Annotated in this window: 57 protein-coding genes and 3 tRNA genes (2 of these 60 only partly in view); 43 read left to right on the forward strand and 17 right to left on the reverse strand. The window is 66.5% G+C overall.

Features of this window, described 5'->3' with window-relative positions:
• The 4 genes from FDW83_RS05595 to FDW83_RS05610 form a co-directional block, all read left to right on the forward strand.
• Positions 1 to 791, forward strand: the 3' portion of a protein-coding gene (locus tag FDW83_RS05595) for a deoxyguanosinetriphosphate triphosphohydrolase (protein WP_370281169.1). Its footprint begins 502 nt before the window's first position; only the last 791 of its 1,293 coding nucleotides appear in the window; its start codon lies off the left edge, out of view; the stop codon is at positions 789 to 791.
• Positions 792 to 858: 67 nt separating this feature from the next.
• Positions 859 to 2,850: a DNA primase gene (gene dnaG / locus FDW83_RS05600; protein WP_138136613.1), complete on the forward strand. Its 1,992-nt coding sequence runs from the start codon at positions 859 to 861 to the stop codon at positions 2,848 to 2,850.
• A gap of 75 nt (positions 2,851 to 2,925) precedes the next feature.
• Positions 2,926 to 2,998, forward strand: a tRNA-Asn gene (locus FDW83_RS05605).
• A 144-nt stretch (positions 2,999 to 3,142) separates the two neighbouring features.
• Positions 3,143 to 3,215: transfer RNA gene (locus tag FDW83_RS05610), tRNA-Asn, on the forward strand.
• A gap of 72 nt (positions 3,216 to 3,287) precedes the next feature.
• Here the strand turns inward: FDW83_RS05610 and FDW83_RS05615 are convergent.
• From FDW83_RS05615 to FDW83_RS05625, 3 genes are all read right to left on the reverse strand, one after another.
• Positions 3,288 to 3,695, reverse strand: coding sequence for a hypothetical protein (locus tag FDW83_RS05615; RefSeq protein ID WP_138136614.1), 408 nt, complete (start codon positions 3,693 to 3,695; stop codon positions 3,288 to 3,290).
• A 62-nt stretch (positions 3,696 to 3,757) separates the two neighbouring features.
• Positions 3,758 to 3,955: a hypothetical protein gene (locus tag FDW83_RS05620; protein WP_138136615.1), complete on the reverse strand. Its 198-nt coding sequence runs from the start codon at positions 3,953 to 3,955 to the stop codon at positions 3,758 to 3,760.
• A 30-nt stretch (positions 3,956 to 3,985) separates the two neighbouring features.
• The gene (locus FDW83_RS05625) at positions 3,986 to 5,209 is read right to left on the reverse strand and encodes a multidrug effflux MFS transporter (RefSeq protein ID WP_138136616.1); all 1,224 of its coding nucleotides are present in this window, start codon (positions 5,207 to 5,209) and stop codon (positions 3,986 to 3,988) included.
• A gap of 176 nt (positions 5,210 to 5,385) precedes the next feature.
• Here FDW83_RS05625 and FDW83_RS05630 point away from each other — a divergent pair, with 176 nt between their 5' ends.
• The 6 genes from FDW83_RS05630 to FDW83_RS05655 all read left to right on the forward strand — a co-directional run bounded on the left by FDW83_RS05630 (position 5,386) and on the right by FDW83_RS05655 (position 10,639).
• Entirely contained in the window at positions 5,386 to 6,240 is an 855-nt protein-coding gene (locus FDW83_RS05630) for a phage holin family protein (protein ID WP_138136617.1), read from the forward strand.
• Positions 6,241 to 6,326: 86 nt separating this feature from the next.
• Positions 6,327 to 6,950, forward strand: coding sequence for a CDP-alcohol phosphatidyltransferase family protein (locus FDW83_RS05635; RefSeq protein WP_138136618.1), 624 nt, complete (start codon positions 6,327 to 6,329; stop codon positions 6,948 to 6,950).
• On the forward strand, positions 6,950 to 7,858 hold the full coding sequence (locus FDW83_RS05640; protein WP_138136619.1) for a DMT family transporter: 909 nt from the start codon (positions 6,950 to 6,952) through the stop codon (positions 7,856 to 7,858). Before FDW83_RS05635 ends, FDW83_RS05640 begins: the two co-directional genes overlap by 1 nt.
• 108 nt (positions 7,859 to 7,966) lie before the next feature.
• Positions 7,967 to 9,163 carry a glycosyltransferase gene (locus FDW83_RS05645; RefSeq protein WP_138136620.1) on the forward strand — a complete coding sequence of 399 codons (1,197 nt, stop codon included), beginning with the start codon at positions 7,967 to 7,969 and terminating at the stop codon, positions 9,161 to 9,163.
• 76 nt (positions 9,164 to 9,239) lie between these two features.
• Positions 9,240 to 9,313: transfer RNA gene (locus tag FDW83_RS05650), tRNA-Ile, on the forward strand.
• A 135-nt stretch (positions 9,314 to 9,448) separates the two neighbouring features.
• A complete protein-coding gene (locus tag FDW83_RS05655; protein ID WP_138136621.1) occupies positions 9,449 to 10,639 on the forward strand; it encodes an acyl-CoA dehydrogenase family protein in 1,191 nt (396 codons plus the stop codon).
• An 11-nt stretch (positions 10,640 to 10,650) separates the two neighbouring features.
• On the opposite strand, the gene FDW83_RS05660 is transcribed toward FDW83_RS05655, so the two are convergent.
• Entirely contained in the window at positions 10,651 to 11,211 is a 561-nt protein-coding gene (locus FDW83_RS05660; protein ID WP_138136622.1) for a M23 family metallopeptidase, read from the reverse strand.
• A gap of 442 nt (positions 11,212 to 11,653) precedes the next feature.
• Here FDW83_RS05660 and rpsB point away from each other — a divergent pair, with 442 nt between their 5' ends.
• From rpsB to FDW83_RS05690, 6 genes are all read left to right on the forward strand, one after another.
• Positions 11,654 to 12,487: a 30S ribosomal protein S2 gene (gene rpsB / locus FDW83_RS05665; RefSeq protein ID WP_138136623.1), complete on the forward strand. Its 834-nt coding sequence runs from the start codon at positions 11,654 to 11,656 to the stop codon at positions 12,485 to 12,487.
• Positions 12,488 to 12,613: 126 nt separating this feature from the next.
• Positions 12,614 to 13,450, forward strand: coding sequence for a translation elongation factor Ts (gene tsf / locus FDW83_RS05670; protein WP_138136624.1), 837 nt, complete (start codon positions 12,614 to 12,616; stop codon positions 13,448 to 13,450).
• 132 nt (positions 13,451 to 13,582) lie between these two features.
• Positions 13,583 to 14,320, forward strand: a complete 738-nt coding sequence (pyrH, locus tag FDW83_RS05675; protein WP_138136625.1) for a UMP kinase — start codon at positions 13,583 to 13,585, stop codon at positions 14,318 to 14,320.
• A 125-nt stretch (positions 14,321 to 14,445) separates the two neighbouring features.
• Positions 14,446 to 15,003 carry a ribosome recycling factor gene (gene frr, locus FDW83_RS05680; protein ID WP_138136626.1) on the forward strand — a complete coding sequence of 186 codons (558 nt, stop codon included), beginning with the start codon at positions 14,446 to 14,448 and terminating at the stop codon, positions 15,001 to 15,003.
• On the forward strand, positions 15,003 to 15,926 hold the full coding sequence (locus tag FDW83_RS05685) for a phosphatidate cytidylyltransferase (RefSeq protein ID WP_138136627.1): 924 nt from the start codon (positions 15,003 to 15,005) through the stop codon (positions 15,924 to 15,926). Before frr ends, FDW83_RS05685 begins: the two co-directional genes overlap by 1 nt.
• Positions 15,927 to 16,004: 78 nt before the next feature.
• Entirely contained in the window at positions 16,005 to 16,589 is a 585-nt protein-coding gene (locus tag FDW83_RS05690; protein WP_138136628.1) for a DivIVA domain-containing protein, read from the forward strand.
• 25 nt (positions 16,590 to 16,614) lie between these two features.
• Here FDW83_RS05690 and FDW83_RS05695 read toward each other — a convergent pair whose 3' ends face one another.
• From FDW83_RS05695 to FDW83_RS05715, 5 genes are all read right to left on the reverse strand, one after another.
• Complete coding sequence (locus tag FDW83_RS05695) at positions 16,615 to 17,163, reverse strand: hypothetical protein (RefSeq protein WP_370281167.1); 549 nt, start codon at positions 17,161 to 17,163, stop codon at positions 16,615 to 16,617.
• 160 nt (positions 17,164 to 17,323) lie between these two features.
• Entirely contained in the window at positions 17,324 to 18,790 is a 1,467-nt protein-coding gene (locus FDW83_RS05700; protein WP_138136761.1) for a cation acetate symporter, read from the reverse strand.
• Positions 18,791 to 18,797: 7 nt separating this feature from the next.
• Positions 18,798 to 19,148, reverse strand: a complete 351-nt coding sequence (locus FDW83_RS05705; protein ID WP_138136629.1) for a DUF485 domain-containing protein — start codon at positions 19,146 to 19,148, stop codon at positions 18,798 to 18,800.
• Positions 19,145 to 19,861: a LytTR family DNA-binding domain-containing protein gene (locus FDW83_RS05710; RefSeq protein WP_138136630.1), complete on the reverse strand. Its 717-nt coding sequence runs from the start codon at positions 19,859 to 19,861 to the stop codon at positions 19,145 to 19,147. Before FDW83_RS05710 ends, FDW83_RS05705 begins: the two co-directional genes overlap by 4 nt.
• A gap of 51 nt (positions 19,862 to 19,912) precedes the next feature.
• On the reverse strand, positions 19,913 to 21,094 hold the full coding sequence (locus FDW83_RS05715) for a sensor histidine kinase (protein WP_138136631.1): 1,182 nt from the start codon (positions 21,092 to 21,094) through the stop codon (positions 19,913 to 19,915).
• A gap of 179 nt (positions 21,095 to 21,273) precedes the next feature.
• Between FDW83_RS05715 and FDW83_RS05720 the strand changes: the two genes are divergently transcribed.
• The gene (locus FDW83_RS05720; protein WP_138136632.1) at positions 21,274 to 21,654 is read left to right on the forward strand and encodes a DUF485 domain-containing protein; all 381 of its coding nucleotides are present in this window, start codon (positions 21,274 to 21,276) and stop codon (positions 21,652 to 21,654) included.
• A 56-nt stretch (positions 21,655 to 21,710) separates the two neighbouring features.
• A complete protein-coding gene (locus tag FDW83_RS05725) occupies positions 21,711 to 23,267 on the forward strand; it encodes a cation acetate symporter (protein ID WP_240720872.1) in 1,557 nt (518 codons plus the stop codon).
• Between the two features lie 74 nt (positions 23,268 to 23,341).
• Here the strand turns inward: FDW83_RS05725 and FDW83_RS05730 are convergent, their stop codons facing one another.
• The 4 genes from FDW83_RS05730 to FDW83_RS05745 form a co-directional block, all read right to left on the reverse strand.
• Positions 23,342 to 23,962 (reverse strand): hypothetical protein, encoded by a 621-nt coding sequence (locus tag FDW83_RS05730; protein WP_240720861.1) that lies wholly within the window; start codon positions 23,960 to 23,962, stop codon positions 23,342 to 23,344.
• 3 nt (positions 23,963 to 23,965) lie between these two features.
• Positions 23,966 to 24,370, reverse strand: a complete 405-nt coding sequence (locus FDW83_RS05735; protein WP_138136634.1) for a DUF4383 domain-containing protein — start codon at positions 24,368 to 24,370, stop codon at positions 23,966 to 23,968.
• Between the two features lie 136 nt (positions 24,371 to 24,506).
• Positions 24,507 to 25,094: a hypothetical protein gene (locus tag FDW83_RS05740; protein ID WP_138136635.1), complete on the reverse strand. Its 588-nt coding sequence runs from the start codon at positions 25,092 to 25,094 to the stop codon at positions 24,507 to 24,509.
• A 146-nt stretch (positions 25,095 to 25,240) separates the two neighbouring features.
• Entirely contained in the window at positions 25,241 to 25,714 is a 474-nt protein-coding gene (locus tag FDW83_RS05745; RefSeq protein WP_138136636.1) for an Lrp/AsnC family transcriptional regulator, read from the reverse strand.
• 192 nt (positions 25,715 to 25,906) lie between these two features.
• Here FDW83_RS05745 and pdhA point away from each other — a divergent pair, with 192 nt between their 5' ends.
• From pdhA to FDW83_RS05760, 3 genes are read left to right on the forward strand one after another with little or no spacing between them, the layout of a single operon-like run.
• Entirely contained in the window at positions 25,907 to 27,076 is a 1,170-nt protein-coding gene (gene pdhA / locus FDW83_RS05750) for a pyruvate dehydrogenase (acetyl-transferring) E1 component subunit alpha (RefSeq protein WP_138136637.1), read from the forward strand.
• Positions 27,076 to 28,086, forward strand: coding sequence for an alpha-ketoacid dehydrogenase subunit beta (locus FDW83_RS05755; protein WP_138136638.1), 1,011 nt, complete (start codon positions 27,076 to 27,078; stop codon positions 28,084 to 28,086). The genes pdhA and FDW83_RS05755 overlap by 1 nt, the downstream gene beginning before the upstream one ends.
• 8 nt (positions 28,087 to 28,094) lie before the next feature.
• Entirely contained in the window at positions 28,095 to 29,459 is a 1,365-nt protein-coding gene (locus FDW83_RS05760) for a dihydrolipoamide acetyltransferase family protein (RefSeq protein WP_240720862.1), read from the forward strand.
• Positions 29,460 to 29,491: 32 nt separating this feature from the next.
• Here FDW83_RS05760 and FDW83_RS05765 read toward each other — a convergent pair whose 3' ends face one another.
• Positions 29,492 to 30,169 carry a TetR/AcrR family transcriptional regulator gene (locus FDW83_RS05765; protein WP_138136640.1) on the reverse strand — a complete coding sequence of 226 codons (678 nt, stop codon included), beginning with the start codon at positions 30,167 to 30,169 and terminating at the stop codon, positions 29,492 to 29,494.
• Between the two features lie 145 nt (positions 30,170 to 30,314).
• On the opposite strand from FDW83_RS05765, the gene FDW83_RS05770 reads away from it, so the two are divergent.
• From FDW83_RS05770 to FDW83_RS05800, 7 genes are read left to right on the forward strand one after another with little or no spacing between them, the layout of a single operon-like run.
• On the forward strand, positions 30,315 to 31,922 hold the full coding sequence (locus FDW83_RS05770) for a carboxyl transferase domain-containing protein (RefSeq protein ID WP_138136641.1): 1,608 nt from the start codon (positions 30,315 to 30,317) through the stop codon (positions 31,920 to 31,922).
• Between the two features lie 7 nt (positions 31,923 to 31,929).
• Positions 31,930 to 34,161 carry a biotin carboxylase N-terminal domain-containing protein gene (locus FDW83_RS05775; protein WP_138136642.1) on the forward strand — a complete coding sequence of 744 codons (2,232 nt, stop codon included), beginning with the start codon at positions 31,930 to 31,932 and terminating at the stop codon, positions 34,159 to 34,161.
• Between the two features lies 1 nt (position 34,162).
• On the forward strand, positions 34,163 to 35,326 hold the full coding sequence (locus FDW83_RS05780) for an acyl-CoA dehydrogenase family protein (protein WP_138136643.1): 1,164 nt from the start codon (positions 34,163 to 34,165) through the stop codon (positions 35,324 to 35,326).
• Positions 35,327 to 35,374: 48 nt separating this feature from the next.
• Positions 35,375 to 36,193, forward strand: coding sequence for a CoA transferase subunit A (locus FDW83_RS05785; protein WP_138136644.1), 819 nt, complete (start codon positions 35,375 to 35,377; stop codon positions 36,191 to 36,193).
• Between the two features lie 2 nt (positions 36,194 to 36,195).
• On the forward strand, positions 36,196 to 36,972 hold the full coding sequence (locus tag FDW83_RS05790; RefSeq protein WP_138136645.1) for a CoA transferase subunit B: 777 nt from the start codon (positions 36,196 to 36,198) through the stop codon (positions 36,970 to 36,972).
• Positions 36,969 to 37,577, forward strand: coding sequence for a MaoC family dehydratase (locus tag FDW83_RS05795; protein WP_240720863.1), 609 nt, complete (start codon positions 36,969 to 36,971; stop codon positions 37,575 to 37,577). The genes FDW83_RS05790 and FDW83_RS05795 overlap by 4 nt, the downstream gene beginning before the upstream one ends.
• Positions 37,574 to 38,413: a CoA ester lyase gene (locus FDW83_RS05800; protein WP_138136646.1), complete on the forward strand. Its 840-nt coding sequence runs from the start codon at positions 37,574 to 37,576 to the stop codon at positions 38,411 to 38,413. Before FDW83_RS05795 ends, FDW83_RS05800 begins: the two co-directional genes overlap by 4 nt.
• Positions 38,414 to 38,422: 9 nt before the next feature.
• Here FDW83_RS05800 and FDW83_RS05805 read toward each other — a convergent pair whose 3' ends face one another.
• Entirely contained in the window at positions 38,423 to 39,880 is a 1,458-nt protein-coding gene (locus FDW83_RS05805) for a lipase maturation factor family protein (protein WP_138136647.1), read from the reverse strand.
• A 73-nt stretch (positions 39,881 to 39,953) separates the two neighbouring features.
• On the opposite strand from FDW83_RS05805, the gene dxr reads away from it, so the two are divergent.
• From dxr to FDW83_RS05860, 11 genes are all read left to right on the forward strand, one after another.
• A complete protein-coding gene (gene dxr, locus FDW83_RS05810) occupies positions 39,954 to 41,138 on the forward strand; it encodes a 1-deoxy-D-xylulose-5-phosphate reductoisomerase (protein WP_138136648.1) in 1,185 nt (394 codons plus the stop codon).
• Between the two features lie 19 nt (positions 41,139 to 41,157).
• Entirely contained in the window at positions 41,158 to 42,489 is a 1,332-nt protein-coding gene (locus tag FDW83_RS05815) for an RIP metalloprotease (protein WP_138136649.1), read from the forward strand.
• Between the two features lie 224 nt (positions 42,490 to 42,713).
• Entirely contained in the window at positions 42,714 to 43,394 is a 681-nt protein-coding gene (locus tag FDW83_RS05820; protein ID WP_138136650.1) for a MarR family transcriptional regulator, read from the forward strand.
• On the forward strand, positions 43,391 to 43,918 hold the full coding sequence (locus FDW83_RS05825; protein WP_138136651.1) for a hypothetical protein: 528 nt from the start codon (positions 43,391 to 43,393) through the stop codon (positions 43,916 to 43,918). Before FDW83_RS05820 ends, FDW83_RS05825 begins: the two co-directional genes overlap by 4 nt.
• Before the next feature lie 82 nt (positions 43,919 to 44,000).
• Positions 44,001 to 44,294 (forward strand): YciI family protein, encoded by a 294-nt coding sequence (locus FDW83_RS05830; RefSeq protein ID WP_138136652.1) that lies wholly within the window; start codon positions 44,001 to 44,003, stop codon positions 44,292 to 44,294.
• Between the two features lie 31 nt (positions 44,295 to 44,325).
• On the forward strand, positions 44,326 to 45,492 hold the full coding sequence (gene ispG / locus FDW83_RS05835) for a flavodoxin-dependent (E)-4-hydroxy-3-methylbut-2-enyl-diphosphate synthase (protein ID WP_138136653.1): 1,167 nt from the start codon (positions 44,326 to 44,328) through the stop codon (positions 45,490 to 45,492).
• The gene (locus FDW83_RS05840; protein WP_138136766.1) at positions 45,455 to 46,345 is read left to right on the forward strand and encodes a GNAT family N-acetyltransferase; all 891 of its coding nucleotides are present in this window, start codon (positions 45,455 to 45,457) and stop codon (positions 46,343 to 46,345) included. Before ispG ends, FDW83_RS05840 begins: the two co-directional genes overlap by 38 nt.
• Positions 46,346 to 46,385: 40 nt before the next feature.
• On the forward strand, positions 46,386 to 47,132 hold the full coding sequence (locus FDW83_RS05845; protein ID WP_138136654.1) for a hypothetical protein: 747 nt from the start codon (positions 46,386 to 46,388) through the stop codon (positions 47,130 to 47,132).
• A gap of 366 nt (positions 47,133 to 47,498) precedes the next feature.
• Positions 47,499 to 49,304 (forward strand): proline--tRNA ligase, encoded by a 1,806-nt coding sequence (locus tag FDW83_RS05850; RefSeq protein WP_138136655.1) that lies wholly within the window; start codon positions 47,499 to 47,501, stop codon positions 49,302 to 49,304.
• 9 nt (positions 49,305 to 49,313) lie between these two features.
• Positions 49,314 to 50,108, forward strand: a complete 795-nt coding sequence (locus FDW83_RS05855) for a TSUP family transporter (protein ID WP_138136656.1) — start codon at positions 49,314 to 49,316, stop codon at positions 50,106 to 50,108.
• Positions 50,109 to 50,173: 65 nt separating this feature from the next.
• Entirely contained in the window at positions 50,174 to 51,565 is a 1,392-nt protein-coding gene (locus tag FDW83_RS05860) for an aminotransferase class V-fold PLP-dependent enzyme (RefSeq protein ID WP_138136657.1), read from the forward strand.
• An 8-nt stretch (positions 51,566 to 51,573) separates the two neighbouring features.
• Here the strand turns inward: FDW83_RS05860 and FDW83_RS05865 are convergent, their stop codons facing one another.
• Complete coding sequence (locus FDW83_RS05865) at positions 51,574 to 52,605, reverse strand: aminoglycoside phosphotransferase family protein (RefSeq protein WP_138136658.1); 1,032 nt, start codon at positions 52,603 to 52,605, stop codon at positions 51,574 to 51,576.
• Between the two features lie 71 nt (positions 52,606 to 52,676).
• Positions 52,677 to 53,807, reverse strand: coding sequence for a DUF4439 domain-containing protein (locus FDW83_RS05870; RefSeq protein WP_240720864.1), 1,131 nt, complete (start codon positions 53,805 to 53,807; stop codon positions 52,677 to 52,679).
• 105 nt (positions 53,808 to 53,912) lie between these two features.
• On the opposite strand from FDW83_RS05870, the gene rimP reads away from it, so the two are divergent.
• From rimP to infB, 4 genes are all read left to right on the forward strand, one after another.
• Complete coding sequence (gene rimP, locus FDW83_RS05875; RefSeq protein ID WP_138136659.1) at positions 53,913 to 54,527, forward strand: ribosome maturation factor RimP; 615 nt, start codon at positions 53,913 to 53,915, stop codon at positions 54,525 to 54,527.
• Positions 54,527 to 55,507, forward strand: a complete 981-nt coding sequence (gene nusA, locus FDW83_RS05880) for a transcription termination factor NusA (protein ID WP_138136660.1) — start codon at positions 54,527 to 54,529, stop codon at positions 55,505 to 55,507. The genes rimP and nusA overlap by 1 nt, the downstream gene beginning before the upstream one ends.
• Before the next feature lie 171 nt (positions 55,508 to 55,678).
• Entirely contained in the window at positions 55,679 to 56,026 is a 348-nt protein-coding gene (locus tag FDW83_RS05885) for a YlxR family protein (protein ID WP_138136661.1), read from the forward strand.
• Positions 56,027 to 56,178: 152 nt separating this feature from the next.
• On the forward strand, positions 56,179 to 56,861 hold the 5' end (the start) of the coding sequence (gene infB / locus FDW83_RS05890) for a translation initiation factor IF-2 (RefSeq protein WP_138136662.1). It continues 2,194 nt past the right edge of the window; only the first 683 of its 2,877 coding nucleotides appear in the window; the start codon lies at positions 56,179 to 56,181; the stop codon falls past the right edge of the window.

Raw genomic sequence — 56,861 nt, forward strand, 5'->3', positions numbered from 1 at the left:
CGTGGTCGGCGCTTGAAGCTCCGGTGATCCATGGCCGGCGCACCAGCAAGTTCGGCGCCTACCAGGATGATCTTCCGATTTTCAACTGGATCCGGCAGGGCGCACCTGAGCGCCGGACCTGCCTGGAAGCCCAGGTCATGGACCTCGCTGATGACATCTCCTACTCCGTGCACGACGTGGAGGACGCCATCGTTGCCGGGCACTTCCAGCTGCGCTGGATGGACAACCCGGACCACCGCGCCCGGGTGGTGGGCTACGCCAAGCAGTGGTACCTGCCGCACAACGAGCCCGCAGCCATCGACGCCGCCCTGGCGCGCCTCGAGGCAACCGACGTCTGGGTCCGCGAGGCGGACGGCAGCCGCAAGTCCATGGCTGCCCTGAAGAACATGACCAGCCAGCTGATCGGCAGGTTCTGCCAGAGCGCGCTGGAAACCACCCGGGCCGTCTACGGGCCCGGCCGGCTCACCCGCTACAACGCCGAGCTCATGGTCCCTGATGAGACCGTGATGGAAATCGCCGTCATGAAAGGCCTGGCAACCACGTTCGTGATGACTACGGAGCACCGGCAGCCCATCTACGAGCGCCAGCGGGAGGTCCTGCACGCACTCGTCACCACCCTGAGCGCCACGGGCGACCGGCACCTGGAACCGATGTTTGCCGCGGACTGGCGGGACGCGGCCGACGACGCCGCGCGGCTACGGGTGGTGATCGACCAGGTGGCTTCCCTGACCGACGGCTCAGCCCTGGCCATGTACGAGCGCCTGGTGGGAAGCCTGCCGTCGCTTTGGTGAGGAACGCCGTGGTGAGGAACGCCATATGCTGCCCGGCGCCGTCGTACCCCCGCATTAGGATTGCTCTGTGGCTGGGCTGATCAAACGTGAAGATATCGACGAAGTACGCCAGCGCACGGACATCAAGGAAGTGGTTGACGGCTACGTCACCCTGAAGGGCGCCGGGCTGGGGACCTGGAAAGGCCTGTGTCCCTTCCACGACGAGCGTTCGCCGTCATTCACCGTCCGCCCCCAGGTGGGCCGTTACCACTGCTTCGGCTGCGGCGAGGACGGCGACGTCATCGCCTTCGTCCAGAAACAGGACCACAGCTCCTTCCAGGAGGCCGTGGAGAAGCTGGCGGCGCGCATCGGCTATGAGCTGCGCTACGAGGACGGCGGCACCGGCCCCAGCCGCGAGGAAGTGGGACGCCGGCAGCGGCTCCTGGACGCCCACAAGATCGCGGACGAATTCTTCCGCGCCCAGCTCCTGACGCCGGGGGCTGCGGAGGCGCGCATTTTCCTGCACGGCCGCGGCTTCGACCGGTCCGCCGCGGAGCACTTTGGCTGCGGCTACGCCCCGCAGGGGTGGGACGCCCTCCTCAAGCACCTGCGCGGCCGCGGCTTCACGGACGCGGAGCTCAAGCTCACCGGCATGTTTTCGGAAGGCAACCGCGGCCTCTACGACCGTTTCCGCGGCCGCCTGATCTGGCCCATCAAGGACATCGCTGGGGACACTATCGGCTTCGGGGCGCGCAAGCTCTTCGAGGACGACCAGGGCCCCAAATACCTCAACACCCCGGAAACGACGCTCTACAAAAAGTCCCAGGTGCTGTACGGCATCGACCTTGCCAAGCGCAGCATCGCCAAGGACCGCCAGCTGGTGGTGGTGGAAGGCTACACGGACGTGATGGCGTGCCACCTGGCGGGAATTACGACGGCGGTGGCCACCTGCGGCACGGCATTCGGCACCGAGCACATCAAGATAGCCCGCCGGCTGCTGTCCGACGACGGTACCGGAGGAGAGGTGGTGTTCACCTTCGACGGCGACGCCGCCGGCCAGAAGGCGGCGCTGCGCGCCTTCGAGGAGGACCAGCGCTTCACCGCGCAGACGTACGTGGCCGTCGAGCCCAGCGGCGCGGACCCCTGCGACCTGCGCCAAAGCCGCGGAGACGAAGCCGTGCACGCCCTGGTGCAGTCCCGCAGGCCGCTGTTTGAATTCGCCATCCGGACCACCCTCGAGCAGTTCAACCTGGACACCGTGGAAGGGCGCGTGCAGGGACTGAAGGCCTCCGTCCCTGTAGTGGCTGCCATCAGGGACGCCTCCACCCGGACGGGCTACTGCCAGGCGCTCACGGGCTGGTTGGGCATGCCGGACCCCAACGAGGTGCTGCGGCTGGTCAACGCCGAAGTGAAGAACGCCGCCAAACGCGGGGACCAGGGACGTCCACCGGGCGGTGGGAGCCAGGTTCAGGGCGCCAACACCAACGGCGGCAGCCGGTCCCACGGCGGGCTCGGCCATGGCGCGCCGGGTTTCCCCGCTCCTTCCTTAGCCGGCGGTCCCGGTGTGGCTGAAGGGCCGCCGTCGGGAGCTGTTCCCTCGTTCCACCGGCCAGACCCGCGGGACCCCGTCGCCTCCATGGAGCGGCAGGCGCTGGAGGTGGCGCTCCAGGCGCCCTCCCTGCTGGCCGGTGCGGCCTGGGACCGCTTTTCTGAAGCCCGCTTCGCCACCCCTGCGTTCCAGGCCGTCCACGACGCGATGCGCGCCACCGGTCCCAAACTGGCGGAGGATCCCGTGCGGTGGGTGGAGCACGTCATGCACGAGGTCCCGGAGCCGCTGCGGCCGCTGGTGTCCGAACTGGCGGTGGTGCCGCTGCCGGCGAGTACCGAAGAAGCGGTGCTCAAGTACTGCCGCGATATCCTTTCGCGCCTCTTCGAGCTCCAGATCACCCGCGTCAAGGCGGACAAGATGGGCCAGCTGCAGCGGCTGGACCCGGCGGCGGATCCCGAGATGTTCCAGCGGCTCAACCGGGAACTGATGATGCTGGAGATGGAGCGCCGGACCCTGCGCGCCGAAGCCTAGCCGGGCGGGCAGGCGCCGCAGCAGTCCCGATTTCGTTTCCCGGGCAGGTGTTTGCTAGGCTAATACCCGCTTCATTCCTCCTTAGCTCAATTGGCAGAGCATTCGACTGTTAATCGAAGGGTTGCTGGTTCAAGTCCAGCAGGAGGAGCTTCCAATCCCCGTTCCGGCCTCCGGAACGGGGATTTTTGTTGTTGCCACGGGCTGCTTCGCGCCGCCGAACAACCCTTTTGGCCCGCGAATCCGCCGATTTCACTTTCGCCGGAATCCTTTGCTAATGTCATACCTGCTTCATTCCTCCTTAGCTCAATTGGCAGAGCATTCGACTGTTAATCGAAGGGTTGCTGGTTCAAGTCCAGCAGGAGGAGCTTTCGGAAAATCCCCGTTCGTCGCAAGGACGAACGGGGATTTTTGATTTTCCGGGCCGGGGTGGGAAGGCGCTAGACGAAATCCATCTCCACCTGCAGGAAACGTTCGGCCTCGGCGATGGCCGCTTCGAAGGCTTCTTTCTCGGTGGGGGACCTGCGCGGCTGCCTGGGGCTCCACTCGTGGGCGGCCGAGTGGATCCGCACGAATCCCGTTTCCGGCGGCGCATAGAAGATGCCGAACCGCTGCACGGGCCACTCCGGGGAGGTCTCGGGAGCCACCAGCAGGGCCGCGCTGAACGCCGGGTTGTACCACTGGGCGATGGGCCGCCGTCGGTCCTCGGTGAAGAGCCCGGCGGCGTAGAGGGTGGCAGACTGTTGGCCGGTTTGGGCGCGCAGCCGCTCCCACCACAATGGCAGAATCGCGGCATCGCACCGTTGCCATGTGGCCGGAAGCGGCGGCTGGTCCTGCCAATTGGGCACGGTCACATTTTATCCCGGCAGGAGCGCCCAAGGGCAGGTGCGGCCCCTGGCGCGGGCGGAGCCTAGGGTTTGTCCCGCTGCTTCCAGGGCCCCGGATTGACCCGGTATAGCAGGGCGGCGCCGGCCACGAGGCCCAGCGCGATGCCCATGGCGGGGTTGCCGAGGGCCCTCCCCGCGAAATAGCCGATGACGGCGCCCAGCACCGCTCCGAGGAAGAGCCCCCTTCCGTTGCGGTTCGGCCTGTGCTTGCCGGCGCTCATTCCATGGCTCCGTTCACTTCATGCCGCTGTTCAGTGGATCGACGGGACGGTGCGCGGCCGGACCACAAGCCAAAGTGCCGCGATGGCCAGCAGGATGCAAGCAGCCTGCACCGCGCCCATGGGCGTGGCGCTGGTGATTCCCAGCCAGCCGACCACGGGCGAGATCAAGCCGGCCATCATGAACGTCGAGAACCCCAGCAGCGAGGCCGCCGTGCCCGCCTGCCCGGCGTGGCCTGCCAGGGCGAGTACCTGCACGCAGGGGAACATGAAGCCCGTGCCCATAATGTAGAACCACAGCGGGACCAGTACGCCCCAGAGGCCCAGTCCCAGCTGGTCGAACACCACGATCAGCATGGCCATCAGGAACATCCAGGCCGTGGCGGCGGCAAGGATCCATTGCGGCGGGACCCTGCGGATCAGGCGCGAGCTTGTCTGGATACCGGCAACGATGCCGAGCGAATTGATGCCAAAAAGCACCCCGTATCCCTGCGGCGAGAAGCCGAAGACGTCCTGGAAAAGGAAGGGCGAGGCCGACAGGTAGGTGAACAAGCCGCCAAAGTTAAGCCCCGCCACCATCAGCAGGCCGACGAAGATCCTGTCGCTAAAGAGAATCCGGTAGCGCTGGCGGGCTGTCATGCCGCTCTGGGCCCTCTTTTCCGGCGGAAGGGTCTCCCGGACCAGGAACAGTGAGGCGATGATGACCAGCGTGCCGTAGCTGGCCAGGAACACGAAGATCCCCGGCCAGGGCATTATCAGCAGCAGTTGCGAACCGATGACCGGTGCCAGGATGGGCGCCAGACCGTTAACCAGCGACATGCGGGAGAACATCTTGACCATCGCGTATCCGGAGAACAGGTCCCGCACCATGGCCATGGCCACCACGCCGCCGCCGGCCGCGCCAACGCCCATCAGCACCCGGAAAATACCCAGGGTGGTGATGTCCGTGGACAGCGCCGCCCCCAGCGAGGCCGCGATGTGCAGAGCTGTGGCGAGGATCAGGGGATACCGGCGGCCGAACTTGTCACTGAACGGCCCAACCACCAGCTGCCCGAAGGCGAAGCCCACGGTCGTTCCCGCGAGGGTCAGCTGGACCTGGGCCTCCGGCACGCCAAGGCTTGCCTCCAGCGCCGGAAACGCCGGCAGGTACAGGTCGATGGTGAAAGGACCCAGGGCCGTCAGGGCGCCGAGCAGGAGTATGTACAGGAGTTTCCGACGGCGGCTGAGCAGGTCGCCGGGATTGGAGGCAGTGGTCACGGATGTCAATCCTAGGCCCGGTTCCGGCGTATTTTGCAGCGTTGTAGTCCGCGCCGCCCCGGCAAGCCCCGAAGTTCGTCCTGAACCTGAATGGTAGTTTTGTGCCGGGGACTGTGCCGATGCACTTTCCCGCACCACGGAAGCCGGATCAAGCAAAAACCAGTAAGGCGGAACCGATGAGCGGACGTCACAGCGGGCGCACCAGCCCGGGATTGCGCATCACCGCGCTGCCCCGGACGGTCAAACTCCTTTTCCGGCTGGCCCCGCGCCAGCTGAATGATGAGATCGCTTTCGCCAAGATCGAGCTCAAGCGCAAGGGCGTCCAAGTTGGAGTGGCGGCTGCCTTTTTTGCCATTGCCCTGGTTTTCCTGGTCTTCCTGGTCATCGGGCTCATCGTCGCCGCCATTATGGGCCTGGCCACCATCATGCCGGCCTGGCTGGCAGCCTTGCTGGTGTCGGCAGCCTTCCTGCTGATCGCGCTCATCGGGGCCCTGATCGGGCTGCGGAAGTTCAAGAAGGCCATGCCCCTGCTTCCGCAAGAAACCATCCGGGGCATCAAGCACGACGTCGGAGTCGCCAGGGAGGGGTCGGCCTTCAACTCTGCCGTCCTGGACCCGAACAGCCCCGAAGCAAAGGCTGCCAAGGCCGCCAGGGAAGAGGCCGCCGCCAAGGCCAAAGCCGAAAAGGCCGCAAGGGATGCCGAGCACGAAAGGGAATTCCCCCACGCGTCCGAGCCGGAGCTGGTGCGCCGGCTCAACCAGCGCCGCCACCACCTCACCGAGGCACGCGACCAACTAGGCACGGAACTGGACGTCAAAACCCAGGCCCGGTACCTGCTGTCCGTTGCCCGGGGCAAGGTCCGGGAGGGCCAGGCCCTCGCTTTGCACGGCAAGGATGCGGTTAGCGCCAGGCTCGCAGGGCTCTCCGGAGCCAGTGAAGGCCTGCAGAAGCGGTGGAAACCGCTGGCGTTCCTGGCCGCAGCCGGCACCGTTCTGGTGGTCCTGCTGCGGAAGCTGATCCGCACGTACTGAACGGTGGGAGCTGGCGGGCCGACGGGCGGCACGCCAGCAACTGCACAACCCGCGCCGACAAGGCAGCAGCATAGAAAGGGGGACGGGTGAAGTTTATTGGTGCCGGCGCCCGTCCCGGCCGTCCCCAGGTGGACCACGACGTCGTGTTCACCATCCCCAACCTGCTCACCGTGGTGCGGTTCATGGGGGTTCCGCTCTTCATTTGGCTGGTTCTGGCGCAGAAGGAGTACGGCGCCGGGGTGGTGGTCCTCGCCGTCATGGCCAGCACGGACTGGATTGACGGCTACATAGCCCGCCGCTTTGACCAGGCATCGAAACTCGGGCGGATCCTCGACCCCATCGCCGACCGGCTTGCCCTGATCGCCGTCGCCGTCACCCTGGTGATCGCCGGCGTCGTGCACTGGCTGTACCTGGCCGCGCTGGTGGTGCCGGATGCGGTGCTGCTCGCCCTGACGCTCTCGCTCTTCCGGGGGCATCCGGATCTTCCCGTCAGCGTGGTGGGCAAAATCCGCACCGGGCTGCTGCTCCTGGGAACACCCATGCTGGTTCTTTCCCGCTTGGACACCGGATTCTCCGAGGGGCTGTTCGTGGCCGCGTGGGTGGTGCTGGGGCTTGGACTGGTGGGCCACTGGATCGCCGCCTACAACTATTTCTGGGCGATTCTGCGAAAAGGCAGGATGCGCAGCGACCACGACGGCGGGACCTCCTGATGGTGTGGGTGGCCGTCGCCCTCGCGGTCGTCGGAGCCTTCTGTCTTGCGTTTGGTGCCCAGCGGCAGGGCAGTGCGGTCAAGGCGGACACCGGGGGACTGGCGCTGAGCTCGAACGGCTTCCTCCGGCTGCTGCGGAACCCGCGCTGGGTCTTCGGCCTCCTGCTGCTCGCGGCCGGGATGGCCATGAACGCCGTGGCACTGGTGTCTGCGCCGCTGACCGTGATCCAGCCCATCGGAGCCATCGCGCTGGTGATCACCACCATCGTCAACGCCCGGGACCAGGACCTCACCATCAACCGCGCCACGTGGGTAGCGATTGCTGCCTGCGTGACCGGTTCCGCCCTCTTCGTCCTGCTCGCCGTCACCGTGACCCAGGAGAACCACCACGTCAGCCTTGGGGACGAGCTGACCATTGTGCTGCTGCTGGCACTTGCCGTCGGCCTGTTCGGTTCCCTGGCCGTCATGTTCCGGCACCGGATGAACGCCTTTGTCTACATCCTGGGGGCCGGTGTCCTGTTCGGATTCGTGGCCGTGCTGACGCGTATCATCGGAAAGCACCTGCTTGATCCCAACGGGCTGTTCCTGCTGAACGTGCAGTGGTACTCCGTGGTGGCCATCATCGCCGCGGGCGGCCTGGGATCGTGGTTCGTGCAAAGCGCCTACTCCACCGGACCGCCGGATCTTGTGATTGCGGGCCTCACCGTCATCGATCCCATAGTGGGCATCGCCATCGGAATTGTGATCCTCGGTGAACTTCGCCCCGACGTGCACGCCGTTATGGCGATTGCCATGGGAACCGCCGCTTCCCTTGCTATCGTTGGGGTTATCGCCCTATCCCGCCACCATCCCGAAGTCACCAAACGCAAAAAGGACGCCCGGAAGGCGGGGGGCAGGCCAACCCACTAGCCCGTTCCTACAAGAGATCCAGCAATTACACGAAGCCGGGCGCGCATGCCGGGCCAGCCGTGCAGTCAGTCAAAGCTGTCCGCACCGTGACCATCAGGAGCTTTCCACGTGACCACGCCAGCCGACCAGCGCCCGCTGACCATCCTGATCGCCGCCGACACCTATCCTCCGCACGTCAACGGCGCAGCCCAGTTTGGCTACCGCCTGGCCAAGGGGATGACGGGGCGGGGACACAACGTGCATGTGCTGGCCTGCAACACCGGCAAGGGCAAGAGCTTCACCGAGTTCCACGACGAAGCGACGGTGCACCGGCTCCGCTCCCACAGCGTGCCCACCCACGAGTATTTCCGCATCTGCTTCCCCTGGGAGATCAAGAAGGAAATCAGCCTGCTGTTCGACCGGGTGCAGCCGGACGTTGTGCACATCCAGAGCCACTACATGATTGGCGAGCACGTCCTGTACGAGGCCGTGAAGCGCGGTGTGCGGATCGTGGCCACCAACCACTTCATGCCCGAAAACCTCAATCCGTTCCTGCCATTCCCCCAGTGGTTCAAGAACATCATCGGCCGCATCTCCTGGAAGGACATGGGCAAGGTGATGGGCCAGGCGGATGTGGTCACCACCCCGACGCCGCTGGCGGCGCGTGCCATGCACGAGCACGCCTTCCTGCGCAGGGTCCTTCCCCTGTCCAACGGCATCGACTCGGCTGCCTACGAGCTGCAGCCGGGCGAGCACATTGAGCCCCATCAGCACCCCACGGTGATGTTCGCGGGCCGGCTGGCGGAGGAGAAGCACGTGGATGTCCTGATCAGGGCCATCCGGAAGACCCCGCCGGAACTGAACGTCCACCTCGAAATCGTGGGCGGCGGCGAAGTCCGTGCATCCCTCGAGCAGCTGGTGGAGCGGCTTGGCCTGGGCAGCCGGGTGAAGTTCCTTGGTTTGGCCAGCGACGAGGACCTCCGCAAGGCCTATATCCGGGCCGATGTGTTCTGCATGCCCGGCACCGCTGAGCTGCAGTCCCTGGTCACGCTCGAGGCGATGTCCGCATCCACTCCGGTAGTGCTGGCTGACGCGATGGCGCTGCCGCACCTGGTGCGGGACGGCGAAAACGGCTACCTCTTCACCCCCAACGACAGCGATGACCTGGCCAAGAAGATCACGCAGATCCTCCAGCTGCCCAAGGACCAGCGCGACGCCATGGGGCAGGCGAGCAGGGCAATGGTGGAGCCGCACAGCATTCAGGGCACCCTGCAAACCTTCGAGGACCTCTACCGCGGCGCGGGCTACGAGGACAAGGTGGTCTGAGCGCTGTCCGGGGTTTGCTAGAGTGTTTTTGCCCTGAAGCTCGCAGATTGTTCACCTGCGTGCGTACGGGGCCTCTGGGGCTATAGCTCAGCTGGTTAGAGCGCGGGACTCATAATCCTAAGGTCCTCGGTTCAAGTCCGAGTAGCCCTACGTCAGAAACCGCGGCCGACGATATCCGTCGGCCGCGGTTTCTTTTTTAACCAGCGCATCTGCGGTAAGTTACTGCCGAGTAACATAACGGCCCCCGTCCTGAACTGCCGGGCAATTATTATCCGAAGGGTAACCATGTCCACACCTTCCAGCGCCCCTGATGACCTTCCCTATGCCGACGGCGACTTCTATGCGTTTGAGCAGCTGCTGACTGCCAAGGAGCAGGACCGGCTGGCAGAGGTACGCGACTTCCTGGCGCGGGAAGTTCGTCCCATCGCTGTGGACTACTGGAACCGCGGCGAGTTTCCAATGGACCTCATCCCCAAGTTGGGCGACATTGACCTGGTTAGCCCTGTCCGGCGGCAGGGGTATTCCAACCTGCTCGCAGGGCTGATTCACGCGGAGGTGACGCGGGCGGACGCCTCCATCGCTACCTTCCTGGGAGTCCACGACGGACTCTTCGCCGGTTCCATTGAGGTGCTGGCCTCACAGGAGCAAAAGGACGCCTGGCTTCCCGACATCTACGGCATGAAAAAGATCGGCGCCTTTGGCCTGACCGAGCCGCTCGGCGGCAGCGACGTGGCAGGCGGGACGCGGACCACCGCCCGGCGCGACGGCGGCTCCTGGATCCTCAACGGGGCCAAGCGCTGGATCGGCAACGCCACCTTCTCCGACTGGGTAGTCATCTACGCCCGCGACCTGGCCGACAACCAGGTCAAGGGCTTCCTGGTGGACACCAGCCTGCCGGGATACAGCGCCACCGCGATTGAAAACAAGATTTCCCTCCGTACCGTCCAGAACGCCGACATAACCCTCGACAACGTGGTGGTTCCCGGCTTCTACAAACTGGAACACGCCAACAGCTTCCGCGACGTCAACAGAGTCCTCAAAGTCACCCGCCTCGGCGTCGCCTGGCAGGCCGTCGGCCAGCAGCTTGCCGCCTTCGATGTTGCCCGGCGCTACGCAGTGGAACGCCACCAGTTCGGCCGCCCGCTGGCATCGTTCCAGCTGGTCCAGGACCAGCTGGTCAAGATCCTCGGCAACGCCGTCAGTTCAATGGGAATGATGGTGCGGCTCTCGCAGCTTGAGGACGCAGGGCAAACCAAGGATGAACAGTCCGCCCTGGCCAAAGCCTTTACCACTGCACGGATGCGCGACAGCGTCGCCCTTGGCCGAAGCATCCTGGGCGGCAACGGCATCGTCACTGACTTCGAGATGGCGAAGATCTTTGCCGACGCCGAAGCCATCTACTCCTATGAGGGCACCGCCGAAATAAACACCCTGGTGGCCGGCCGCGCCATCACCGGCATCTCGGCCATTATCTGATCCCCTCCTCCTCAGGGCGGTCCCTCCAGCGGCAGCAGGACGGACGGCCGCAGGTCCATCACGAACTGCAGGGGATTGACGTAATCCTCGCCGCGGCGCACGCCCCAGTGGACGCAGGACGGCGTTCCGCAATGGCCGGCGAGGGTGGTGCCAATGACTTGGCCTTCGGTGACCATGCTGCCGGCCGCCAGGGTACTCCCGACGGGCTCGAAGCTGCTGCGCAACCCGTTGCCGTGGTCGATGGTGATCACCGGCCGGTCCACCACCACGCCCGCGAAGGTGACGGTGCCCGCCGCGGGGGAGGTGACAGGGGCGCCGTCGGACACTGTCCCAAGGTCCACGCCCCTGTGCCCGCTCAACCACGGCTTGGGCGGCGGATCGAAAGCCCGCAGCACTGGCGGGCGGGGCGCCAGCGGCCAGCGCCAGGAAGGCGGAGCCGCCTGTGCGGCCGGATCTCCGCCCGCCGTCGCCGCAGCAGGGCGGGCAGCCGGATGGTAGGGCATTGGTTGCACGGTGGATGCCACCGACGCGGGCAGGAGGAGCAGGGCGGCCAGCAGGACAGGGGGTTTCATGCGCCCATGCTGCCCGGTGGCCCCGGCACCCGGAAGGCCGGGGCGTGTCATGTGGATAAGGTCCTGCGCGCGGCCCCGGCTGTCCGGCGGACGCGGGTCCTGTAGTACACTGGGTGGAGCAGTTTGCTGCGCCCTCAACGTTTCCCGTCCCAATGGTTCATCCCAACGGTGTTCCTGCCTGTCCGGATTGCGTCGGCACGCCTCATTCAGGAGTGTGGGGGAGCGGTGGCTGACTACGCGTATCCAGCCCTCCACCGGTGAAGCTTCGCCAAGCCGGGGAGGATCGCGTCTCCTGCGGTCCGTGCCACCCGGCACGGATGGGACCGCGATGGGTGCCAGGAGCACGGCCCGAACCCGGGCCACGCTAAACAACCGTCAACTATTGGCAGGGTAAGAAGCCCAGGGGCTCTCTCATGAATGACCTGCCGGAAGGAGCGTCGGCATGCCCGTCGTAACCATGCGCCAGCTGCTTGACAGCGGCGTCCACTTTGGACACCAGACCCGCCGTTGGAACCCGAAGATGAAGCGCTTCATCTTCACCGAGCGCAACGGCATCTACATCATTGACCTGCAGCAGTCGCTGTCCTACATCGACCGCGCCTACGAGTTCGTCAAGGCCACCGTCGCCCACGGCGGCACCGTGCTCTTCGTCGGCACCAAGAAGCAGGCCCAGGAAGCCATCGCCGAGCAGGCAACCCGCGTCGGCCAGCCGTACGTGAACCAGCGCTGGCTCGGCGGTATGCTGACCAACTTCCAGACCGTCGCCAAGCGCATCCAGCGCATGAAGGAACTCGAAGAGATCGACTTCGACGACGTCGCCGGTTCCGCTTACACCAAGAAGGAGCTGCTGCTCCTCAAGCGCGAACTCACCAAGCTGGAGTCCAACCTCGGCGGTATCCGCAACCTGACCAAGGCTCCGTCCCTGCTCTGGGTCGTGGACACCAAGAAGGAACACCTCGCCGTTGACGAGGCCAAGAAGCTGAACATCCCGGTTGTGGCCATCCTGGACACCAACTGCGATCCGGACGAAGTCGACTTCCCGATCCCGGGCAACGACGACGCCATCCGCTCCGTGAACCTCCTGACCCGCGTTGTTGCCGACGCCGTCGCTGAGGGCCTGATCGCCCGCAACAACCGCGGCACGGGTGCAACCGAAGCTCCCGAAGAGCCGCTGGCCGAGTGGGAGCGCGAGCTCCTCGAGGGCAGCAAGGCTGAAGAAGCTGCTGCTCCGGCTGAAGCGCCGGCTGCCGAGGCTTCCTCCGACGACGCCAAGTAAGACAACTAAATCCGGATTCTCCGCGCTGTCCGCAGCCGGAGCTGCTGACAGGATGGCCGCCCGCAGCCGCGGGCAGCCGTCCTGTCGGTCCGTAACCACATCACATTTCTAGACAGAGGGGTTCACATGGCGAACTACACTGCCGCGGACATCAAGGCCCTGCGCGAGCGCACCGGCGCCGGTATGATGGACGTCAAGAAGGCTCTTGACGAAGCCAACGGTGACGCCGAGAAGGCCATCGAAATCATCCGCATCAAGGGGCTCAAGGGCGCTACCAAGCGTGAAGGCCGCTCCACTGCGGAAGGCCTCGTGGCCGCCAAGGTCAGCAACGGCGTGGGTGTCATGATCGAGGTCAACTGCGAGACCGACTTCGTCGCCAAGGCCGACAAGTTCATCCAGCTTGCCGACAAGGTCCTGGCCGTCGCCGTCGAGTCCGGTGCTGCCGACCTCGAGACCCTGCTGGCCACCGAGGTTGACGGCAAGCCGCTGTCCGAGGTCGTCGTCGAAGAGGGCGCCGTCCTGGGCGAGAAGGTTGTTGTCCGCCGCATCTCCCGCGTTGAGGGTGCCACGGTCGACGCTTACCTGCACAAGACCTCCAAGGACCTCCCGGCCCAGGTTGGCGTTCTGTTCGCGGTCGACGGTGAAGGCGAAGCCGCTGCCACCGCCGCCCACGACGTCGCCGTCCACATCGCTGCAATGGCTCCGAACTACCTGACCCGCGAAGACGTTCCGTCCGAGCTGGTTGAGTCCGAGCGCCGCATCGCCGAAGAGACCGCCAAGGCCGAAGGCAAGCCCGAAGCCGCCCTCACCAAGATTGTGGAAGGCCGTGTGACGGGCTTCTACAAGGGCGAGGTGCTGGTTGACCAGTCATTCGCAAAGGACGCCAAGAAGTCCGTGGCTCAGGTCCTCGAAGAGGCCGGTGTCAAGGGAACCGCGTTCACGCGTTTCCGCGTCGGCTCCTAGTCGAAACTGCAAGGGGGTGGCCACTTCGGTGGCCGCCCCTTTTGCATGCGCGCAGTACGCGCCAAGCCCGCCGGTTCCGGCCACCGGTTCGGCAGGATAACCTTTTTTCAGAGTTCTCAACGGGAAGGCATCATGGAAGCCGTCAATACTGTAATCCATCCAGAGAAAAGCAAACGGCGGGTCCTCCTGAAGCTCTCGGGTGAGGTCTTCGGCGGTGGCAAGCTGGGTGTCGACCCCGAAACCGTCCGCGACGTCGCCAAGCAGATCGCGGCAGCCGTGCCCCAGGTCGAGGTGGCCATCGTCGTCGGCGGCGGCAACTTCTTTCGCGGCGCTGAGCTCTCGCAGAGTGGCATGGACCGCTCCCGGGCCGACTACATGGGCATGCTGGGAACGGTCATGAACTGCCTGGCGCTGCAGGACTTCCTGGAGCAGGCGGGCGTCGAGACCCGTGTCCAGAGCGCCATCACCATGGGACAGGTGGCGGAAGCCTACATCCCGCGGCGTGCCATCCGGCACATGGAAAAGGGCCGCGTGGTAATTTTCGGCGCCGGTGCCGGCCTGCCCTACTTCTCCACGGACACCGTGGCTGCCCAGCGTGCGCTTGAGGTCCACGCCGACGTTGTCCTGATGGCCAAGAGCGGCGTGGACGCGGTCTACACCGCCGACCCCAAGAAGGACCCCTCAGCAGAACGGCTTGAAACGCTCAGCTACGACGACGCGCTCCGCCGCGACATCCGCGTCATGGACCAGACGGCCATGACCATGTGCAAGGACAATGACCTCTCCATGGTGGTCTTTGGCATGGAGGGCGAGGGCAATGTCACCCGCGCCATCCTGGGCGAGAAGCTGGGCACGCTGGTCACAGCCTAGCTGCGGCTAGGATGTTTTCAGGGAAAGTTCCGTCCCTGCCGTGGCGGCCGGGACGGAAGCAGCAACAGCCAACGACGCGGACGGGACCTGTAGTTCCGGACCACACCAGAACCTGAGGAGAGACAGTGATCGAAGAAACCTTGCTCGAAGCCGAAGAAAAGATGGACAAGGCCGTAGAGGTAGCCAAGGAAGACTTCGCTTCCGTCCGCACCGGCAGGGCCAACCCCGGCCTGTACAACAAGGTCCTGGTGGACTACTACGGCTCGCCCACCCCGCTGCAGCAGTTGGCCTCGTTCGCGATCCCGGACGCCCGGACCATCCTCATCACCCCGTTCGACAAGACCGCCCTGCGCGATATCGAACGCGCCCTGAGTGACTCCGAGGTGGGCGCCAACCCCTCCAATGACGGCAACGTCATCCGGATCACCATTCCGGAACTGACCAAGGAACGCCGCAAGGAATACGTCAAAATCGTCAAGACCAAGGGCGAGGACGCGAAGATTTCCATCCGCAACATCCGCCGCAAGGCCAAGGAAACCTTGGACCGCCTGGTCAAGGACGGCGAAGCGGGCGAGGATGAGGGCACCCGGGCAGAAAAGGAACTGGACGGCATCACCAAGGCCCACGTGGACGGCATCGATGAGCTCCTGAAGCGCAAGGAAGCTGAGCTGCTCGAAGTCTGATGGGCCAGGCAGATCAGGCCCCGGCAGCACGGGCGCGCACACGGGGGAAGCAGCCCAGGAGCAATCCGACGCCGAAGGCAGGACGCAACCTGCCGGCCGCCGTGGTGGTGGGCCTGGCCATGCTGTTCGCGGTGCTCGGCGGGCTGCTCTTCCTGCCGCTCGGTTTCGTGGCCGTAACCACGGCCTTTGCCGTGTTCGGCGTCTGGGAGATCTACCGCGCCCTCGAAGCCAACGGAACAAGGATGCCCATCGTGCCGGTGATGACCGGCACGGTGGCCATGCCGTTCGTGGCCTACCTGGGCGGCATCGAAAGCCTGCTGTTCGCCATGCTGCTCAGCTCCGTGGCCGTGCTCCTGTGGCGCTCGATCGAAAGCGCCGCCGGCTCGGCCAACAGCATTTTCGCAGGAGTCTTCACCCTTGGCTGGGTGCCGTTCTTCATCAGCTTCGCCGCGCTTCCGCTGCACGCCGCCGACGGCCCGTCCCCGCTTGGGCTCTGGCCCGGCGGCACCATCCCCGACGGTGCCTGGCAGGTTGCCGTCATGCTGCTGCTGGTGGTCTCCAACGATACGTTCGGCTACCTGGTGGGCGCTTCCCTCGGCAAGCACCCGATGGCGCCCAAAATCAGTCCCAAGAAATCCTGGGAAGGATTCGCCGGCTCTGTTGCCGGCGCCATCCTCATCGGCGTCCTGGCCTGCCTTTTTATCCTGGACAAGCCCTGGTGGGTGGGGGTTGTGCTGGCCGTTGGCACGGTGGCTGCCTCTACAGCGGGTGACCTCGCTGAGTCCATGGTGAAGCGTGAACTGGGCGTGAAGGACATGAGCAGCATCCTGCCAGGGCACGGCGGAGTCATGGACAGGCTCGACTCCATCGTGTTCGCTTCCCCCGTTGTCTTTGTCCTTTACGGTCTGGTCGCCGGAGCCTGACCAATAAACCCTGCCGGGCCGGCACCATAGACTGGTGCAGCAGCGCTACGGCTCAGAAGCATCATCGAAGGAAGCACAGTGGCATTGGACATTCATCGGCAGATCTCCGGGTCCTTTGAGCGCGTCGCGCGCAGTGAGTACGGCTACAACGCCAGGCAGGTGGATCAGTTCCTGCAGCGGGCGCGCATTTCCCTGGAGAGTCCCGAAGCCGCGGCCGAGCCCGTCAACAGCGCCGACGTCCGCGCCGTTTCCTTCGACCCCGTCAAGGGCGGCTATTCGGCATCAGTGGTGGATGCAGCCCTCGACAGGCTGGAGGACGCCTTTGCCCGCAGGGAACGTGACGACCTGATCGCAGCCCGGGGCGAGGACGCCTGGCTGCGGGAAATCGGCAAGCTCTCCGGCATCCTCCGCGGCCGGCTGCACCGTCCCGACGGCGAACGCTTCCGCAGGCCCACAAAGAAGAAGGCACGCAGCTACAACACCGCCGACGTCGACCGGCTGTGCCGTGAGCTCGTTGCCTACCTGGAGCAGGACAAGCCGCTGAGCGTGGACAGCGTCCGGCGCGCCGTCTTCCGCCCAGCCGTGGGCCGCGACGGCTACGAGGAAGCCCAGGTTGATGCTTTCCTGGACCGCGTCGTCGAGTTGATGGCCGCCATCGACTAGGTCCTGCATGTGGACAGGCATCGGCTCAATCCCCGCCCGGCGGGGTGGGTGACAGCGGCACGAACCGCTGCCAGATGCCCCGGTAGGCGCGGTAGCCGTAGTAGGCGGATACGGCCAGGAAGCTTAGCCCGCACACCGCCCCGACCAGCACCGCGGTTCCCGTCCCGGCGCCGATAAGCGTCAGGACCAGCCCCGCCAGGATGGCAATCAGGGCAGCGTTCGCGGCGGTCATGAAGATCATGCTGCTCCCGGCAAGGTGGCTGAGGTTGCTGCGGGTTCCGAAGAAGAAATATGTCCGGCCGGAGCCGGCCTCGTCGTCGTGGTAAGCAGCCATGAGGTAGGGCGCCACGCCCGGGTCCAGGTCCACATAGGCGGCCCGCAGCCGGTTCATCGCGGTCACGTACATCAGGTCCTCCTGCGCTACGTTCAGGACGCGCACCTGCGTGAGCAGCCCCATGGCCACGTCAATGCACAGGATGGTCACCGCAAGCAGCACGAACGCGTCCGAGAACCGGGTGGCCTGGCCCACCAGTGCTGCGCTTACGATGCTGGCCGAGGTGAACGTAAGGAACATGCTGATCCGGGTCAGCGCCTCGCTCTGGGTGGTGCTGCGGGAGGCCAGCAGGGCCCCAGTGCTCGGTGGCGGGCAGCTGCGCCCGCACGGACGGCGGCACCCGGTCCTGCGGCCCTGGCGGACTCCCGCCGTCGGTGGACATGGCGCAATTGTGCACCTGTCAGCGTTCGGTAGCCAGCGGCCGTTCCGGGGTGTGCAGCCGGGTCATGACCCGCGCCATCGTCCTCGGGACCCTGCCGGCGGTGGCGCGCGAGACTACGACCATCACCGTGAAGGCCGCGGGAACGCTCCACGCCGCGGGCTGCGCGAGCCAGACGGGTATGCTCGCCGCGCCCGCCACCGCACCAATGACCATTGCCCCGCCGCAGAGCAGGCCGCCGGTCACCATGCCGGCGATCGCACCGGCGTCGGTCAGTCCCCGCCACCAGATGCCCAGCAGCAGGACCGGGCAGACCGTGGACGCGGTGAAGGCGAACACCAGGCCCACGCTGCCGGCGAGGGCGAAGGAGTCCGTCATGAAGGCGAACGCCAGCGGCACGACGGCGGACATCACCGCAGCGAGGCGGAACCCGCCGACGCCGGCGCCCAGGACGTCCTGGCTGATGACCCCGGCCAAAGAGACAACCAGCCCTGACGTTGTGGACAGGAAAGCGGCGAACGCGCCGGCCACCACCAGGGCCGAGAGAAGATCGCCTGCCGTTCCATCCACAAGCTCACCCGGTAGCAGCAGCACCAGGGCGTCCGCCTGGCCGGACCGGGCCAGGTCCGGGGCGAACATCCGCCCCACCATGCCGTAGGCGGTGGGAAACAGGTAGAAGACCGAGAGCAGCCCCAGGACGATCAGGGTGGTCCTCCGCGCCGACTGCCCGTCAGGGTTGGTGTAGAAGCGCACCAGCACGTGCGGGAGCCCCAGGGTGCCGAACAGCAAGGCAACCAGCAGGGAGATGTTCTGGTAGAGGCCGGCCGGGGGTGCGCCGGTCGGATTCACGGCCGGCGGAGCCAGCTCCGGGGCATCGGCCCCGGCCAGCATAAACACGATGAAAAGGATTGGCACGGCCAGGGCGGTCAGCTTGAGCCAGTACTGGAACGCCTGGACGAACGTTATGGAGCGCATCCCGCCGGCGACCACGGTCAGGCAGACGACGATCACCACCGCCACCGATCCCACCCAGGACGGCAACCCCGTGGTGATCCGGATGGTCAGCGCGGCGCCGTGGAGCTGGGGAACAATGTAGAGCCAGCCCACCAGCACCACTACCAGGCTGGTGACCTTCCGTACGGGCCGCGAGTCCAGCCGCGCCTCGGTAAAGTCGGGGATGGTGTAGGCCCCGGAGCGGCGCAGCGGTGCGGCGACGAACAGCAGCAGCATCAGGTACCCGGCCGTGTAGCCCACGGGGAACCAGAGCGCGTCCGTCCCGGAGAGCAGGATCAGCCCTGCCACACCCAGGAAGCTGGCGGCGGACAGGTACTCGCCGCCGATGGCCGAGGCGTTCCACCAAGGGCGCACGGTCCGCGACGCAACGTAGAAATCGCCGGTGGTGCGGGAAATCCGGAGGCCGTAGAAGCCGATCACCGCGGTAGCCACGGACACCACGGCAAGCGCGGCAATGGCAACGGCGGCGTTCACGGGGCCATCACTGGTCACCGGCCAGGTCCCGGTAGCGGGCCTCGTTCCGGGCGGCGGTGCGGATGTACAGCCAGGCGCTCAGCCCGATCACCGGATAGATGCCGGCGCCCAGCAGGAGCCAGCCGAAAGGGATGCCGGCAATGCGGGTTTCGGCCAGGCCCGGAACCACGGCCAGCAGCAACGGAAATGCTGCCAGGATCACCAGGAATCCTCCGGCGACCACCAGGGCAAGCCGCAGCTGCGACCGGATCAGGGACCTGACAAAAACCTGCCCCACGTCCGATTCCTGCGCGGCTTCGCGTGTCTCCTGGGAAACCCGCGCCGGGGTGGCGGGAGCGGTCACCCGCACCCTGGTCACGTCTGCGGCCTGATCCGGGTGGCGCCAAGCTTTTCCCGCACGGTGGGCAGGTGCCGCCGGCTGATGGGGAGGCTGGCGCCGGCGACGGTCACGCACGGGCCGTCCGCGGCAAGCTTCATGGAGGTGACGTGCTTCAGGGCTACGAGGTAGGACCGGTGGGTGCGGAGGAATCCCGCCTCCGCCCATTGCTGCTCCAGGTCGGCCAGCGGCACCCGGATCAGGTAGCTGGCGTCGGCTGTGTGCAGCCGCGCATAGTCTCCCTGCGCCTGGACGTACGTGACGTCGTCGCGCCGGATCATCCTGGTGGTCCCGCCCTGGTCCACCGTGATCATCTCGGGCGCGCTGCCGCCGTCACGCAATTCACTGATCCGGCCCACCGACCGTGCCAACCGCTCCGCCCGGACCGGCTTGAGGAGGTAGTCCACGGCCGCAAGTTCGAAGGCGGCCAGCGCGTGGTCCTCATCAGCGGTTACGAACACCACGGCCGGCGGGTGGCTGCTGGCCGAAATGGCCCGGGCGATGTCCAGCCCGGACACGGCCGGCATATGGATGTCCAGGAAGACCGCGTCCACGGTCCCGGTGGAGAGGGCGCGGAGGGCCTCCGACCCGGACGTCGCCCGGAGGACCTTGCCGATGCGTCCGTCCCGGCCCAGCAGGAAAGCGAGTTCTTCCACGGCGGGCAGCTCATCATCGACGACGAGGACGTTAATCATCCTCCTAGGGTAGCTTTCCGGCGCCACGGGACCGGCCAAGGGGCCGCGGACTCAGGCATTGTGGCCGGGCTGGGACTTGGGCACCCGCATGGTGATCAGCGTCCCTTCGCCCGGGGCGGTTTCGATAACCAGGCCGTGGTCTTTGCCGTAGACCTGCCGCAGCCGGGCGTCGACGTTCCGCAGCCCCACATGGAGGCCGTCGGTGTGCCCGGCGAGCATGGACCGAAGCTGGCCGGGATCCATGCCCACCCCGTCGTCCTCGATGGTCACTTCGGCGAAGGCCCCGGCGTCGTTCGCCGTGATACTGATGTGGCCCGGCCCCTCCTTGGCCTCCAGCCCGTGCCGGACGGCGTTCTCCACCAGCGGCTGCAGGCTGAGGAACGGAATCACCGTGCCCAGCACCTCCGGTGCAACGCGCAGGCTGACCTGCACGCGCTCGCCGAACCTGGCCCGTTCCAGCAGCAGGTACCGGTCAATGCAGCGCAGCTCCTCAGCCAGGGTGGTGAAGTCCCCGTGCCGCCGGAAGGAGTATCGCGTGAAATCGGCGAATTCAACCACGAGTTCGCGTGCCCGCTGCGGATCGGTGTTGATGAAGGACGCGATTGCGTTGAGGGAGTTGTAGATGAAGTGCGGGCTGATCTGCGCCCGCAGCGCCCGCACTTCGGCTTCCATCAGCAGGGTCCTGGACGCGTCCAGTTCTGCCAGTTCCACCTGCGCGGCAACCCAGTCCGCCACCTCCCCGGTGGCGCGCACCAGCCCGGCCCCGGCGTCCGGCGCGAACGCGGCCACTACGCCCACCACCCGGGAGTCCGCGCGCACCGGGGCGATCACTGCGGCGAGGGCGCCCCCGGTGCCGTCAGCACCTGCCGGAAGCACGGCGGTGCGGCCGCCGGCCAGGACGCCCGCCGCCAGGTCCATCAGCCGTGCCTTCAGCTCGTCGCCCGTTCCGTCCCAGGCCAGCACGTCCGAGGTGTCGGTAATGGCCAGGGCGTCGCAGCAGAGCAGGCCGCGCAGCTGGCGGCTGGCTTTCGCCGCACCGCTCGGGTTCAGGCCCCGCCGGAGGTGCTGGCCCGCCTGCGATGCGGCATGGAGGGTGTGGTAGGTGGCGCGTTCGGCGTCCGTGCCGAGGTCCCGGAAGGAGCGGAGCACCTTGAGTCCCACGCCGACGACGACGGCAATGGCCATGGCGATAACGGCCACTGCGGCGGCGGTCAGGAGGGGGGATTCCGGCATGGTGCCCAGCGTAGCCGTTGCCGTTTATCGCAGCATCCCGACCGTTGAGCGACCACAGGACGCCCGGATCTGGAATGTGGCAACCGGCACAAAGCACAGTGAGTGAAGCCACACCGGTGTTGTCCCCGTCCCGGGCCTGCCGCCGGATGTGTTCCGGCAAGTCTCTACGAGGAGGAAAGATGGGTAATGATGCCCATGCTCCGGACGCAGCGGCGTCCGTGGACTTTGAACAGGTCCAGTCGACCGGGCAGTTCCAGGAACTGCGCAAGCGTCACCGCAGCTTTGTTTTCCCCATGGCAGTGGCCTTCCTGCTGTGGTACTTCGCCTACGTCCTGCTCGCCGACTATGCCGTGGGATTCATGTCCACCAAGGTCTGGGGCAATATCAACATCGGCCTGATCCTGGGCCTGCTGCAGTTTGTCTCCACGTTCGCCATCACCGGCTGGTACGTCCACTACTCAAACAAGCGGCTTGACCCCATCGCCTCGGAAATCCGGGACGAGATCGAGGGCCACGAATTCGACAAGCAGGGCAACCGGCTGGGGGGAGTAAACAAGTGATCAACATTGCAACAGCGGTGGATGTCGCCGCACTCAAAGACACCACGCTGCTCAACATGGGTGTCTTCGCCCTCTTCGTTGCCGTGACCATGGTGATCGTGTTCCGCGCCAGCCGGAACAACAAAACCGCAGCGGACTACTACGCGGCCGGACGCTCCTTCACCGGCTCGCAGAACGGCACCGCCATCGCCGGCGACTACCTTTCCGCGGCATCCTTCCTGGGCATCACCGGAGCCATCGCCATCAACGGCTACGACGGCTTCATGTACTCCATCGGGTTCCTCGTCGCCTGGCTGGTGGCCCTCCTCCTGGTGGCAGAACTGCTGCGCAACACCGGCAAGTTCACCATGGCGGACGTCCTCTCCTTCCGGCTCAAGCAGCGGCCCGTCCGGATCGCCGCCGCGATCTCCACGCTCGCCGTCTGCTTCTTCTACCTCCTCGCCCAGATGGCAGGCGCCGGCAGCCTCATCTCCCTGCTGCTGGGCATCAGTGACTGGGGCGGGCAGGCACTGGTGATCATCGTCGTCGGCGGCCTGATGATCATGTACGTCCTGATCGGCGGCATGAAGGGCACCACCTGGGTGCAAATCATCAAGGCTGTCCTGCTCATCGCCGGCGCAGCCGTGATGACCCTGTGGGTCCTGGCCATCTACGGCTTTAACCTGTCGGGCCTGCTGGGTGCGGCAGTGGAGACGGCCAACAACCCGGCCGTCCTCAACCCCGGCCTGCAGTACGGCAAGACTGAAACATCCAAGCTGGATTTCATGTCCCTGGGCCTTGCCCTGGTCCTGGGAACCGCCGCCCTGCCGCACGTCCTGATGCGTTTCTACACGGTTCCCACCGCCAAGGAAGCCCGCAAGTCCGTGGTGTGGGCCATCTGGCTCATCGGCCTCTTCTACCTGTTCACCCTGGTCCTGGGCTACGGAGCCGCGGCGCTGGTGGGCCCGGAAACCATCCGGACGGCGCCCGGCGGGGTGAACGCTGCTGCACCGCTGCTGGCCTTCTACCTGGGCGGACCGCTGCTGCTGGGCTTCATTTCGGCGGTGGCGTTTGCGACCATCCTTGCGGTGGTGGCAGGCCTGACGATCACTGCCGCCGCATCCTTCGCCCACGATATCTATGCCAGCGTGATTTCCAAGGGCAAGGCCGACGCCGACACCGAGGTCAAGGTGGCCCGGCGCACCGTGGTGGTCATCGGCGTCCTGGCCATCCTTGGCGGCATCCTCGCCAACGGCCAGAACGTGGCGTTCCTGGTGGCCCTGGCGTTCGCGGTCGCAGCTTCGGCAAACCTTCCCACCATCATCTACTCGCTCTTCTGGCGGAGGTTCACCACCCAGGGTGCCCTCTGGAGCATGTATGGCGGTCTTGGCGCCGCGATCATCCTGATCATCTTCTCGCCGGTGGTATCAGGCGGCGCGACGTCCATGATCAAGGATGCGAACTTTGCGCTCTTCCCGCTGAGCAACCCCGGCATTGTCTCCATTCCGCTGGCCTTCTTCCTTGGCTGGCTCGGCACGGTACTGGACAAGAAGCGCGAGGACAGCACCAAGCAGGCAGAGATGGAAGTACGGTCCCTCACCGGCGTAGGCGCCGAAAAGGCAGTCAACCACTGACGTTCCGGCGCTCACGCTATAAAAGAGCCGCCGTCCCGGGCAATGCCCGGAACGGCGGCTCTTTGGCTTCTGTGTCAGCGCTGGTGGTGACCACCCGGCAGGGAGGAGATGCCGTGCCCGCCGTGCGGTACAGCCGACTCTCCGGCGGATGACGCGGCGAGTCCCGGCGTCGTAATTCCTGCCACCAGCACCGCGCCGGCGAAGGCGGCCAGGAGGAGCCGTCCGGGCTGCGGAGCGGGCGCTGCACCGTCGCCTTTCCGGTTTCCGCTGCGGCACAGCCACGCCCCGGCGGCAGTGATCATCAGCGTCAGCAGCAAGGCGGCAAGGTGGCTCAGGCTCAGCCCCGAGGTGGCCGGTGTTGCGAACACGACGGCCGCCACGTGGACCACCGCCGCAGCCATCAGCGCTGCCCGGACCGGCCGGCTGAAGGGCACGTTTCCCTTGGCAAGGTGCAGTACGGCAGCGGTGGTGAGTCCTGCACCCCACAGTCCGGCAAGCGCCCCGGCAATGTACTCCGCCGGACCCGGGACCCCCGCCGCCCCCGCGAGGAAACTGGAGGAGATGGCAAGGTTGACCGCCCCTGCGCCGAAGGCCGCAAATCCCACAAAGAGCCGGACCGCCGCTGCCGCCGGCTGTTCAGGGGACTGCGGCGCGGCGGCCTGCGGTGCCGGATCCAGCGTTGCCGGATTCCCCACCGGTTACGCCCGGGCTGCGGCCGGGGACTTGTCGAGTGACAGGCCGACGCCCAGCAGGAGCACGGCGCTGGCGAGGTGCAGCACGTTGTCGGCACCGTTCAGCGCAATGATGTTCAGCGGGGAGTTCAGCAGGAACAGGCCCAGCACGCCGACCAGCAGGTACACGCCGCCAACAGTGGCGTTCACCGTCCTTGCGGCTGCAGTGCTCTTCAGGCCGGCGGACAGCAGTGCGGCGCCGATGGCCAGGTGGATGATGTTGTGCAGCGGGTTGACTTCAAAAATGATGAGGTTTGCGCCCTCGGTGGCGGCAAAGCCCACACCGGAGGTAACGGCAAAGCCAAGGAGGCCCACCAGCAGGTAGACGGCTCCGAAAACCGTGGCGACGAGGCGGTTGGGTGAAGTGTGCATGGCCCGAATCCTTCCGAAAGGGCGGGACAGGTTCCCGCCGGACTGTGGATCCCCGGCGGGGGACCCTCGGAAGCAGTTCGGGCCAGGTCAGGGCGCGGATGGGTAGAAGGTCAGCGAACTTCCCACTGGGTTCGGGTTACGCTGCGGGCCTCAGCTTGATGTTGGTCATCTTGAGTTCGTTCGTGCCCTCGAAGCGGTAGGCGAGGTCGACATTCTTGCCGTCGCATGTGATGAGCCCCGCGATGTCCGCGGACTTCACGCCGTTCTCGGTGGCCACCTGGAGATCGTCGTAGGCGGGTTCGCAGCTCTCGTCCAGCCCAAGGCTTTGGATGCCGGCGATGAAGGTCTCCTTGGACAGCTGCTCCTGGAGCGCCGGATCCAGGTAGTCGTCGTAGGCCTTGGAGCTGTCGCCGGCGATCACCAGTTCGGTAAAGCCGTCGGCCAGCCCTTTGGCCTGGGTGGTGGCGCTGCCCGCCACGTTGACCAGGATGACGACGCCGAGAACCACCAGGAGCAGGACGCCCCCGATGGCCGTGAGCACGATCCACAGCTTGGGCCGCCTTCTTGCCGGCGGTTCTTCCCCGGGAAGGCCGAACGGGCCGGAGCCGGTGAACTGGTTCGGCTGCTGCCCGCCGCTTGGCTGCCCTTGGTGGGGTTGTCCGGAGAGCTGCTGCTGCCCGGCGCCGGCGTGACCCGGCTGGTACGGTTCCTGGGGACTGCTCAAGGGGGAGCCTTTCCAAAAGTGGTGCGTCGCACTGCCTGCTTGCCGGGTCCTGTCCATGGCCCGACGTTGACTGGGACAAGCCTATAGCGAGCGCACAGGTGGCGTAGTCCGGGGGTTACCGACCGCCGTCGTAAACCGCTGCGTTCCTACCCGCGGACTGGCCCGCGCTCCAGCAGGGGCTGCACCCGGAACGGGATGAGCTCACCCATTGCCAGGGCAGTATCGGCCCGCTCCACGCCATCGCAGGCCAGGATCTTGCCGTTGATGCGGAAAAGGTCTTCGGCATCAAGGGCCACCACCCGCAGGAGCAGGTCCGCGGAGCCGGTAAGGCCGTAGCCTTCCAGGATTTCGGGGATGCCGGACAGCTCCTTTGCCAGCTGCGTGAGCTTCTGCTGCTGGACGTGCACGGAGATAAAGGCCATGAGGGGATATCCGACGGCAGCCGGATTGATCCGCCGTTCGAAGGACAGGAAGACATGTTTCCTTTCCAGCTGCGCCATCCGTGCCTGGACGGTATTGCGCGAAAGGCCGAGCTGCTGGGCGAGTGCCACCACAGTTTTCCTCGGGTCTTCCGCCAGGGCGGACAGCAGCCGGGTGTCAGTGCCATCCAAAGCTTGCATAATGCGCAAAGCTAGCACGGTCCCGACATCCCCGATAGGGCATTCTGCTCAGGAATCGGCGCGGCGGTTGTACCCCCCGGGCTTTGTGAGTAGGGTCACAATTATCCGGGGCAACGGCGCCCGGGAGGCGTGCAGGCCGGGGCCACAAGTTCCGCACCTGCAGGTCAACGACGTGAGAAGGTTGCGGCTATCGTGTCTACAGACGGAACGGGCCAGGGCGGCGAACATGCCTCCAGCAGCGCCCAGCGTACCTCCGGACCGGTGAACGGGCTGGTCCAGCTGATCACTCCCGCGGGGGAGCGGGTCAGCGATCCCGAGTTCGACTTTTGGGTCAGGGACATCACGGACGAGCAGCTCTGCTCGCTGTTCGAGGACATGAGCGTCATCCGCCGCATCGACCTCGAGGCCACCGCGCTGCAGCGGCAGGGCGAACTGGCGTTATGGCCCCCGCTGCTTGGCCAGGAGGCGGCGCAAATCGGTTCAGGCCGGTCCCTGCGTGATGACGATTTTGTGTTCTCCAGCTACCGGGAGAACGGCGTGGCCTACTGCCGGGGCGTGGACCTGACGGACATCGTCAGGGTCTGGCGCGGCAACGCATCCTCGGGCTGGGACCCGTACTCCATCAACATGGCCACGCCGCAGATCATCATTGGAGCCCAGACCCTCCACGCCACCGGCTACGCCATGGGCATCCAGAACGACGGCGCGGATTCGGTGGCCGTCACCTATTTTGGCGACGGCGCCACCAGCGAGGGCGACGTCAACGAGGCCATGGTGTTCGCCGCCAGCTACCAGGTACCCGTGGTGTTCTTCTGCACCAACAACCACTGGGCCATTTCAGAGCCGGTCAAGCTGCAGTCGCACATCCACCTGGCGGACCGCGCTGCAGGCTTCGGCATCCCAAGCCTGCGGGTGGACGGCAACGACGTCCTGGCCGTCATGGCAGCGACACGCGTTGCCCTGGACCGGGCCCGGCGCGGCGGCGGTCCCACCTTCATCGAAGCCGTCAGCTACCGGATGGGGCCGCACACCACAGCCGACGACCCCACCCGCTACCGCGACCCCAACGAACTCGAGGACTGGGCGGCCAGGGACCCGATCAGCCGGGTGGCGGCGCTCCTTGACCGTAAAGGGCTGCTCACGGAGGAACTGCAGCAACAGGTCAAGGACAAGTCCGACGCCGTCGCCCGCGACATGCGCGACGGCTGCACGGGCATGCCGGACCCGCAGCCGCTGGACGTTTTCAAACACGTTTACAGCACACCCAACTCGTGGCTGGACCGGCAGCAGGACCACTACGCCCGTTACCTTGCCTCCTTCGGTGATCCCGCGGGAGCAACCCTCGAAGAAGGTGCACGCTGATGACCCAGATGACCTTTGCCCGCGCCATCAATGCAGGCCTGCGGAAGTCCCTCGAAAACGATCCCAAGGTGGTCCTCCTCGGTGAGGACATCGGTACCCTCGGCGGGGTGTTCCGCGTGACGGACGGGCTCCAGAAAGACTTTGGAAAGCACCGAGTGGTGGACACGCCGCTGGCCGAATCAGCGATCGTGGGAACCGCCGTCGGCCTCGCCTACCGCGGGTACCGCCCGGTGGTGGAAATCCAGTTCGACGGGTTCGTGTACCCCGCATTCGACCAGATCGTCAGCCAGGTGGCCAAGCTGCACTACCGCACGCGCGGAGCGGTTAAGATGCCCATCACCATCCGGATCCCGTTCGGCGGCGGCATCGGTTCCCCGGAGCACCATTCAGAATCCCCTGAAGCCTACTTCACCCACACCGCAGGACTGCGCGTGGTGACGGTCGCCAACCCCCAGGACGCCTACACCGTCATCCAGCAGGCCATCGCGTGCGACGACCCCGTGGTCTTCTTCGAACCCAAGCGCCGCTACCACGACAAAGCGGACGTGGATGAGTCCGGAGACCCCCGGCGGGCGGAACCGATGGACCAGGCCCGGATCCTCACGGAGGGCAGCGACGTGACGCTGGTGGCCTACGGGCCGCTGGTGAAGACGGCCCTGGATGCGGCTTCCGCCGCTGCCGATGAGGGCATCTCAATCCAGGTCATCGACCTGCGCTCGCTGGCACCGGTGGACTACGGCACGGTTGAAGCTTCCGTCCGCCGCACCGGCCGGCTGGTGGTCACGCACGAAGCCGGCCAGTCCGGCGGCCTTGGCGCCGAAGTTGCCGCCAGCATCACGGAGCGCTGCTTTTATCATTTGGAGGCAGCGCCGGTACGGGTCACCGGCTTCGATATCCCGTACCCGTATTCGAAGCTCGAAATGCACCACCTCCCCGGCCTGGACCGCATCCTCGACGGCGTGGACCGGGCACTGGGCCGGCCCAACTCCCTCAGCGGGCTGGAAGGATGAGCGGCGCCATGATCAAGGAATTCCGGCTCCCCGACCTGGGGGAGGGACTTACCGAGTCAGAAATCCTCAGCTGGAAGGTTGGCGTGGGCGATACCGTGAGCCTGAACCAGGTCATCGCCGAGGTGGAAACCGCCAAGGCCGTGGTGGAGCTCCCGTCACCCTTCGCCGGGGTCATCAAGGAATTGCACGAACAGCCGGGCACCATCGTGGAGGTGGGCAAGCCCATCGTGTCCTTTGAAGTAACGGACGACGCCGGGACGGCACCTTTGGTGCCGGTCGGGGCTCCCGCTGCGGCAGCGGAGGAGGGGGAGGAGGCGCCGAAACGGCAACCGAACCTGGTGGGGTACGGCGCCGTCGTCGAAAGCTCCGGGCGGCCGGCGCGGCGTCCGCGGAACTTTCCGGCCCCTGCGGATGCGGCTGGAGAAGCGCCGGTGGTTGAGCTTGTCGAAACCAGGCCTGTCGACACCAAGCCTGCCGGCATCCCGGCCGAGCGCCCCCGCTCCACACCGCCGGTGCGCAAGCTGGCCAAGGACGCAGGCGTAGACCTGGAACGGGTCACTGGCACCGGCCCGCACGGACTGATCACCCGCGAGGACGTGCAGGCCTTCCTTGCCGGCGGACCCAAGGAAGCGGCGGCGGAACGTGCTCCCGCCCGGGAAACCCGGCCGGGGGAGCGCGAAACCCGGACACCGGTCAAGGGCGTCCGGAAACTCACTGCCGAGGCCATGGTGCACAGCGCCTTCACCGCGCCGCATGCCACCGAATTCCTGACGGTCGACGTCACTCCGGCCATGGAGTTGCTGGCAAAAATCAAGGGCAGCCGGGAATTCTCGGGCGTCAGGGTCACCCCGCTGACCCTGGTGGCGAAGGCGCTGCTGGTGGCACTGCGGCGAAACCCGTCCCTGAACTCACGCTGGGACGGTGAGAACCAGGAAATTGTCACCTTCAACTACGTAAACCTGGGCATCGCCGCGGCCACGCCCCGCGGACTCACGGTTCCCAACATCAAGGACGCAGATGCCCTGTCCCTGCACCAGCTGGCGGAAGCGCTCGCTGAGCTGACCGAGACTGCACGGGCCGGAAAGACCCCGCCTGCTGACCTCTCCGGCGGCACCATCTCGATCACGAACATCGGCGTCTTCGGCATCGACGCGGGAACTCCCATCCTGAATCCCGGCGAAGCCGCCATCCTGGCCATGGGGGCAGTGCGCACCATGCCGTGGGAGTATCGGGGCGAGGTTGCCCTGCGGCAGGTCATGACCCTCAGCCTGTCCTTCGACCACAGGCTGGTGGACGGCGAACAGGGCTCGCGGTTCCTGGCGGACGTTGGGGCGATCCTGGCCGAACCCGGGATGGTCCTGACGATGGTGTAGCCGTCCCTCCCAGGCCATGGAGCGCTTCAGGGTCAGCGGGCGGGAAGGGCGTCCGCAGTCAGGGCTGCCAAGGCCATGCCCTCCAGCAGCGGGCGGGCATCAGCGGCCGCCATCCTGCGGCCGTGGCTCCGAACCGAATGCGGCGTGGAGTTGATGAGGCCAAAGGTGGCATGGGCCCGCACGCGCAGTTCCGAAATATCCGTGCCGGGGTGCAGGCGGGCAAGGACTTCCACCCAAAGTTCAACATAGCTGCGTTGGAGTGCGCGCACCGCCGCCTGGTCCTGCCCGGAAAGGTTGCTCAGGTCGCGGTCCTGCACCCGGATGACGTCAGGCTTGCCCAGCGCAAAGTCCACCTGGAACTCCACCAGCCGGCGCAGGGCTGCCAGCGGGTCGCCACTGGTCTCAACCACTTGGCGGCCGCCGTCCAGCAGTTCCCGGCTGACCGTCAGCAGCAAGTCCGCCAGCACCGCCTGCTTTCCCGAGAAATGGCGATAGACGGCAGGGCCGCTGACTCCGGCTGCGGCGCCCAGGTCCTCGAGCGAGACCCGGTTGAAGCCGTTGACTGCGAACAGGGATGCGGCGGCCGTCAGCAACGCCTGCCGGCGGTTTTCCTTCGCCTTGCTGCGCTGGGTTGAAGTGCTGCGCTCGGCTGAATTGCTGGGCCGGGTGGGCGTGGGGGCGCTGGTCTGCGTGGCATCGGTGCTGGGCACTTTTCCTCCTCGGACCCGCAGAGTCTAGCAAGGCAGGTGATGTGTTGGACATCACAGTTAATAGAGACTAACCTGAATTTCAGTTATTGCTGACTAACCGAGTTGCCGGATGCGGAACCTCGGTGCGCACAGGAACGGACCGTCGATGGAGACCCTCGCCAGCAGGATCGACCCCTCAAGCGAAGCGTTTGGTTCCAACAGCCAGGCCCAGCGGGAGCTGGCGGAAGACCTGCGGAAACGCCTGGCTGATGCAGCATTGGGCGGTCCCCAAAAGTCCCGTGAACGGCATGTTGCCAGGGGCAAGCTGCTGCCTCGGGAGCGCATCGACCAGTTGCTCGACGACGGCAGCCCCTTCCTGGAAATCGCACCCCTGGCGGCCAACGGGATGTACAACGACGAAGCTCCGGGCGCGGGCGTCATCGCCGGCATCGGCCTGGTGCACGGCCGGCAGGTACTGGTGATATCCAACGACGCCACCGTCAAAGGAGGCACCTACTATCCGATGACTGTCAAGAAACACCTCCGGGCGCAGGAGGTGGCCTTGGAAAACCGGCTGCCGTGCATCTACCTGGTGGACTCCGGCGGGGCTTTCCTGCCCAAACAGGACGAGGTGTTTCCGGACCGGGACCACTTTGGCCGGATCTTCTACAACCAGGCGCGCCTGTCGGCCGCAAAGATTCCGCAGATCGCGGCGGTGATGGGTTCCTGCACTGCCGGCGGAGCCTACGTCCCGGCCATGAGCGACGAAACGGTCATCGTGCGAAACCAGGGCACCATCTTCCTGGGCGGACCGCCGCTGGTGAAAGCGGCTATCGGCGAGGTGGTCACGGCAGAGGAGCTGGGCGGCGGAGAGGTGCACTCCAGGATCTCCGGCGTCACCGATCACCTGGCGGAAAACGATGAACACGCACTGCAGATCGTGCGGGACATCGTGGCAACGCTGCCGCCGCCGGCACCGCCCGCCTGGGACGTGGAACCTGCCGTCGAACCCGCCGCCCAAGCCGGGGAGCTGTACGGGGCCGTCCCCACGGACGTCAACGCGCCCTACGACGTACATGAAGTCATCGCCCGCCTTGTGGACGGCAGCCGCTTCCACGAATTCAAGAAGGACTACGGCACCACGCTGGTCACCGGGTTCGCCCGGCTGCACGGGCACCCGGTGGGAATTGTGGCCAACAACGGCGTGCTCTTCAGCGAATCCTCCCTCAAAGGGGCGCATTTCATCGAGCTCTGCGACCAGCGCGGGATTCCCCTCCTGTTCCTCCAGAACATCTCCGGTTTCATGGTGGGCAGGGATGCCGAGCAGGGCGGCATCGCCAAGAACGGCGCCAAGATGGTCACCGCCGTGGCCACGGCGCGGGTGCCCAAGCTGACAGTGGTGATCGGCGGGTCCTTTGGGGCGGGCAACTATTCCATGTGCGGCCGCGCATACTCGCCACGGTTCCTGTGGATGTGGCCGGCAGCCCGTATCTCGGTGATGGGCGGCAACCAGGCCGCCAGCGTGCTGGCCACCGTCAAGCGCGAACAACTCGAGGCGGCGGGCGAGGAATGGCCGGCGGAGGCCGAGGAAGAGTTCAAGGCGCCCATCCGCAGGCAGTACGAGGACCAGGGCAGCCCGTACTACTCCACGGCCCGCCTCTGGGATGACGGCATCATCGACCCCGGAGAGACCCGCACCGTCCTGGGACTGGCCCTGGACGTTGTTTCCCGAACCCCCCTGCCGGACACCTCCTTCGGCCTGTTCAGGATGTGAGCCAGCCATGACCACACCCGTAACCACAAAGGCCGCGCATACCGTCACAGCTGCCAGCAAGCCCCTGTTCGGCACCGTCCTGGTGGCCAACCGCGGCGAGATTGCATGCCGCGTGATCCGCACCCTCCGCGCCCTGGGCATCCGTTCCGTCGCCGTTTACAGCGATGCCGACGCCGGCGCCCGCCACGTGCGCGAAGCTGACACCGCCGTCCGGATCGGCCCCGCCCCTGCCGCGCAAAGCTACCTGAACATCGACGCAGTGCTTGACGCGTGCCGCCGGACGGGTGCGGAGGCGGTGCACCCGGGCTACGGCTTCCTGAGCGAAAACGCGGACTTCGCACGGGCCCTGGAGAAGGCCGGCATCACGTTCATTGGTCCCGGCGTGGAGGCCCTCAACGTCATGGGGGACAAGATCCGCTCCAAGAACCACGTGGCCGGGTACGGCGTCCCGGTGGTCCCCGGCGTGGCACGCCCGGGAATGACGGATGCAGAACTGGTTGAGGCCGCGGCCGGCGTCGGGTTCCCGTTGCTGATCAAGCCCTCCGCGGGCGGCGGAGGCAAGGGCATGCATGCGGTGCGCACTGCAACGGACCTTCCGGCGGTCCTGGCCACCGCCCGCCGGGTAGCGGCCGGCGCGTTTGGTGACGACACGCTGTTCCTCGAGCGGCTGGTGACTACGCCGCGCCATATCGAGGTGCAGGTGCTGGCCGACAACCATGGCAACGTCATCCACCTGGGGGAGCGCGAGTGTTCGCTGCAGCGGCGGCACCAGAAAGTGATTGAGGAGGCGCCCTCGCCGCTGCTGGAGAACCTGCCGGACGGTGCGGCGGTCCGGGCGCGCATCGGCGAAGCGGCCTGCAACGCCGCGCGCAGCGTCAACTACTCCGGCGCCGGGACCGTGGAATTCCTGGTCTCCGATGACGCCCCGGACGAGTTCTACTTCATGGAAATGAATACCCGGCTGCAGGTGGAGCATCCGGTCACGGAGATGGTCACCGGGATCGACCTGGTGGAATGGCAGGTGCGAATCGCCGCGGGTGAGGAACTCAGCATCCGGCAGGCCGACGTCGAACTGAACGGCCACGCGGTTGAGGCCCGCGTCTATGCGGAGGTGCCGGAAAAGAACTTCCTGCCCTCCACCGGGCGGGTCCATCTCCTTGAGGAGCCTGCCGCCGGAACACCGGGCAGGGTGCGCGTGGACTCGTCCCTGGTGGAAGGGCTGGAGCTGTCCGCCAACTATGACCCCATGATGGCCAAGGTCATCTCCTGGGACACGGACCGCGCCGCGGCCCTGGACGCCCTGGACACCGCGCTCGCCGGCTTCACGGCCCTGGGCCTGGAGACCAACATCGAGTACCTGCGGCTCCTGGTCAATGATCCCGATGTCCGCAACGGGCATCTGGACACCGGGCTGATCGAACGCAAGCTGCCGGAGCTGGCGTTCCGCCGGATTGGCGGGAAGGAACTGGTGGCAGCGGCGTTGTCGGCCCTGGCATGGGAACCAGTTCCTCCGGCCGGCAGCCCCTGGCAGGCGCGGAACGGCTGGCGGCTCGGATCACCGGCGCCGCGCCGGGTCACTTTGGGCCTTCCCGACGGCGGGATGGCCACCGTGACGGTCAACGGCAATGTCACGTCCGGGCCGGTGTCCGTGACGGTCGACGGCGGCACGGGCCGCACAGCCTCGCTGCACTTCCCGGGGCCGGGCCGCGTGCAGCTGACCCTTGACGACCAAGTCCGTGACTACGCGGTGGCACCCGTGCATCCTGTGCCCGCTCCCCAAGTGCCAGTAGGGCAGGCTGGCGTGATTCCGCCGTCGGACGCTCCGCTCCAGCTCTTCCTCGGCCACCAGGGCTGGTCCTGCCGGCTGGACGTGCTTAGCCGCGAGGAGCGGCTGGAACGCGTCCTCGCTGCCAGGCAGCGGGAGGCAGGCACTGCTGATCCCGCCGTGCGGTCGCCCATGCCCGGCACCGTGGTCTCGGTCCCGGTCAATGACGGAGACACCGTGGACGCAGGCCAGGTGCTGGCGTCGGTGGAGGCCATGAAGATGGAGCACCAGTTGCTGGCCCCCCTGGCAGGAACGGTGCACCTTACCGTCCGGGCCGGGGACCTGGTAAAGGCAGACCAGGTCCTGGCCACCGTCCACCCCGCCGCAGCCCCGGAACCGCACGAGGCCCCGGAACGGCAGCCATCCGCAGAACAGCAAGAAGAAAACCCCCCAGCAGGCAAAGGAGCCTCCTAAAATGCCCGGTTTTGAACTCACCGAGGAGTACCAGGACCTTAGCGACACGGTTCGTGACTTCGCGGACAACGTGGTGGCACCGGTCTCAGCCAAGCACGACGAAGAGCACAGCTTCCCGTACGACGTGGTCAAGCAGATGGCCGAGATGGGCCTGTTCGGGCTGCCGTTCCCGGAGGAGTACGGCGGAATGGGCGGAGACTACTTCGCGCTCGCCCTCGCGCTGGAGCAGCTGGGCCGCGTGGACCAGTCCGTGGCCATCACCCTGGAGGCCGGCGTTTCGCTGGGTGCCATGCCGGTCTACCGCTTCGGCACGGAGGAACAGAAACAGGCCTGGCTGCCCATGCTGGCCTCCGGGCAGGCGCTCGCAGGTTTTGGCCTGACCGAGCCCGAGGCGGGCTCGGACGCCGGCGGCACCAAGACCACCGCGCGGCGGGACGGCGGGGACTGGGTCGTCAACGGCAACAAGGAATTCATCACCAACTCCGGCACGAACATCACCCGCCTGGTGACGGTTACCGCGGTGACAGGCCGGAAGGAACGCCCCGACGGAAGCGTGCAAAAGGAGATTTCCACCATTTTGGTGCCAACTGACACGCCCGGCTTCAAAGCTGAAAAGCCCTACAACAAGGTGGGCTGGAACGCTTCGGACACCCATCCGCTCACGCTCAAGGACGTCCGGGTCCCCGAATCGAACCTGCTGGGCATGGAAGGGCGGGGCTACGCCAACTTCCTGTCCATCCTCGACGAGGGACGCATCGCCATTGCGGCGCTGGCCACGGGCGCCGCGCAGGGCTGCGCCGACCTCTCCGTCAAGTACGCCAAGGAGCGCCGGGCGTTCGGGCACGAGATCGGCAAGTACCAGGCCGTTTCCTTCAAGATCGCCCGCATGGAAGCCCGGGCCCACACGGCCCGCCTGGCCTACTACGACGCCGCCGCCCGGATGCTGGCCGGCAAGCCGTTCAAGACGCAGGCGGCCATAGCTAAGATGGTCGCAGGCGAGGCGGCCATGGACAACGCGCGGGATGCCACCCAGGTATTCGGCGGCTATGGCTTCATCAACGAGTTCACTGTGGCGCGCCACTACCGCGACTCCAAGATCCTTGAAGTGGGGGAGGGCACCACGGAGGTCCAGCTGATGCTGATCGCCCGCGAACTGGGTCTGTAGCAACGGGCGTTTGTCGCATGGAAAGTAGCCGGCCTGAAGGGATCGATGATGATTGACAAGGTTGTTGCCAGCGCCGACGAAGCAGTGGCGGACATTCCCGACGGCGCGTCCCTGGCCGTGGGCGGGTTCGGCCTGTGCGGCATACCGGTCACGCTTATTGACGCGCTGCACCGCGCAGGCACCTCGGACCTGGAAACGGTCAGCAACAACTGCGGGGTGGACGACTGGGGCCTGGGAATCCTGCTCCGTGACGGGCGGATCCGGCGCACCATCAGCTCCTACGTGGGCGAGAACAAGGAATTCGCCCGCCAGTACCTGGCCGGCGAGCTGGAGGTTGTCCTCACCCCGCAAGGCACCCTCGCCGAGAAACTGCGCGCGGGCGGCGCGGGGATCCCTGCCTTCTACACCAAGGCGGGCGTCGGCACGCAGGTTTCCGACGGCGGCCTGCCGCAGAAGTACGACGCCAATGGTGGCATCGCCATCGCCTCGGAGCCGAAGGAAGTGCGCTCCTTTGCGGGCGTTGACTACGTGCTCGAGGAATCGCTGACCCCCGACTTCGGCCTGGTCCACGCCTGGAAAGGGGACCGGCACGGCAACCTGGTGTTCCACGCCACCGCCATGAACTTCAATCCGCTGTGCGCCATGGCGGGCCGGATCACCATCGCCGAGGTGGAGGAACTCGTGGAGCCGGGGGAACTGGACCCGGAACACATCCACACTCCCGGGATCTTCGTGCAGCGGGTGGTCGTGGCTCCGGGGGCTGAAAAACGGATTGAGAAACGGACCGTGGCACTGGCCTCCTCCGCCCGGGGACCAGCTGCTGCGCCGGCAGCAGGACCAGGCAGTAACCAGCAGGCAGGAGCGTAGCCATGGATCCGAACAGTCCCTTGGCCCCCCGGCCGGAAGCCGTCCGGCCCGAGTACCGGCGGGCAGCAGTCCAGCAGCACGCAGCCGCCGGCGACTCAACCGCCCCGGCCGAAACCAGGGGCTGGACGCGGAATGAGCTCGCCGCGCGCGTTGCCAGGGAACTCAGCAACGGCCAGTACGTGAACCTCGGCATCGGCATGCCCACGCTTATCCCCAACTACATTCCGGAGGGAGTGGAGGTGGTCCTCCACTCCGAGAACGGCATCCTGGGAGTGGGGCCCTACCCGGCCGAGGACGCCGTGGACCCCGACCTCATCAATGCCGGCAAGGAAACGGTCACCGTGAACAAGGGAGCCGCCTTCTTCGATTCGGCCTCCTCCTTCGGGATGATCCGCGGCGGGCACGTGGACGTTGCCGTTTTGGGGGCCATGGAAGTAGCCGCTAACGGCGACCTCGCCAACTGGATGATCCCCGGCAAGATGGTCAAGGGCATGGGCGGAGCCATGGACCTGGTGTTCGGGGCCAAGAAGGTCATTGTCATGATGGAACACGTGGACCGGGCCGGTAAACCCAAGATCGTTCAGCAGTGCTCGCTGCCGCTGACCGGCAAGGGCTGCGTGGACCGCATCATCACCGACCTGGCCGTCATCGACGTCGTCCAGGACGAGACTGGTCCCCGCCTGGTCCTGCGGGAGCTGGCCCCCAATGTTTCGGTCGAGGATGTTGCTGCCGCCACCGGCGCCGAACTGTTCGAGGAAGACCGGGAACTCACCGTATGAGTGAGGGAAACGGGGTTTCGACAGGCTCAACCATCGAACAAACAGGTTCAACCACGGGGCAAACGGGAGAGCACCGGGTCATCGAGCAGCGCGGGCTTTACTTCGACGAGCTCGAGGAGGGCGTGCGTTACGCCCACCGCCCCGGGCGGACGGTGACGGAGGCGGACAACGTGCTGTTCACCACCCTCACCATGAACACCCAGGCCCTGCACCTGGACGCGGCCTGGAGCGCCGGTCAGCCCTTCGGCCAGCGGCTGGTGAACTCGATGTTCACCCTTGCCACGATGGTCGGCCAGTCCGTAGGCCAGCTGACCCAGGGCACCATCATCGCCCAGCTCGGCATTACGGACGTGTCCTTTCCGCATCCGCTCTACCACGGGGACACCCTGTACACCGAGACGGTGATCGCCGCAAAGCGCCTGTCGGCGTCGCGGCCCGGCCAGGGGGTGGTCACCATGCAGCACACCGGGCGCAACCAGGATGGCACCGTGGTAGCCCTGGCGACGCGCAGTTGCCTGATGTGGACCAGGGATGAGCATGCCCGGCAGCAGAACCGCGGCCAAGGCGCGCCGTCGCCGGGCAGACAGGGGACAATGCAGGTATGACCTTCCTGATGGGACCTGCCCTGCTGTTTTGCCCCGCTGACCGGCCGGAACGCTACCAAAAGGCCGCCGCGCGCGCCGATGCCGTCATCCTGGACCTTGAGGATGCCGTGGCACCCGGGGACAAACAGCGCGCCCGCGGCGCCATCCTGGCCCAGGTGGGGGCCACCGGCGACGAACCGGAGCTGGAGCCCAGCAGGACCATCATCCGGGTGAACCCCGCAGGGACCGAGGAGTTCGAACGGGACCTCCACTGCCTGGCGCACACCCCCTACCGGACAGTCATGCTGGCCAAGGCGGAAAGCGCACAGCAGCTGGAGGCGCTCGACGGCTACCAGGTGGTTGCGCTGTGCGAGACCGCTTTGGGCGTGCTGAATGCCCCGGCAATCGCGGCCGCACAAAACGTGGTGGCGCTGATGTGGGGAGCGGAGGACCTGCTGGCAACACTGGGCGGCACCTCCAGCCGGAAGGACGACGGCGGCTACCGGGCCGTGGCGCTGCACGCGCGTTCGTCGGTGCTGCTGGCCGCCAGGGCGCACGGCAAGGAAGCCGTGGACGCCGTTTATACCAATATCCCCGACCTTGCCGGACTGGCCCGGGAATCCGCGGACGCGGTGGCCTCGGGCTTCGGTTCAAAAGCCTGCATCCATCCCAGCCAGGCGGCAGTGGTGCGGGGCGCCTACGCACCTTCCGAGGCCGATGTGGCGGCAGCCTCTGAAATCCTGCAGGCCGCCCGGACCGCGGGCTCGGGCGTGTTCCAGCACAACGGCAAGATGATTGACGGGCCCATCCTCAAGCACGCGGAGGCTGTCATCCGCAGGGCCGGGGAGCACGCCTAGGAGCCGCTGCTACCGCCGACGGCCGGGCGAGCGCCGCAGGGACAAGGGCGGGATGGGCTCGTACAGCAGCGTCCGCACCCAGCGGTTCCCCGTTTCGCGGAACTCCTGCCGGGTGGCAAAGCGGTAGCGGTAGCTGCGGACGCGCACCCAGCGGGGCGTCCCGCCGTCGAACGGATCGTGGCGCAGGAGCCGCAACGTCTTGCGGTCCGCTTCGAGCAGTTTGGTGAGGAAGGCGTAGAACCACTCCTCGTGCACCGTGCGCAGCGGCAGGAACCACATCAGCCAGTCCAGCCTCAGGTGGTAGGGTGCCCACTGCCGCGGTATCCGGCGCAGGTCGCCGGGCTTGCCCTTGAAGCCGTACTCGCGCCAGTCGGACTCGTCCGGGTCCTCGGCCAGGGTGCCCTCCACCACAATCTCGATGCGCTGCTTGGTGACCGAGCCGAACGCGCCGTAGGTGTTGACCAGCTGCCAGCGGTTGAAGCTGGCGTTCATCAGCTGCCGGCTGGAGAACAGGTTGCGCAGCGGCCAGTAGCTGAGCACCACCAGCAAAAGGCTGGCTGCCAGCGTTATGGCCAGCCACCAGAGCGGCGTCTCCTGCGTTCCGCTGTGCCAGTCCAGCGGGATGGCCGGTATCACGGCGTGGGCCACGGGATCGCTGACGGCGGCGAATGCCAGCACAATCGCGATCCAGTTCAGCCAGGCGAAGTTTCCGCTGGCCACCAGCCACAGCTGCGTCACGATGATGATCCCCGCAGCCACGCTCGCCACGGGCTGCGGCGCGAACAGGAAGAACGGAACCACCAGTTGGGCAAAGTGGTTCCCCAGCACCTCCATCTTGTGCAGGGGCTTGGGAAGCAGGTGCGCCTGCCGGCTCAGCGGGCCCGGCATTGGCTGCGTTTCGTGATGGTAGTACAACGCCGTCAGGTCCCGCCACTCACGGCCGCCGCGGAGCTTGATCATCCCCGCGCCGAATTCCAGCCGGAACACCAGCCACGCAACCAGGATCAGGATGGTCCGGGGCGGGTCTGTCTGGTCCGAGCCCAGGAAGGCCACGGTGAACCCCGCCTCCAGCAGCAGCATCTCCCAGCCGAAGCCATAGAAAGTCTGGCCCACGTTCACGATGGACATGTACAGCAGCCACAGGGCCAGGAAGGCGATCAGCGGCACCCAGGGAGGTCCAAGCTGCGGAATGCCGGCAACCAGCAGCGCAGAGATCACGAGGCCCACGGCACAAACAGTCCGCAGCAACCCGTCCGAATACCGCCAGCGGAACAGTGTGGGCCGGCGCAGCCTGTTGAAAGCTCCAAGGTATTCGGGTACCGGAAGGAGGCCGCGCTCACCCAGCAACGCAGGAAACTGGTTCAATGAGGACAGGAACGCGACGAAGAAGAGCGCAGCCACGCCCCGCTGAAGCACCTGCCGGGCGAACTCGTATTCCGGCGCATCGAACCATGTCAGCCAGTCCACGGGAACCACGTTACGCCGGGCCGCCCCGAGGTCAAGGAGCCGGAGGCGCTGGTGCGTGCGGGATACTTAAGCAATGCAGCCACGCAGAATCGTCCTCCTTGGGTCCACAGGTTCCATCGGCACCCAGGCGATTGACGTCGTCGACGGCGCCCCGCATCTCTTCGAGGTTGTGGCACTCAGCGCGGGCGGCGGCAACCAGGAACTCCTGGCACGGCAGGCCGTCCACACTGGGGCTGCGGCAGTGGGAATCGCCAGCGGCGATCCGGGCCGCCTGGAAGCCCTGATCCGTGAGGCTGCGGCCGCAGCGGGAAAGCCCGGCTACAGTCCCCAAATCTTCTTCGGTCCGGACGCGTCGACCCGCATCGCCGAGGTGCAGGCGGATGTTGTGCTCAACGGCATTACCGGTTCCATCGGGCTCGCCCCCACCCTTGCCGCACTGAAATCCGGAGCCTCGCTGGCCCTGGCCAACAAGGAATCCCTCATCGTTGGGGGAGAGCTCGTCAAGGCGGCTGCCCGGGACGGCCAGATCGTCCCGGTGGATTCCGAGCACTCTGCGCTCGCCCAATGCCTGCGCGCCGGAACGGCAGCAGAAGTGGAAAAGCTGATCCTCACCGCGTCCGGCGGCCCCTTCCGGGGCAGGAGCCGGGAAGAGCTCCACGGTGTCACCCCGCGGGAAGCCCTGGCCCACCCCACCTGGGACATGGGGGTCATGGTCACCACCAACTCGGCAACCCTGGTCAACAAGGGCCTCGAGGTCATCGAGGCGCATCTGCTGTTCGACGTCCCCCTGGACCGGATCGACGTTGTGGTCCATCCTCAGTCCGTGGTGCATTCGATGGTGCAGTTCGTGGACGGATCCATCATCGCGCAGGCCTCCCCGCCGGACATGCGCCTGCCCATCGCGCTGGGCCTGGGCTGGCCGGACCGGGTGCCCAAGGCTGCCACTGCCTGCGACTGGACGCAGGCGGCCTCCTGGACCTTCGAGCCGCTGGATTCCGTTGCCTTCCCCGCCGTCAGCCTCGCCAAGGACGCCGCCAGGCAGGGGAATACCTTTCCGGCGGTCTTCAACGCGGCGAACGAGGAAGCAGTAACCGCGTTCCACGCTGGCCGCATCCGCTTCACGGACATCGTGGACACCGTGGAGAGCGTCCTCAGCGAACATTCAAGTGCTTCCCGGCTTACGGTGGAATCCGTGCTTGATGCTGAAGGCTGGGCACGTGCCCGCGCCAACGAACGTTTAGCACTCAGCAGTCTCTAGGAAGCAGCAAACACCTCCCATGACACCCGTTCTCCTCTTTGTCCTCGGCGTCGTCTTTGTGGCCATCGGCATCGCGGCCTCCATCGCGCTCCACGAAGTCGGCCACCTGGTGCCTGCCAAGCTGTTCAAAGTCCGGGTCACCAAATACATGATCGGCTTTGGCCCTACCCTGTGGTCGCGGCGGAAAGGTGAAACGGAGTACGGCATCAAAGCCATCCCGCTGGGAGGCTACGTGTCCATGATCGGCATGTACCCGCCGAACAAGGACGACGGGTCCGTCCGGCCCTCCAGCACCGGGATGTTCCAGACGCTCGCGACCGAGGCCCGTTCCATGGCGCACGAGGAAGTAGGCCCGGGGGACGAAAACAGGGTGTTCTACAAGCTTCCGGTGTGGAAGAAAATCATCGTGATGCTGGGCGGCCCGGCCATGAACATGGCACTGGGCCTGATCCTCACCGCCGTCCTGCTGATGGGCTTCGGGATGGCCACGGCCACCACCACCATCTCCGACGTTTCCAAGTGCCAGGTGGCGGCGGGGGAGACGGTTGACCCGGATTCGGCCGACTGCCGGCTCACGCCGGCTGCCGCCGCCGGCCTGCAGCCGAATGACACAGTGACGGCCTTCGACGGCAAGCCGGTGACCAGCTGGGACCAGCTCACCGAGTGGATCCGCGCGTCCGCCGGACGCGAAGTGGCCATCACCGTGGAGCGCAACGGCGCCCCCGTGAATACAACTGTCACCCCGGTCCTGTCCGCCAGGCCCATCATCGGCGCCGATGGCCGGCAGGCAACAGATGACGCCGGCACCCTCCTGTACCAGGACGTCGGCTTCCTGGGAATTGGTGCGCAGACCGAACTGGTGCCCCAGCCGGCGTCGTCCGTCCTGCCCATGGCGGGGGAGAACATCCGCCAGGTGGCCGGCGTCATCTTCAATCTGCCGGCCCGCGTGGTGGGGGTCGCGAAAGCGGCCTTCGGTGAGGAACCGCGTGACCCCAACGGCCCCATCAGCGTGGTGGGCGTGGGGCGGGTGGCCGGGGAAGTCGCCGCCATGGAGGAGATCCCGGTCCAATCGAGGGTAGCTACCCTGTTCGGCCTCCTCGCCGGCCTCAACTTCGCCCTTGCAGTGTTCAACCTGGTGCCGCTCCTGCCGCTCGACGGCGGGCACGTGGCCGGCGCGCTCTACGAGGGAACCCGCCGGCAGGTTGCCAGGCTGTTCGGCAAGCCCGATCCGGGGGCCTTCGATATCGCCAAGCTGCTACCGGTCACCTACGTGGTTGCCGCGCTGCTGATGGGCATGAGCGCCCTGCTGATCTACGCCGATATCGTGAAGCCGATAAATCTCTTCGGCTGACTTGCTCCCCGGAGAAGCCGGCAGATCTTTGGGCCCTCGCCGGTGCGTGACTGGTTACAGTCCTGGGCCACACTGGAGCGAGCCCCCAGCCGGAGGGCATTGCCGTTTTGCGTAACGGGGTGCTTTCCCTTGGCTGATTATGTCGTATCAGCCGTTTTTGGCTTATATCCGATAATCATCTATATGTGGTTGAGATCCGTAACTTAGCTGGTTATGGTTGGCGCATGTACGTACTGACGATAGACCAGCGCGGCAGCTCCTCCGACGTAGACCGTGTCCCCGACTTGGTCTCCTCCCTTGCGGCCCTCACGCCGGCGACCTTCGAGCGGTCCGTAGGTGACGAGCTCCAGGGGGTTGTGGAGGACGCCGGCGAGGCGGTGGATGTGGCTTTGCACGCCCTGCGCGGCGGGCACTGGTATGTCGGGATCGGGATCGGGGCGGTGCGGCTGGCACCGGGAGGCAGTCCGCGCGAAGGTTCCGGAAACGCCTTTGTGGCGGCGCGCAAGGCGGTGGAACTGGCCAAAGCGGCAGCCGGTCAGGTTCCGCTGTCAGTGGTGGCCGGCACCATGGGGCGTGGAAACAGTCCGCTTCCGGCCCGGGAAGAAGGTGCAATGGCAAGCGCGCATGCCCAGGCTGTACTTCGGCTGGTTGGCCGGCTGGTGCAGCAACGCAGCGATGCCCAGTGGCGGGTGGTGGACCGGTTGCGTTCCCTGCAGGGCGGCGCGGGCAGGCACGGGGCCCAAAAACAGGTGGCCCGGGAACTGGGTATTTCCGAGCAATCGGTGAGCCGTACCCTGCTGAGATCCGGCTGGCAGGAAGAATGGGCTGCCAGGCCGGCGGCCGCCATGCTGCTGGACTATGCCCATGCCCGGATCATAGGATCCCAGACCGAAGGAGGCCGGTGACCGCACTCTGGGTGGCTGCCGCGCTGGCGGTGGCCGGTTTTGGCGGGTGGCCGGTAACGGCGCTCGTCTTCAAGCTCGCCAGGACCATCGACGACAAAGCCGACGCGGCCAGGGCGGAAGAACAGGCCCGCCGGTCCGCCGAGGACCCGGCAGCGGATGTGACCGTTGACCCCGCGCGCGTAACAGCGCCCCCGGACGGTGCCGGCCAGAACGTGGACGGCGAGCTCACCGCGGAACCCGACCGGCCGTCGTCGGGCGGAGCTGCCGGTGCGGCTGCCCCCACCCAGCGTATCCTGCGCGGCGGGGCCATCATTGGAATCCTGGAACGCCTGGGCGTGTGCCTGGCAATCCTCACCGGGCAGCCGGTTGCAATCGCCTACATCGTGGCCATCAAAGGCCTGGGCCGGTTCGCGGAGCTGAAGGAGACGCCGGTGGCCGCCGAGCGGTTCATCATCGGAACGCTGGCTTCCATGCTCTGGGCAGCGGGCATCGCAGCGACGGTGAAGGTCTTGTTCCTGACTTAGGTCCAGGACAATGCGGCTCTGCTGCGGGGCCGTTCCCCGGCCGGATGGGTGCCCGGGGCAGGCATGGCGATAGGGTAGCGGTATGACAGTTTTTGCCGTTGAGTACGTTTACGCCGCCGATTCCACAGAAGCCCGGAACGAGGCCCGGCCCGCTCACCGCGAATGGACCGGAACCCTGGCGCAGGACGGCGCCATTCTGGCCAGCGGTCCGTACGGTGACGGGGCGGGCGCGCTGCTGATCTTCAAGGCAACGGACGAAGCCGCCCTCCACTCAATCCTCAGGCAGGACCCGTTCGCGGCCGCCGGAGTTATCGCCGGAACCCGCATCACCGAATGGTCTCCCGTGACCGGCATGCTCGCCGGGCTCACCGCTTAAGCCGTACCCCCTTTCACCTCTAGGAGTCCACGTGACCTCGGTCAGCCTGGGAATGCCGTCAGCCCCGCCACCCGTCCTTGCCCCGCGCCGCAAGACCCGCCAGATCAAGGTCGGATCGGTCGGCGTCGGCTCTGACTACCCCATCAGCGTGCAGTCGATGACCACCACGCCCACCACCGACATCAATGCCACCCTGCAGCAGATTGCAGAACTCACGGCGTCGGGCTGCGACATCGTCCGTGTTGCCTGCCCCTCGGCGGACGACGCCGAGGCGCTGCCCATCATCGCCCGGAAGTCTCAGATCCCGGTCATCGCGGACATCCACTTCCAGCCGAAATATGTGTTCGCCGCCATTGAGGCCGGCTGCGCGGCGGTGCGTGTGAACCCCGGAAACATCCGCAAGTTCGACGACCAGGTCAAGGAGATTGCCGCCGCCGCCCGCGACCACGGCACGTCCATCCGCATTGGCGTGAATGCTGGTTCGCTGGAGCCCGGCATCCTCAAGAAGTACGGCAAGGCAACGCCGGAGGCGCTGGTTGAATCAGCGGTCTGGGAAGCCTCCCTGTTCGAGGAGCATGGGTTCCATGACTTCAAGATCTCGGTCAAGCACAACGATCCGGTGGTGATGGTGGCTGCCTACGAGATGCTGGCGGAGAAGGGCGACTGGCCGCTGCACCTCGGTGTTACAGAGGCTGGACCGGCCTTCCAGGGCACCATCAAGTCGGCCACCGCATTTGGTGCTTTGCTGTCCCGCGGCATCGGCGACACCATCCGCGTCTCCCTCTCGGCCCCGCCGGTGGAAGAGATTAAGGTAGGCAACCAGATCCTGCAGTCCCTCAACCTTCGCCCGCGCAAGCTCGAGATTGTTTCCTGCCCCTCCTGCGGCCGTGCCCAGGTGGACGTGTACACCCTCGCCGAGCAGGTAACCTCCGGGCTCGAGGGGATGGAGATCCCGCTGCGTGTGGCTGTTATGGGCTGCGTGGTCAACGGGCCGGGCGAAGCACGTGAAGCTGACCTCGGCGTCGCCTCCGGCAACGGCAAGGGCCAGATTTTTGTGAAGGGCGAGGTCATCAAGACTGTCCCCGAGAGCGCAATTGTTGAGACACTGATCGAAGAGGCCATGCGTATCGCGGAAGAGATGGGGGAGGCCGATGGCGAAGATGCTGTCAAGGGTAGCCCCGTGGTTAGCGTCTCGTAGGGACGTACCTGATCCGGCGGGCTTTTCGGTCCGGACGCTGGACGGCCAGGACACGGAAGCCCTGACGCTGCTTGCGCAGCAGGACCGGGTGGCCAATGTGTTCATCCTTGCCCACCTGCGTGCCGCCGGCACGGCCGCCCCCACCAGCGGCGGTGCCGGGATTATCGGGGTTTTCGACGACGGCATCCTGGTGGGTGCCTGCTGGGCCGGTGCCAACCTGGTGCCGGTCCAGCTGGACCCCGCCCTGGCGGGAGCCGTCGCCGCGGCGGCGAACAGGTCCGGGCGGCGCTACGCCTCGGCCTTTGGCCCGGCACAAGCCGTGCTGGCCCTCTACGCCGGGCTGATGGACCTCGGGCACCGCGCGCACGAGGTGCGGGAGGACCAGCCCCTGATGGTCATCGACGGTGCCCCCGGAGTGGAGCCGGACCCGCGACTCGGACTGGGCCGCCTGTCCGACTTTGACCGCATCCTTCCCGCATGTGCTGCCATGTTCGAGGAGGAGGTCGGGTACTCTCCGTTCCTGGGCGGAAGGGAGTTCTACAGCCGCAGGGTGGAGGGCCTCATCCGGCAGGGCCATTCCCTGGTCCACCTCAACGAATCCCACGAAGTTGTGTTCAAAGCCGAACTCGGCGCAGTCACTGAAGATGTCACCCAGGTCCAGGGTGTATGGATGAATCCGCTGTACCGCGGGCAAGGGCTCAGCGCCGGCTACATGGCCGCCGTGGTGAAGGAGGCACAGAAAGTGGCGCCCGTTACCAGCCTCTACGTGAACGGCTTCAACCTCCGGGCACGCTCGATGTACGAGCGTGTTGGTTTCCGGCAGGTCGGCACGTTCGCTACAGTTCTGTTTTAGCTGGCCACTGCCAGTCCGCATCTGAATATTGGGGGAAAAATTGAAGACGTCTGCGCTGGCAACCCTGGCGGTCGCCGCCTTGCTTGCCTTGACCGTCCCAGCCTGCGCAGGTCCCGCCGCCACCCCGGTGAATGACGTTTCACCAGCGGCAAGCGGGACGGCCACCGCCGCCCCCATAGTCACACCCACTCCCATTCCCAAGGCGTATACCAATGCCGACCTTGCAGGCATCGTGCGCCAAGTGCGGGATTCGGCCGACCGCCGGCTGACAGTCCTCCCCGAGACCGACCTGGCAGCGACCATTGAGCAGTCCAAGGAAATGGTGGCTGCGATCGAGGTGGCGCCCGCGGCGTGCAAGGAGTTCGCAACGGCGAGCACCGTCCCGGCATTGGACGGGGCAGCCATGGCCATGGGACTCAGCACTGACTCGGGCACCGGGGCCGTCACGGCACTGTCCCTGCTGTCCGGACTCGACGAAGCAGCCCTGGCCAACGTCGCCGATCCCGCCGCCCAATTGCAGCAGTGTTCTGACATGACGGTGACAGTCTCAGGTATCGCCGTCCCGGTTACCATCGCCATGCTGGACAGCGTGGGCGGGTTGGCGGAAACTACTGCCTATCGAACGGAGACGCAGCTCCCGGACGGCCAGGTTCAGTCCACCATCACAGCGCAGGCCATCCAGCAGGGTGTTGTTCTCACAGCCGTTGCCACTGGCGGGGAGAGCGAAACCGACGCTGCAACACGTGCAGGTGCGCTGCTCGATGCAGCGGCCGCCTTCATCAAATAAGTCGTTAATGAACATTGACCAGGCGCGCTTCGGGTGAGGACCAGCGGTTTTGCAGGCAAGCCACTTGTCAACGTGCCTGCCATCACATAGGTTCGATCTAGCTGCGCTGGAGTGGCGTGGGCGGTCTCACCAGTCCTCACCAGTACTTAGGCGATAACGGCGTTGAGCCACGCCCGGATGCGATGACCAGCCTCACTGGGGGGCCAGGGGCTTTGCATTTTCGGGCGTGGCTCTACTGTTCCCGGCGCAGTGCATTGGAGAGTCCTCCGCGGGTCCGGGCCGGGCCCCTTCTGCCGGTAGATTAGTACCCAGACGAAATTGCCCGGCCCTGCTGATCCAGCACTTTCCCAGAAACGGATACCACCCGTGGTCCTTAGACTGTCCCAGCTTTTCCTGCGCACCCTGCGTGAAGATCCCGTCGACGCCGAAGTCGCCAGCCACAAGCTCCTGGTCCGCGCGGGATACATTCGCCGTGCGGCCCCCGGTATCTACACCTGGCTGCCGCTGGGATTGAGCGTGCTCCGCAAAGTGGAGGAAATCATCCGCCAGGAGATGGCGGCCATCGGGGCGCAGGAAGTCCACTTCCCGGCACTGTTGCCCAGGGAGCCTTACGAGGCCACCAACCGTTGGACCGAGTACGGTGAAGGCCTCTTCCGGCTGCAGGACCGCAAAGGTGCGGACTACCTGCTCGCCCCCACGCACGAGGAGATGTTCACGCTGCTCGTCAAGGACCTGTACTCCTCGTACAAGGACCTGCCGCTGAGCCTGTACCAGATCCAAAACAAGTACCGCGATGAAGCGCGCCCCCGCGCGGGCCTGCTGCGCGGACGCGAGTTCATCATGAAGGATTCCTACTCCTTCGACGTGGACGACGCCGGCCTGGACGCGAGCTACGCCGCCCACCGCGCCGCCTACCTGAAGATCTTCGCCAGGCTTGGCCTGGAGGTAATCCCCGTTGCCGCCACGGCCGGCGCCATGGGCGGTTCCAAAAGCGAGGAGTTCCTGTTCCCCACGGAGATCGGCGAGGACACCTTCGTCCGCTCGGCGTCCGGCTACGCCGCGAACGTGGAGGCCGTCACCACCGTGGTGCCCGCGGAGGTCGACTACAGCAGCGCTCCCGCTGCCCAGGTCCTGGATACTCCGGACACACCCACCATCGAAACCCTGGTGGCCGCTTCCAACCAGATCTTCCCGCGTCCGGACGGTGAAGCCTGGACCGCCGCCGACACCCTCAAGAACGTGGTCCTCGCCGTTACGCTGCCCACGGGCGAGCGCCAGATCGTTGTCATCGGCGTTCCCGGGGACCGCGCCGTGGACCTGAAGCGCGTTGAAGCCAACATCGGCGCGTTCCTCCCGGTGGCCGGCGAAATCGGGCTGGAGGCCGCCGGTGAAGAGGACCTCAAGAAGCATCCGCTGATCGTCAAGGGCTACCTCGGCCCCGGCATGTCCCTGGACCAGGCCCTGCTGGGCTCTGAAGGCAATGCCAAACTGCTGTACCTGGTGGATCCCCGCGTCGTCAGCGGCACCACGTGGATCACGGGCGCCAACGAGGCCGGAAAGCATGTGTACGGTCTCGTGGCCGGCCGGGACTTTACGTGGGACGGTGTCATTGAGTGCACCGAAGTCCGCGCCGGCGACCCCGCTCCTGACGGTTCGGGCCCGCTGGAAACGGCGCGCGGCATCGAGATGGGCCACATCTTCCAGCTCGGCCGGAAGTACGCCGAAGCCCTGGACCTGAAAGTGCTGGACCAGAACGGCAAGCAGGTGACTGTCACCATGGGGTCATACGGCGTGGGCGTCACGCGGGCCGTTGCAGCCCTGGCCGAGTCCAACCACGACGCCAAGGGCCTGGTCTGGCCCCGCGCCGTCGCACCGGCCGACGTTCATGTGGTGGCTGTCGGCAAGGGTGAGGACATCTTCGCCACTGCTGAGCAGCTTTCCCTGGACCTCGAGGCGGCGGGCCTCGACGTCATTTACGACGACCGGCCCAAGGTGTCGCCCGGCGTGAAGTTCGGGGATGCCGAACTGGTGGGTGTCCCCACTATCCTTGCCGTCGGCCGGGGCCTGGTTGACGGCGTGGTGGAAATCAAGGACCGCCGCTCGGGCGAAGCGGAGAACGTTGCGGTCGATAAGGCTGTTGACTATGTGGTCAACACCGTCCGCAACAGCTGATCCGCAGCGGTGGTTTTTGGACTTGAATCCCTCCAGCTGACAACGCTGCTCCTGCTGGTACTGGCGGGTTTTGCTGCGGGCTGGGTTGACGCCGTGGTGGGCGGCGGCGGGCTCATCCAGCTCCCCGCCCTGCTGCTGGTCCCGGGCATCACTCCGGTGCAGGCACTCGCCACCAACAAGCTTGGTTCCATCTTTGGCACTGCCACCAGCGCAACGACGTACTACCGGCGGGTGGGGCCGGACCTCAAGACGGCCCTGCCCATGGCGGTGATCGCCCTGGCGGGAAGCTTTGGTGGTGCCGTCCTGGCGGCCACCCTGCCTGCGAGTGTTTTCAAGCCCATCATCGTCGTTGCCCTGGTCGCCGTCGCGCTGTTTACGGCGCTCAAGCCCGACGTCGGGGACATCACGGCGCTGCGGCACAACGGCCACAAGCACTACGTGGTGGCATGCCTGATCAGTGCCGTCATCGGTTTCTACGACGGACTGATCGGGCCCGGGACCGGTTCGTTCCTGGTTATCGCCCTCGTCTCGGCCATGGGATATGCCTTCCTGGAAGCCAGCGCCAAGGCGAAGATCGTGAACATGGCCACGAATGCCGGTGCGTTGCTGTTCTTCATGCCGCACGGCTCCATCCTTTGGGGACTTGGTCTGTTGCTGGGGGCGTCCAACATGGCCGGCGGTTACCTCGGAGCCAGAACGGCCGTCAAGCAGGGAAGCCGGTTTGTCCGAATTGTCTTCCTTGTGGTGGTTGCAGCGCTCATCATCAAACTCGGCCACGACATCTGGCAGGAAAATTCCGCCTGACCGGAATTACCTGCAGGGGAGTTCGTGCCCTCGTTGGCAGGCCGGGCCAGGCGTAGCATGCAGGTATGTCACACGGGGACGACGACTTCGCCCGGGCCATGGCGGCCGCGTACCGGCTTTCGACGGACTGGCTGCAGAGCCTGCCCGGCCGCCCGGTAGGGCCAAGGGCAGCTGCCCATGACCTCACCGGGGTGTTCGGCGGACCCCTGCCGCGGACGGGAATGCCGGCTGAAGACGTGGTGGAATTCCTGGCGCGTGCCGCCGAGCCCGGCCTGATGGCAATGCCTTCCGGCCGCTTCTTCGGCTGGGTGATCGGCGGCACACTGCCCGCCGCCCTGGCCACGGACTGGCTTGTCAGCGCGTGGGACCAAAACTCCGGACTGCGGTATGCCACTCCGGCCATGGCCGCGGTTGAGGAGAGTGCCGGTTCGTGGCTGCTGGAACTGCTAGGGCTGCCAACGGATGCCGACGTCGGCTTCGCCACCGGTGCCACGATGGCGAACTTTACCGGCATGGCCGCAGCCCGCTGGCGGCTGCTGGCAAACGCCGGCTGGGACCTTGACCGGGACGGGCTGTTCGGAGCCCCGCGGATCCGCTGCTTCGTGGGCAGGGAAAGGCACGACACAGTAGACCTGGGCCTGCGTTATCTGGGACTTGGGATGCCGCAGGTTGTGGACGCTGACGTGCAGGGGCGCATCCTTCCCTCAGCACTCGACGCAGCGTTGGCAGCAGGCGAAGGGCCGGCGCTGGTGTGCCTGCAGGCCGGAAACCTGCACTCGGGGGCGTTCGATCCGTTCCCCGAAGCCATTGCCATCGCCAAGGAGCACGGCGCCTGGGTGCACGTGGACGGCGCCTTCGGATTGTGGGCAGCAGCGGCACCCGGGCTCAAGCACCTTGCCAGCGGCTGCGGGGACGCGGACTCCTGGGGCACCGATGCCCACAAGACGCTGAACGTTCCCTATGACTGCGGCATTGCGATCGTGCGGGATGCTTCGGCGCTGCGGTCTGCCATGGGCCTGCACACGAGCTACCTGATGCACGACGCCGAAGGTCCGGGTGATCCGTTCGAGAAGGTGCCGGAGCTTTCCCGTCGGGCCCGCGGTGTCCCGGTCTGGGCCGCGTTGAAGAGCCTGGGCAGTGACGGCGTGGCCGCGCAGGTCAGCGGTATGGCTGCGGCCGCTGCGGACATTGCCGCAGGGCTGGCCGCGCTCGATGGCGTTGAGGTGCTCAACGACGTTGACTACACGCAGGTCTGCGTGGCATTCGGCGACGACGCCACCACGCGTGCTGTCACGGCCCGTGTCATCGGGGACGGCGCGGTGTGGATGTCCGGGTCCCGCTGGCACAACCGGGATGTCCTGCGGGTGTCAGTCAGCAATTGGCATACGGGCGGCGAAGAGGTGGATGCCGCGGTAGCCGCCGTCAAGTCCGCTCTCGCGGCGGTGCGGGGCAGCTGAAGCCGCTGCTAGTCGAGGCCGACGCCCGGTTCGGGAAGGGCACCGGGTGCCGGGAGCCCCTCCAGCGTCCGGCCTGCCAGCGTGCTGGCGACCCACAGGGATCGTGCCAGGTCACCTTGGTGGCCGGGTGCGCCTGCATACCACAGCGCGTTGGCAACCTCCCGGGCAACGGCCCACTGCCGGGCAACATCCCCGTCAAGGCCGGCGGCCGTGCTGAAATCGGCGCACCGCTGTCGCAGCCCCGTGCCTGGAGCACCGGCCGGAAGGTCGCTGATCCTGTTCCACAACAGCGGCGCCACCCCGAATTCCGCTTCCCCGACCATCGGCTGCGGGTCGATCGCCGCGTATCCGGCCGCAGTCGGCCTGGCTGCCGTGCTGCATGGCCGGGCCAGGACATTCAGGAAATGCAGGTCGGTGTGGACCAGGACGTCCCGGGAAGACCGGCGTCCTACTGCACCGCGCGTCTGGCAGACCTCCAGGGCGGCTTCCAGCAGCCAGCGGGGGAACGGGCGGCCCAACTGTTCCCAGTCGGCGGGAAAGTCATCGCTCCACTGCTCCGCACGGGCCGCGATGTGGTCGAACTCCTGCCACTGGGGCCGCCCGTCCGGAACCAGGCCCAATTGCCGGACCAGGGCGCCCCATACTTCCACCGTGTCATCCACAGGCAGGCTGGCCAGCGAACGCCCGGCATCCAGCCGTTCGAGGAGCATCGCGCAGCTGCCCGCGTCATGCTCCAGCAGTGCTGCCGCGCCCTGACCCTGCCATAGCGCCAGGGCATGCCGCTCCAGCTTTGCCTCATCGTGCGGAAAGGCGATTTTCAGTGCGGCAGGACTTCCGTCTGCACGCAGGACGGGAATGACCATCCCGCCGTGGCCGTTCCAGGGCAGGGCGCCCGGAGGAAGATCAGGCTCCAGGTTCCACTGCCCGAGCCGCCCGGCCACCAGGTCCGGCAACACGGCAAGCCACGCCCGCCCCTCGACGCTTCGCCGGTAACGGGCGGTGAGGCCGGGCGGAATGGAGATCTCTCCTGGTGCTTTCATCAGCTCAACCCTATGCTCCCGGCCGCGCCAGCTCCCCGTTGCGGACTTCCCCCCCCGAGATCCGGTGGACTTCAGGCAGGAAGCGGCGGCAGTTGCTGCTCGTTCAGGGGCAGCCCAGGAAGGGGACCGGGGTCACCGCCCCAGTGGGCAGTCCGCATCACTGCCGATCGCAGGGCTGCGATGGCCCAAAGGCGGGTGGAGCCGTCGGTAACTGCCACCACGTCGCCATAGGCAGGAAGGGTTGCGGCTTCCAGCCGCGCCATTCCGTCCGACGGCGCCGCAAGGAACTCCTGCCCCAGGGCATACCCCGGCTGCTGCGGCAGCGGTGTCCCGCACCAGAAGCGGCTCCGCGTCTCAGCTTCCCTGGCCAGGCCCTGGTGCTGTCCCAGGAATTCCGACGCCGGTCCGGCAGCTTCCGGGGGCAGCCGCGTCAGGGCTGCCTGGTAGCCGTAGACCGCCTCCAGTTCCGCGGCAGCTGCGGCCACCAAGGCAGTGCCTGGCGCCGCGCCGGCTGCAGAGGGTTCCGGGCCGGTGGACGCGGGCGGACCCGAGGGCGAGGGGCACGGTGTTTCGTTGGCGTCAGTGGTGGTTTCGGCTGCCGCGGAACCCGCGGCCGGGTTTGTTCCATGACCTTGCTGCGCGGCCGGGCCAAGACCGGAGACGGCTTCAGGCTCACCGGTCGCGGCGGCAAGCTGCTGCGCAGCCAGCACCTGTGCGGTGCCTGCACCCGCCAGCAGGCGGGCCATCCCGCCGTCAACCGTTTCCGCATCCTTGAGGCGCTGCGCGCCGCTGGCCGCCAGGGCAGCGGCGAGCTCGGGCGCGGGCAGGGCGGGTGCGGCGGATGGTGCGGGGGCCGCCGCGTCGGCCGAAGCAGTCGGGACGCCCGTCCCCGCAGCGGCAGCCCCCGGCAGCAAGAGCGCCCTGGCCTGGATGGTCAGCAAGGTCACAGCCCTGTCCACGGCGGCGGCAGCACCGCCGTCGGCTGCTCCACCGGCAAGCCGGAGCCCCGCGGCTCGGAGCTGCAGGGCGTCCGCGAGGGCCGCGGCGCGCGCCTGTTCGGAGAAGGGGGGCGGCGGCGGGGCAGGCGGTTCCGCGCGGATAAAGGCGAATCCCAGGCTCACAACAAGCAGCGCCGCGAGTGCCAGGACAACGTAGCGGAAGTACCGGATCCGCGGACGGTTCACCTGGCTGTCGTCATTCACAACAGACCATCGTGCCACGCTTGAGGGAATCTCCGTGCACCACTCAGCCGGTAAAATAGCTACGCTAGTACACACCACATCATCTATAGGGAGGCGGCCGGCATCGTGAGCAATGCAGAAGCCACGGCTTCACCAGACCCCACCGGAACCGGCAGGACTGGGTCCGCAACGCACAATCCGGAAGCTGCCCGGCTTCGGGCCCTCCTTGAACCCTCGGTCCTGGCCAACCGGCTGTACCTCGAGGATGTGGAAATCAACGTCGCAGGTTCGCATCGGGTGGTCCACGTTGTGGTGGACCTGCCGCAGGAGGAAACCGGCGGAGTCAGCCTGGATGTCATCGCGGAGATCTCCAAGGTCCTCTCCGCTGTCCTGGACAGCGACCCCTCGATGGACAGCCGCCCGTACGACCTCGAGGTGTCGTCGCCCGGCGTGGGCCGTCCGCTCACGGAGCCGCGGCACTGGCACCGGGCGAAGGGCCGGATGGTAAGGGTCAACGTCATTCAGGGCGAGAACGTCGTGGGCCGCATCCAGTCCGTGGACGGCGGCGGCGTGACCATCGTTCCGGAAATCGCCGTCAAGAAGGGCATGAAGCCCCGGCAGGGCGACCCCATCAAACTTCCTTTCGACAGGATCCGCAGCGGAAAAGTCGAGATCGAATTCAGCCACCTCAACGAGGACGGGCTGGAACCTGGACACAATGGACCTTCCGAGGAGGCCTGATGGATATTGACATGAGCGCACTGAGACTTCTGGAGCGTGAGCGTGAAATCCCGCTGGACCTCCTGATCCCCACCATCGAGCAGGCGCTCCTGGTGGCCTACCACAAGTCTCCCGGCGCCTTCGAAAAGGCCCGGGCAGAACTGGACCGCAAGAGCGGGCACGTCACCATCTGGGCAGTTGAGATGGACGACGACGGTGCCCCCATTGGTGAGTTCGAGCACACACCGGAAGGTTTCGGGCGTATCGCCGCCAGCACGGCCCGGCAGATCATCCTGCAGCGCCTGCGGGACGTCGAGGACGACAACGTGCTCGGCGAGTTCAAGGGCCGCGAAGGCGAACTGGTGGCCGGCACCATCCAGCAGGGCAATAACCCGCACATGATCCAGGTCAACCTCGGTTCCGTGGAGGCCTTGCTTCCGCCGCCCGAGCAGGTGCCGGGGGAGAAGTACATCCACGGCAACCGCCTCCGTGCCCTGGTCATCGATGTCCACCGCGGCTCGAAGGGTCCGTCGGTCACGCTGTCCCGGTCCCACCCGGGGCTGGTGCGCAAGCTCTTCGAACTTGAAGTGCCGGAAATCGCCGACCGTTCGGTGGAGATCGTCGCCCTTGCGCGGGAAGCGGGCCACCGGACCAAGATCGCCGTCAAGGCCAACGCCCCGGGAATCAACGCCAAGGGTGCCTGCATCGGCGAAATGGGTTCCCGGGTCCGCGCCGTCATGAACGAACTGAACGACGAAAAGATCGACATCGTCGACTACAGCGAGAACCCGGCAACGTTCATCGCCAGCGCATTGTCCCCGTCACGCGTGAATTCCGTCACCATTACGGATGAAGCCACCCGGTCGGCACGCGTTGTGGTTCCCGACTACCAACTGTCCCTCGCCATCGGCAAGGAGGGCCAGAACGCCCGCCTCGCCGCGAAGCTGACCGGCTGGCGCATCGATATCGTCTCGGACGCAGCCACGGCCAAGGAAGGCTGAGCCTCCTTCCGGGCCTTCCCTGCCACGCTGGAGCCCGCCGGCGATGCGGGCGGAACGGCCGGAAGGGGATAGAATGGACAGGACCGCGCCTCACGGCCGGCAATCGTGCGCCCTGGGTGCGCTCTCCGGACAGGGGAGGGCTCCGCGGCCGGCAGATATGAACGTAGGACGATGACCGTGGCAGAAGTACGTACCAGCGGACATCAACCCGAACGCACCTGCATCGGATGCCGGAAGAAGGGGCCAAGGTCAGAACTACTCCGGCTCGTCGCCGAAGGCAGCGGATCACCCGCCGTCCTTGTGGACGAACGACGCCGGATGGCTGGCCGGGGTGCATGGCTGCACCCCAGCGCATCGTGCCTGGCACTGGCGATCAAGCGGCGAGCGTTCGGACGCGCCCTTCGGGGAGCAACCGAAACCGCAGCCGTGGAACGCCGGATCCTGTCCGGCCCGAACCTCGCAGGCGCCCCGGTGGCTGCGGCATCAACCGTCCAACCTGAAAGCGGGTCAGAAATCTGATGGAAACCCGATGAGTTCCCAGCGATGAGTGCGTAACGATGACAACTTTGTTGCGCTCTGCAATGGGCCCTTCCGCAGCATCCGCGGCCGGGGCCCGCAGTAAGAAGTAGACGGTTCGTGCCTGGCTCGGTGCGGACCGAGACAGGAGAAATGTGGCCAAGGTCCGCGTACACGAGCTCGCGAAAGAGCTCGGTATCACTTCCAAAGATGCAGTGACAAAACTGCAGGAACTGGGCGAATTCGTTCGCTCCGCCTCATCCACCATTGAGGCCCCCGTTGTCCGCAAGCTGCGTAACGCCTTCCCCGACGCTGCCGCCAAGACCGCGGCGCCCGCAGCCGCACCCAAGGCGCCTGCGCCGGCAGCTGCAGAAGCACGTCCCGCAGCCCCCGCACCCGGTCCGGCAGCACCCAAGGCTCCGGCCCCCAAGGCACCAGCTCCGGCCGCACCCGCAGCACAGGCCCCGGCCGCTCCGGCTGCACCGGCCGCAAGCACCCCGGCTGCACCTTCAGCGCCCGCGACGGGCGCCAAGCCCGGTGCCCGTCCGGCTCCCAAGGCCGATACCCCGGCTCCCCGCCAGGGTGGCGCCACCCCGGGTTCCAACGCACCCCGTCCGGGCGGTCCCCGCCCCGGTAACAACCCGTTCGCGACCTCGCAGGGCATGCCCCGCGGCCGTGGCGGCGACGGCGACCGCGCTCCGCGTCCGGGTAACAACCCGTTCGCTACCTCCCAGGGCATGCCCCGCCCGGGTGGCGGCCGCACCGACGGCGACCGTCCCGGTGGTCCGCGTCCCGCAGCCGGCGCCGGTGGCCCCCGCCCCGGTGGTCCGCGTCCTGC

This window comes from Pseudarthrobacter sp. NamE2 (assembly GCF_005796205.1).
Lineage (GTDB): Bacteria > Actinomycetota > Actinomycetes > Actinomycetales > Micrococcaceae > Arthrobacter.

Coding starts and splice junctions, on each gene's coding strand:
- FDW83_RS05620 (WP_138136615.1), bottom strand. CDS start 3,955: ATGAGCGCCGGCAAGCACAGGCCGAACCGCAACGGAAGGGGGCTCTTC.
- FDW83_RS05630 (WP_138136617.1), top strand. CDS start 5,386: ATGAGCGGACGTCACAGCGGGCGCACCAGCCCGGGATTGCGCATCACC.
- FDW83_RS05640 (WP_138136619.1), top strand. CDS start 6,950: ATGGTGTGGGTGGCCGTCGCCCTCGCGGTCGTCGGAGCCTTCTGTCTT.
- FDW83_RS05655 (WP_138136621.1), top strand. CDS start 9,449: ATGTCCACACCTTCCAGCGCCCCTGATGACCTTCCCTATGCCGACGGC.
- FDW83_RS05660 (WP_138136622.1), bottom strand. CDS start 11,211: ATGAAACCCCCTGTCCTGCTGGCCGCCCTGCTCCTCCTGCCCGCGTCG.
- rpsB (WP_138136623.1), top strand. CDS start 11,654: ATGCCCGTCGTAACCATGCGCCAGCTGCTTGACAGCGGCGTCCACTTT.
- tsf (WP_138136624.1), top strand. CDS start 12,614: ATGGCGAACTACACTGCCGCGGACATCAAGGCCCTGCGCGAGCGCACC.
- pyrH (WP_138136625.1), top strand. CDS start 13,583: ATGGAAGCCGTCAATACTGTAATCCATCCAGAGAAAAGCAAACGGCGG.
- FDW83_RS05685 (WP_138136627.1), top strand. CDS start 15,003: ATGGGCCAGGCAGATCAGGCCCCGGCAGCACGGGCGCGCACACGGGGG.
- FDW83_RS05695 (WP_370281167.1), bottom strand. CDS start 17,163: ATGTTCCTTACGTTCACCTCGGCCAGCATCGTAAGCGCAGCACTGGTG.
- FDW83_RS05710 (WP_138136630.1), bottom strand. CDS start 19,861: ATGATTAACGTCCTCGTCGTCGATGATGAGCTGCCCGCCGTGGAAGAA.
- FDW83_RS05715 (WP_138136631.1), bottom strand. CDS start 21,094: ATGCCGGAATCCCCCCTCCTGACCGCCGCCGCAGTGGCCGTTATCGCC.
- FDW83_RS05720 (WP_138136632.1), top strand. CDS start 21,274: ATGGGTAATGATGCCCATGCTCCGGACGCAGCGGCGTCCGTGGACTTT.
- FDW83_RS05725 (WP_240720872.1), top strand. CDS start 21,711: ATGGGTGTCTTCGCCCTCTTCGTTGCCGTGACCATGGTGATCGTGTTC.
- FDW83_RS05735 (WP_138136634.1), bottom strand. CDS start 24,370: ATGCACACTTCACCCAACCGCCTCGTCGCCACGGTTTTCGGAGCCGTC.
- FDW83_RS05745 (WP_138136636.1), bottom strand. CDS start 25,714: ATGCAAGCTTTGGATGGCACTGACACCCGGCTGCTGTCCGCCCTGGCG.
- FDW83_RS05755 (WP_138136638.1), top strand. CDS start 27,076: ATGACCCAGATGACCTTTGCCCGCGCCATCAATGCAGGCCTGCGGAAG.
- FDW83_RS05760 (WP_240720862.1), top strand. CDS start 28,095: ATGATCAAGGAATTCCGGCTCCCCGACCTGGGGGAGGGACTTACCGAG.
- FDW83_RS05770 (WP_138136641.1), top strand. CDS start 30,315: ATGGAGACCCTCGCCAGCAGGATCGACCCCTCAAGCGAAGCGTTTGGT.
- FDW83_RS05775 (WP_138136642.1), top strand. CDS start 31,930: ATGACCACACCCGTAACCACAAAGGCCGCGCATACCGTCACAGCTGCC.
- FDW83_RS05780 (WP_138136643.1), top strand. CDS start 34,163: ATGCCCGGTTTTGAACTCACCGAGGAGTACCAGGACCTTAGCGACACG.
- FDW83_RS05785 (WP_138136644.1), top strand. CDS start 35,375: ATGATTGACAAGGTTGTTGCCAGCGCCGACGAAGCAGTGGCGGACATT.
- FDW83_RS05790 (WP_138136645.1), top strand. CDS start 36,196: ATGGATCCGAACAGTCCCTTGGCCCCCCGGCCGGAAGCCGTCCGGCCC.
- FDW83_RS05795 (WP_240720863.1), top strand. CDS start 36,969: ATGAGTGAGGGAAACGGGGTTTCGACAGGCTCAACCATCGAACAAACA.
- FDW83_RS05800 (WP_138136646.1), top strand. CDS start 37,574: ATGACCTTCCTGATGGGACCTGCCCTGCTGTTTTGCCCCGCTGACCGG.
- dxr (WP_138136648.1), top strand. CDS start 39,954: ATGCAGCCACGCAGAATCGTCCTCCTTGGGTCCACAGGTTCCATCGGC.
- FDW83_RS05815 (WP_138136649.1), top strand. CDS start 41,158: ATGACACCCGTTCTCCTCTTTGTCCTCGGCGTCGTCTTTGTGGCCATC.
- FDW83_RS05820 (WP_138136650.1), top strand. CDS start 42,714: ATGTACGTACTGACGATAGACCAGCGCGGCAGCTCCTCCGACGTAGAC.
- FDW83_RS05830 (WP_138136652.1), top strand. CDS start 44,001: ATGACAGTTTTTGCCGTTGAGTACGTTTACGCCGCCGATTCCACAGAA.
- FDW83_RS05840 (WP_138136766.1), top strand. CDS start 45,455: ATGCTGTCAAGGGTAGCCCCGTGGTTAGCGTCTCGTAGGGACGTACCT.
- FDW83_RS05860 (WP_138136657.1), top strand. CDS start 50,174: ATGTCACACGGGGACGACGACTTCGCCCGGGCCATGGCGGCCGCGTAC.
- FDW83_RS05865 (WP_138136658.1), bottom strand. CDS start 52,605: ATGAAAGCACCAGGAGAGATCTCCATTCCGCCCGGCCTCACCGCCCGT.
- nusA (WP_138136660.1), top strand. CDS start 54,527: ATGGATATTGACATGAGCGCACTGAGACTTCTGGAGCGTGAGCGTGAA.
- FDW83_RS05885 (WP_138136661.1), top strand. CDS start 55,679: ATGACCGTGGCAGAAGTACGTACCAGCGGACATCAACCCGAACGCACC.